We start from the raw sequence: 57,671 nt of genomic DNA on the forward strand, positions 1-57,671 counted from the left end.
CATAGCAGGGGGTTTTCAAAAACATTTAAAATAAATATATGTTGCATTAAATTAGCACATCAACAGACTTTTATTCATCAGGAGGGCATTATGATCAAAAAAGAGGACATTAATTTAACTATGCTATCTATTCCGTATGTTAAAAGTAAGCACTTAGACGACAAGCAATCTCGGAAAATAATTGAAAAATTCGAAAATGCAAAGGACTATCAAATAGATTGCGATGCAGTATATGATGGTTTCTTAACACGAAATGTGATAGCCAGGCACGCTTATTTATCTGAAAAAATAAATAAGTATAAACATTCATTTGAACAGTTGCTGATTTTATCGGTAGGATTAGATACAAAACCGGATACATTGCCTGCTTTAAAGGACAAAAACTGCTTCGGATTAGACATTGCAGCAAATGATATTAAAAATATTTATACCTATTCTCAAACCCAAACAAAGACGAAAATTTTACAATGCGACTTTCAAAAAGATATCCATTCAGCACTGCTTGATAAATTGGAACACGCAGGGATGATAAGGAGTAAACCGACCTATATTATTTGGGAAGGTGGAACCTTTTATATTGACGCATCAGACATATATCATACACTCCAATATCTATGTCATCATTTAAATATTATCGGATGCAGTATAGATTTCATGAACAAAGATTTATTTTCCCCTCCCAGACACCAAAAAGCTAAAAAACAGCTTCAGTTAGTAGAAAAAATAGGAGTCCCTTGGAAATCATTCTTCTCAAAAGAAGCTTTAGAAAAGATGTTTAAAAAGCTTGGGTTTACTGATATTGCAATCACTTTACATGGGGAATACGAAAAAAAGGCCTTAGGCAATATTAACCTTGATGAAGATATTATGTATATGGCTACTGCAGTTAGAAAGGAAATATAAAAGACTATTTTTCTTTTCGGTATATCGCTTCCTATATGCTTTGATAGTTATCTTCTAACAAGTAAAAACAGCAGCTCTCCTTTATTTATATCATAAAAAGAGCTGCTGCTCTTATTTACATAATGAAATATGGATTTACATCTGTCCATAAAGAGATATATCTATGATTGACAAGATATTTTATTTCAATAACACAGCATGTACAACTTTAATACAAAGATCCATTGCTACTTCAAAATCATGCTCTTTTAAATAGTTATAAGCTTCTTCGTTTACAATTCCCTGCTGTGCCCAAAACATTTTACAATCTGTTTGTACTGCATCTCTCGCAACGTCAGGCAAATGCTCCGGCCGGCGGAAAACATTAATAATATCAATAGGCCCGTCGATTTCCGCTAAAGAACTGTAGGCTTTCTCTCCAAGCACCTCGTCAACTGTTGGATTAACAGGAATAATTTTATATCCTTCCTCCTGCATTCTGTGTGCAATTTGATACGATGTTCTTTCCGGATTAGCAGATAAACCTACAACCGCAATCGTTTTCGCATCCTCCAAAATTTCTTTTAACCTTTCTTTGCTGGGATTTTCAATGATCATGATAATTCCTCCTTAATAGTAATGAGATGATGGGACTTTCTCCATCATTCAATAAAACCTTTTTCTATCAAGTACTCTCGGGCAACATCTTCTGCAAATGCATCCTCATAATCGACTTGATAATTCATTTCCCGCATTTCTTCATCAGTAATCTGTCCGTGCAGTTGATTCAGAATATCCTCAAGCTCCGGATATTGCTCTAACGTATCAGCCCGCATTAACGGAGCTCCCTGATATGGCGGGAATAAATTCTCAGAGTCCCTGAGGGATATCAGCCCTAATTCCACCATATAGCTGTCCGTTGCATAGGCATCTATCACATCTACCTCACCACTTTCAATAGCTCCCTGACGAAGACCCGGGTCCATTGTGTTTACCTCATTAAAGTCCAGATTATATACGTCCTGCATTCCGACATAACCATCATAGCGGTCATTAAACTCTAATGTGAAGCCGGCTGTTACATTATTTTCAATCAATTTCAAATCAGAGATATCGTTCAGATTATTTTCTTCTGCAAATTCCTCCGTAACTGCTACGGTATACGTATTATTAAACAACATTGGCTCTAAAAGTTCCAAATTATATGCTTCTTTTATACCATCTCTAGCCTGGATATATACCTCCTCCGCTTCATTAGACTCCGCTTGTTCATCCAGCAGAGATACAATTACTGTTCCTGTAAATTCCGGGTAAATATCAATACTTCCTTGCTGTAATGCGTTAAATACCATATCTGTTTTTCCAAGGTTTGGTTCTAAATCAACGGTTATATCACTTTCTTCTTCAATTATGATTTTATATATATTCATGATGATTTCAGGTTCTGACCCCAATTTACCGGCAATAACAATATCCCCTTTTTCGTTTCCCGGCATCATAAAGGGAACCGTAATGGCAAGAACAACCATAACAAGCATCGCAATAAAAGCCTGGATACCATATTTTTTAGACAGCCTTTCAAATAAACGCAGAATAAAATCAAGAATAATTGCTAATAAAGCTGCTGGTATCGCTCCTAATAAGACAAGTGAAATCTCTCCTCCACGATCCAGGCCAAGTAAAATGATATCTCCAAGCCCGCCGGCACCAATTAAAGCTGCGATAGTTGTTGTTCCTACGATAAGGACCATGGATGTACGGATACCAGCCATAATAACCGGCATCGCAAGCGGCAGATCTACTCTCATTAATTGTTTTCTTGTATTCATCCCCATTCCTCTGGCAGCTTCCCGTAATGCCGGATCTACTCCGTCTATTCCTGTATATGTATTTCTGAGAATCGGCAGCAGCCCATAAAGTACAAGTGCAACGATAGCCGGCTGAGGACCAATCCCTAAAAATGGGATTAAAAAAGCTAACACAGCAAGGCTGGGTATCGTCTGTAAAACGGCTGTTATACCAATAATAGGTTCTGCGACACGCGGATACCTTGTCAGCATAAGCCCTAATGGTACAGCAATTAAAATCGCTATACCGAGCGAAATCAAAGAGATCTGCAAATGCTCCCAAATAGCTTGAAAGAGCATATCCTGCCGATTCTGAAGCACTTCGATAAACGAGCTCATAAAATCCCCGCTCCTTTCTTCTCCTGCTGATAGAAGTATTGAAGCAGTTCATCCCTCGTCACAACCCCAACGATTTTTTGTTTATTATCCACTATTGGAAAGATCGTCTGATCGGATGTTTGAATTATTTTATACGCATCTTCCAGTGTACTTTTTACAGGAATTGTCGCACCATTTTCCTGCTCGTGTTCATGTACAGACCGGACATCTTCTTTCATGACTTCCTGAACAGATTTCAGCCATGGTGATTGACGGTTTCCAATAAATTCTTCCACAAAATCATTTTGGGGATGTTTTAGTAATTGTTCAGGTGAGTCGCATTGAACCACTGTTCCTTCTTTCATTAAACAAATACGATCGCTCATTTTCAAAGCTTCGTCCATATCATGGGTAACAAAAACAATCGTCTTTTTAATCGCTTTTTGTAGTCTATTAATATCTATTTGTAATTGCTCCCGGCTAATTGGGTCAAGTGCACTGAACGGCTCATCCATTAATACAATATCAGGATCAGCAGCTAATGCCCGGATCACACCAATACGCTGCTGCTGCCCTCCTGACAGTTCGCCCGGATAACGTTTCTTGAAAATGGATGGATCAAGTCCTACCATATCCAATAATTCATCCGTCCGTCTCTCTGCTTTCTCTTTTTTCCACTTCAAGAGTTCGGGAACAACTTGAATATTCTCCTCAACAGTCAGATGCGGGAATAAAGCAATCTGCTGCAAAACATATCCAATATTCCAGCGTAGTGCATGAATGGAATAATCACCTATCGGTTTGTCATTTATGTATATTGTCCCTGCAGATGGATCAATCAAACGGTTAATCATCTTCATTGTTGTTGTTTTCCCGCAGCCGCTGGGACCGATTAACGTCATAAATTCTCCTTTTTCGACAGTCAGATTAAATTGATCAACAGCAATTGTTCCATCCGGGTATGTTTTTGTAATATCTTTAAATGTAATCATTTTAATCTCCCCTTTGATAAAAAGATTCCCGATTATACGCATTTAAAACGTCTATCAGCCGTTGTTTTCAATTGTCATTTCCAAATCGGAACTGCCCGCTAAAACCTTTTATCTCACATTTGAAAACCGGCTCCATCCAACCCTTTTCGTTCATCGATGAAGTACGGTCACATCAAGCCGGACAAGTCAATGCTAGGACATCGTGTCCATCGTACTTTATTTCTTAAAATCTTTATACACTCTTAAAGTGTAAAAAATTTTGTACTTAAACTGATTGGTTCATGCTAAAATAGCCATAGGAACATAGAAGATGATGTACTATACGAAATTTAAAAAGAAAGTTGGGAACATATGGATTATATTATTTTTGGGATCATTGCATATCTCTTAGGATCTATTCCGTTTGCCTTAATCATTGGCAAAATCGGCTATAAAATAGATATTCGTGAACATGGAAGCGGTAATCTTGGCGCAACCAATGCTTTTCGTGTACTTGGAATAAAAGCAGGCAGTATCGTTATTCTGGGCGATATCTTAAAAGGAACGTTGGCTGTGTTATTACCTCAATTATTTGATGCGAATGTTTATCCTTTAATTATTGGTATTATTGCTGTTTTAGGGCATACTTATCCGATTTTCGCTAAATTTAAAGGCGGCAAGGCCGTTGCAACATCAGGCGGGATGATTCTCGGAATTAACCCTGTCTTATTTATCATTATGATTGCTACATTTTTACTAACCTTATATTTATCTAAATATGTTTCCCTTTCCTCCATGATAACTGGAGTTGTGGCCTTTTTCGCATCATTGTTCTTCCAGAATACTGGATTGACAATCGTAATTCTTATCTTAACTATTTTTGTAACGTATCGGCATTGGGCTAATATTAAAAGAATAAAAAATGGGACAGAGCCTAAAATAACTTGGATGTAGCAGTTCGATAAATTGAATATTTAAGCCGAATTCAGTATACTAGTGGCTAGTTATAATTATTGATTGTATGAGTATCTAAGGCACCATAGATGCTGACAAGAAAGGGCGTTTTGTTATGCAACAAATAAACACAATTCCATTAAAGAAACTTCCATCCAAGGAAGAAAGACATAGATTATTTGGTTCTGTTCCACCGGGAGAGAAGAAAAAACCGACCGAAAAAAGCAAAATGGCTGATTTACAAAATATAAAACGTGATTTCCTTTTTGATCTGGATGCAGTTGGTGTAGCAAATGTAAAATATCCTGTCCGTGTCATCAGCGGGCAAGCACCTTTTGAACAAACAACTGTCGGCACATTTACATTTTCATCCAGCATCCCTGCAAATAGTAAAGGAACCAATATGAGCCGTTTTATGGAGCTTTTAGAGCAATATCATCAAAGCGGATTTACTGTTTCTGTTGATGAATTAAAACAGTTTACAAAGGATTTAGCAATGAAATTAGAGCAGTCAGACGCTTCTGTTTCTGTAAGCTTCCCCTGGTTCTATGAGCGTCAAGCACCGCAAACCTTTGCTGCCGGGTTAAACCATGTAGAAGCATCTATTTCTGTCCGTTATTCTAAATATGAGGATTACCAAATCAATGTTTCGTTGGATGTACAAATAACCACATTATGCCCCTGCTCTAAAGAAATCAGCGAGTACAGTGCCCATAATCAGCGTGGTAACGTAACGCTGGAAGCAGAGCTGGAGTCGAACGTGTCAAATAATGATGGGGATTGGAAGGGACTTCTGCTGGAAGCTGCTGAAAGTAACGCAAGTGCAAGGCTGCATCCTATCCTAAAAAGACCGGATGAAAAGATGGTGACAGAAGCTGCCTATGAAAACCCCCGATTTGTGGAGGATATGGTCCGTCTGATTGCCGCCGATCTTTATGAGCTGCCAGAAGTGATAAAGTTCCATGTTGCATGCCGTAACGAAGAATCGATTCACATGCATGATGCGATTGCTTCTGTCACCTATGATAAACGTAACGAAGAAGGTTGATGGTCATATGAAATATATATTTATTGGGCTGATCCGCTTTTATCAGCTTGCCATCAGCCCATATACACCAGCAACCTGCCGCTTTTATCCCACCTGTTCAGCGTATGGTTTAGAAGCATTTCAACGTTTTGGATTTTTTAAAGGTGGAATATTGACTATAAAAAGAATCAGTAAATGCCATCCATTTCATCCAGGCGGAGTCGATTTCGTTCCAGAGAAACCCGAAAAGAAGAAGCAGCATGAAAAGGGCATATTTAAATAGTACGATAAAATTCGCTGTGATTTTTATAAGACTTTTGAATATCCTCTAAAAAGGGAGAGATAAAATGGAAATCAAAGTATCAGAACAAGCAGCCAAATGGTATAAAGAGGAATTAGATTTACAAAACGAAAAGAATATACGATTCTTCCCGAGGTATGGCGGTGTTGGCGGCAGAATTGCCGGTTTTTCAATTGGTATTAAAGCGGAAGCACCTAAGAATGAAGCAGCTTCCACATCTGTAGCAGACATCCATTTCTTTATCGAAGAATCGGATGATTGGTATTTCGAAGGAGCTGACCTGTCTGTTTCTTATGATGAGACGAAAAAAGAACCAAAAATTGAATATCCCGAGAGAAGCTAGAACAGGAACACATATGACAAGCGCAGGCGGAACAAAATAGTCCGCCTGCACTTATTATTTCTATTTAAACCTTTCTAATTGCTCCAGCCGATTTTCTGATTTCAGAATTTCCCGTTGATAATCACCAAAAAGATCAAAATGAGGATATTCCGGCTTTAAATCAATCCAGGACTCATCTAAATTATACTTTCTGCCCCATTCTTTCAGCTTTTTCAAGTCACTGCATCCTACTTTTGTTACTGTATTACAGTCAGGAAAGCGATCATCCAGCCAATAATGCGTGATAAAATCTATTTTTCCAGCCCGGACATTCTGCTTCCACTGACTTAATTCTTCTCGCTTTAATCCAAACGCCATTCTTAATCCTCTTTCTCCAGCTGTTTTTGATAGGCAGCATGCCAATCGGGAAATTTCCTGCGGATTGACAATGGCCGAAAAGTGTCTTTATCAACAATGGTATGTGTTGTTGTTCCAGTAACAGCTATATCTCCTGCTTCATTTAAAATCTGATAGCCATAAACCGTACGCAAGCCATCATAAGCCTCCAGCCAGGTTTTAACAACTGGCTTTTCACCATAGCGTACAGCATTTTTATATGAAATTTGTGCATCGATCACCGGAGAAACAACATTTCGCTGTTCCATCCCTTGATGGTAGTTAAGCCCCAAAGCTTCCACATACTTTGTACGTCCAATTTCGAACCAAACAAGATAGTTTGCGTGATATACTACTCCCATCTGATCCGTTTCTTGATATCTTACTTCTATCGGTGTTTCTGTAACTAACAATCTTTCTTCCTCCTTGCTTCTCCTTCAATCAGTCCATTTCTTGCACCATTTTCTCCATAAATTCATAATCCATCGGTCCAATTCTTCTCGGCTGCTGTACGATTCCATCTGTACCAATAAAATAGGTCGTCGGTGCAGCATAGACGACGTATGGATCAGATAAATTATCATCTTTATCTAATAGTACCGTAAAAGTATGTTCATTCTCCTCCATAAAATCTCCTACGTCTGACAGCTGGTTTTCATGCTTTGTCATATTGACAGCAACTACTTCGACCTCATCCTGATAATCGTTATAGAACTCCTGTATTTCTGGCATTTCTTCGATACAGGGAGGGCACCAAGAATACCAGAAGTTCAAAATTACTTTCTTCCCCTGCAAATCCGAAAGCCGGAAGCTGTCCCCTTCCAATGTCTCCAATTCAAAGTCAGGAGCTGGTTCACCAGGTTCTACTCCAACACTTTCAGCTGGTGCAATCGCAGCACCCTGCCCCATAGAACCATCATCTACAAGAACTGCATCTTCTTCTGACGTATTGTTCATCACCCTATCTTGAATTACATTTGCAATAACTAATCCAACAAGTACTAACAATAAAGTCAGCGCAAATATTCGTTTATACAATCATATCTCCTACCAATCCACATTGGTTTTCCTTCTTCTATCCTAAAGAGGAACTTCCCTTTTGTAAAGAATCTAGACCTGAATAAGAAGGCATAGAAAAAGAGCCTAGCTTCCTAAAAAGCACAGACTCTTTTTCCTTTATAAAACAGCAGGCTGCTTATGCTTTTACCTTTTCACGCAGCACCATACGCAGAATACCGCCATGACGATAGTAATCAATTTCAACATCGCTGTCAAAACGGGCAACCGCTTTAAATGAAGTTACTTTTCCAGCCTCATCTGTTGCAGTTACATTTACCAAATCACCAGGTTTTACAGACTCATCTACTTCTACAGCAAATGTTTCTTTACCAGTTAAGCCCAGGCTCTCTGCACTGTCACCTTTTTCAAATTGAAGCGGTAATACACCCATCATAACAAGGTTTGAACGGTGAATACGCTCGAAGCTTTCGGCAATAACTGTTTTAATTCCTAATAGATTTGTACCTTTTGCAGCCCAGTCACGGGACGATCCCATGCCATAATCTTTTCCGCCGATAACAACAAGACCTGTTCCATCCTGCTGATATTTCATTGCAGCATCATAGATTGGCATTACATCACCAGTCGGCCAGTAAGTCGTATAACCACCTTCTGTACCGGGAGCTAACAAGTTACGGATACGAATGTTTGCAAACGTACCACGCATCATAATTTCATGGTTACCACGGCGGGATCCATAAGAGTTAAAGTTTCTTGGTGAAACGCCTTTCTCTTGTAAGAACTTACCTGCCGGCATATCTTTTGCGATAGCACCTGCTGGTGAAATATGGTCTGTTGTTACAGAATCTCCAAATAGTCCGATAGCACGTAATCCGCTAAGCGGTTCAACCGTACCAGCTTCCGGTGTTAACCCTTCAAAGAATGGCGGGTTTTGAATATAAGTAGAGTCTTCATCCCACTCAAATAACGGTTCATCTGTCGTATCGATTTCATTCCATTTCTCGTTAGAGCTGAATACATCTTCGTATTCTTTGCGGAAGATCTCAGGTGTGACAACTTTTTCCACTTCTTCTTTAATTTCTGTCAGTGTCGGCCAGATGTCATTCATGTAAACATCATTACCGTCTTTATCTTTGCCAATAGCATCTTTCGTAAGATCAATATCCGTTGTTCCAGCAAGTGCATATGCAACGACAAGTGGCGGAGAAGCAAGATAGTTCGCTTTCACTAACGGATGGATACGGCCTTCAAAGTTACGGTTACCGGATAATACAGAAGATGCAATTAAATCGTTTGCTGCAATAGCTTCTTCAATCTCATCACGTAAAGGTCCGGAGTTACCGATACATGTTGTACATCCATAACCTACAAGGTTAAAGCCTAATTTATCTAAATATGTTTGTAAACCGGCATCCTCTAAGTAACGTGTAACAACTTTTGAACCCGGTGCTAATGAAGTTTTCACATACTCAGGAACTTCCAGACCTTTTTCAACTGCTTTTTTCGCAACTAATCCTGCACCTAACATAACATATGGGTTAGATGTATTTGTACAGGACGTAATTGCCGCAATAGCAAGGCTGCCTGTTTTCATAACAGAAGTCTTACCATTTGGATGCTTGATTTCAACTTCTTTATCAAATTCAGATTTATCTAATCCGAATCCCTGGTTTCCTTCTTTTGCAGTAATTGCTTTATTGAATTCTTTTTTCATGTCAGATAGTGCAATCAAATCCTGTGGACGTTTTGGACCAGAAAGATTTGGCTCTAATTCTGACAAATTAATTTCAATTACTTGTGTGTATTCCGGATCAACACCATCTGCGTCATACCATAAATCATTTTCTTTACAATATTTTTCAACAACGCTAATTAATTGCTCACTGCGTCCAGTTAATTTTAAGTAATCAAGAGATTCCTGATCAATTGGGAAGAATCCGCAAGTCGCACCATATTCCGGCGCCATGTTAGAAATAGTCGCACGGTCAGCTAATGGCATATCCTTCAGTCCAGGGCCAAAATACTCTACGAATTTTCCAACTACATTTTGTTCACGCAACACTTGTGTTACTTTTAATGCAAGGTCCGTTGCAGTCGTACCATTTGGGAAGGAACCGGTAAATTTCACACCAATTACTTCTGGTGCAGGGAAATAAGAAGGCTGCCCCAGCATACCTGCTTCCGCTTCGATTCCACCAACACCCCAGCCCAGAATACCCAGACCGTTAATCATAGTTGTATGGGAATCTGTTCCTACAAGCGTGTCAGGGAAAGCATCATAAGTACCATCTTCATTTTCAAGCGCATGTACAACATCAGCCAGATACTCCAAGTTAACCTGGTGGACAATTCCGGTTGCCGGCGGTACTGCACGATAGTTATTAAATGCTTTCTGAGCCCAGTTTAAGAACTGGTAGCGCTCTGCATTACGCTCAAATTCTAATTCCATATTTGCGCGTAATGCGTCTGGTGTTCCATATTGGTCAACCTGTACAGAGTGGTCAATAACCAAATCTACTGGTACTTCCGGATTGATTTTATCCGGTTCTCCCCCAAGATCAACCATTGCTTTACGGAGAGATGCCAGGTCAACTACTGCTGGAACTCCTGTAAAGTCCTGAAGAATTACGCGGGAAGGCTTAAATGGAACATCTGCCCCTGTCGCCTTATCTGTTCCCCAATGTGCCAATGATTCAACATGCTCATTTTTAATTTGATGACCATCATGCTGTCTTAATAATGATTCTAAAAGAACACGGACAGAAAATGGCAAGCGATCAACTTTACCTAACCCAGCTTCTTCCAGAGTCTTTAAACGGTAATAATTATACGTTTTACCATTTAACTCAAACTGCTTTTTTGCATTGTACGCATTTGTGTTCGACATATAGTGTTACCCCTTTCATTTCTTCTCCTTCTCCCAAATGGATGAAGAAGGTCTTACTTTTGTTAATCCATACTGCTATTCAAATAAATAGACCGTTCATAGTATATAATATAGGAATCTAGCAAATAAAACAAATAATTATTGTTACTTAGTAGATAGTAAAAAGTTATGCCAAGGGATAAATATTACTTATATAATTGCGGAAATATCGATAGTGAAAATAATATACATTTGTAAAAAAACGGAAAATAAACAATCGCAACGCTACTCTCCTGATTCCGCTTCATCATCTGCCTTGGGGAAAATAATTTCAAATGTACTTCCCTTCCTCGCATTATTGTACATATGAAAGTCCGCTTCATGGTTACTAAGAATTTTTTTGGTGATTAAAAGTCCCAGTCCAGTTCCTGATGTTTTTGTCGTAAAAAATGGCTCCCCTAGCCTGTGTAAAATTTCATCCGGCAATCCGCAGCCTTCGTCAATAACAAAGAGTTTTACTTTATCATCTAATTCTTTTGCTTCTACAATAATTTTTCCAGATTGATCCATTGCTTCAATAGCATTTTTCACCAGATTAATCAGAACCTGTTTAATTTGAGAACGATCACAAAGAATAGATGCGTCCGTACTGCTTTGCAGCTGAATTTGAATATTTTTTTGGTTTGCCTGTGACTGTAATAATAATCCCACATCCTGCATCATTTTCGTTACCTTTTCTGTAGAACGATTATCTGTTAAAGGTCTCGAAATAAACAGCAACTCCGATGTAATTGCTTCAATTTTCTCCACCTCCTCAATCATTACATTAAAGTATTCCTCCTTATGCTGTGCACCAGCCTGAAGTAACTGCAGAAATCCCTTTAACGATGTCAGCGGATTACGTATTTCGTGAACTAAACTGGCAGCCAGCTGCCCTGCTACATTCATCTTCTCTGACCGGATCATTAAGTCATCCAATCTCGCATCCTCTGCTTTTCGTTCTAAATAAATCAGAAGCCTATTTTCGACATCTGTATCTTGAAAAGCATAATCCAACTCACAAGAAAAAGAAAGATACTCTCCTTCTTTGTTCGGAATATCCATTGTTCGCTTTTTAGCATTCACCTTTTTTTCAGTCAGAGCCTGTGAAATAATCTCCAAATCTATTTTAACCGGAGAATCTACCCATGTCTTCCCAATTACTTCTTTTGGCTTATAGCCTAGCATCTCATATACAGTATCACTAATATATTCTATTTCATTATTTGTATTAATGACAACTACGATTCCTTCTATTTTTTTGCTCAGCCAGGAAATAATGGCCGCTGAAAGCATTGCATCGGGGTGTAAACTTTGACGACTCTCAGAACGTTGTAAGTCATTCAGGGACTGATTTCTATGCTTTTTATCCATACCCATGCTCCTTTCAGAAGTTATTTATAATAATTTGTATGATTATGACGAAACAATTATGAACACTTGTATATATTTCTTAATATCTTTATAATATTAAAGTAAGAAATTATCACATTGGTTAAATTAATGTTACTACAATTTTCTAAAAAAATAAATTGATAGTTTATAATGAATTAGCAATATTCGTAATTTTTTTACGTAAAAATAAGGTGAGGTGTGCGATGATATCACTGATTATTATTATGTGGGGTTGCTTATTAGTAGGATTGATGGCAATCGGTGGATATTTTATGTTTCGAAAGTTTTTAAAGCGGCTGCCTAAAGAAGATGGACGTTCCATTATGGATTGGGAAGAATACTATTTAGAGCAAACCTTACATAAGTGGTCTCAGTCAGAAAAAGACTTTTTAGAAGAACTCGTTTCTCCGGTTCCTGAGCTATTCAGAGATGTTGCCAGACAAAGAATTGCCAGTAAAATTGGAGAGCTATCACTTCAAAAAAACGAGGATACGATTACACGTTCGACGTTGATTGAAGGGTATATTTTAGCAACCCCAAAAAGAGATCATAAATTCCTCCGTAAAAAGCTGAAGGAAAATAATATTGATATTGCCCCATATGAAAATTTTTTCAAACAGTCAAAAGACAATTACCAGGAAAATTGGGAAGCAAAATACAAGCAAAAAAAAGGATAGTTTCCAGATTTCAGAGTTGGATAAATAGATCCATGATCGTTTTAGGAAAATAGTTTTTCTTAAAGAAAACTTGGCAAGCCAAGCCGGAAAGGCGCAGGATTGCCTTAGTTGGGGATTGCGATTACTCGTCCCAAGGAAAGCGTTGCACTTATACTTTTTTCCTTAGATTCTTTATACTTTCTTAAACTGCAAAAAAGCAAAGTGCCAAAATTTACGCACCTTGCTTTTTTGTCAGCTTGATATATTGATAGAGCATAGCCACTCTCCACGTACCTATCATCCCCAGGGCAAGCAAAAAGAACATGCCGGACGTTTCACCTACAGAAATGCTTGTACCAATAATAAGCTTGATAATAATACGGATAACTAATAAGCCTACTAAAATTACCGGAAACATCTTTGACGGCTTGACATAAATATGCTCGCCTGCATGCTCCAATTTTGATGTTTTTATTAGAAAGATAGAAAATATTATTCCGACAAGCAGTGCTTCTGCAACTTGAAGCCAGCTTATTTGAAACATCGGAAATAAAAACATAAGTGCTCCTGTACTCATAAAAAACGGTGGCAATATAATGCTTTTTACAGATGCAGGCTTTTTAGAAGCACGCATTCGCACAAATATCATCGTAATTGCCATAAATGCAAAAACAGCAGTCGTCGCAATGGCCAAATACATACATAACAACTCTTTTCTCTATGCTCTGGAAAAATATCGGCCAGAATAACTTTGACCGATATTTTTCCTCCACACCATAAACTATTTTTTCTATAGTAGTGGGTGTTCAAAAAGTTTGCAAGAAGAACCAATAGGTCAACACATTTCCGCAGCAGGACAAGGTGGACCCTGCGTTGCCCCGTAACGTAGGCGTTCTTAATAGAAGATCCTTTTCCGTCGTGTCATTTTTTGGACTTTTTGAACATCCGTCATCGTATTGTTGAAAATTAAAATCCAGTAAAACCAAACAGATTTGCTAAAAATGCTGTGAATCGGGTCATCCAATCAAAAAATAATGCGATTCCCATCAAAACCATAACCCAGCCGCCTATCTTCACCATTTTTTTACTATGTTTTCGAAACCATTTCAATTTGCCGATAAAGAAAGCAAGCAATAAGAATGGAATAGAGAAGCCTAAAATATAGCTGATCATCATGACAAGTCCGATATTAGGGTTTGTGGCAGCTAATGAGAACACGACCATTAGAATTGGTCCGGTACAAGGCGTCCAACCTAAAGAAAACGCCATTCCAATAATAAAAGATCCGAAGAAGCCAGCCGGACGATTTTTAAAGTGAATTTTACGATCCTTCATAAGAAATTCAAAATTTAATACACCGACAATGACTAAACCAAAAAAGATAATTAAAATAGCCCCAATCTGCCTGATCGGATCCTGATAGGTCATTAAAAATTCAGAGACATATGTCGTCGTAAATCCAATCATCACAAATATACTTGAAAAACCGATTAGAAAAAATATCGTATGTAATATTGCTTTTCGATCAAGCCGTTTACTGTCTTGATTTATTTCATCCATGCTCATTCCGGTAATATAAGAAAGGAATACCGGATATAGCGGAAGAACACAAGGCGAAATAAATGAAAGAAATCCAGCTGCAAAGGCCAGGAAAATATTAATTTCTTCCATATGAAGCCCCCCTTACTCAATCATTTCTATTTTAACAGAGAAATAAAAAATTGAAAGCCAAATTTATGACAATCTATATACATTTTGTGAAAGGTCGTTCAGAAATATGCTTACACTTTTTCAGTCAGGAAGTCTTCCATTTTTATCTGCTCTCCCTTCTGTTTAATTTCCCTTTTTAGAATAATCGGTATAAAAGATTAAACAAGCTTACCGTTTTCTCCGTTTAATATTGCACTTTTTGCTTCACTTCTTTTTACCATTTCATAAAAAAACCACTATTCTGCTTCATTTTTTAACAGAAAAGTGGTTTTTGAGAAAACTTAACCAATCAATTTTTAACCATTGGAGAAAAATTAATCTGAAAAGTTTTTAACTATATCAGTAGAAAAATAATAAGTGCTATAAACGCTGATATATCAAGGTTTATCTATTTTCCAGACTGATTCTGGTTATTCATCGCCCGCATCATTTGATTGATTTTCTTCTGTGACGGCTTCTGACCCATTTGCATCATCAATGTACGAAGCATTTGCTCATTAATCGGCGGATTCTTTTTCAAGTAGTTCATCATATATTTTCTTGCAATGAAAAATCCAAGAGCAACACCAGCAATTAAAGCTGCAATTGCAATTAATACTATCCATATCGTACCCATGTTACAAAATTTCCTCCTTCGTGTTGTCTCTAATACAGTATATTAGATTAGAGGAAATTATACAACACTTGACTTTCATCACTCTGAGCTTTTATAGGCTTAGGAGAAATCCACCCATATTGGGATGTATCTTTCCCTTGAACAAAGAAATAAGGATGAATATCTTCTAAGATAGGAAAAAGCAATGACATCGCCGTAACTAGATGATTACATTTTAAAATTAATTGCCCGTTCTCAATATACAGGCAAAGTACTTCTTCTCCTTTTTTTACGAGAACTCTATTTCCAATCCGTTTTACAATAATATCAGGCGAAGAAAACGTCTTTAAATGCATAGCAAACTTATAAAAATGGATTTTTCGCGTTATAAAGCGAAATTGCTTTCTGATGATAATTTCGTCCTCATTTTCAGCTTTTTCAGCACATTCTAGAAAAAAGCGATGTAATATATCACTTTTGTGAAAATAGTTTTTTGCTACATTTTCTTCTACCCAATAAATTGCGTATTCATTCATCACGTATTCCCCCTTTGATTACCATTATAGAGGAATCTATTTCCGAAAGTTGTCATAATAGTGTGCAAAGAACAACTTCTTTTGTCGAAAGAACCATAAAGAGAGAGATGCTAGCACCTCTCTCTTTATCAGATATAAACAATATAAATTTTTCCTTATTTCGTAACTTCTTCTACCAATTGAACCACATTATCTACGGTAAATCCGAATTTTTCAATCAGCACATCTCCATTTGCAGAAGCACCAAAACGATCAATTGTTAATGTTTTACCTTCAAAGCCGACATAACGGTCCCAGCCAAAAGAAGATGCCATTTCGATCCCGACTCTGGCAGTTACTTCTTTCGGGAGAATTTCATTTTTATAAGCTTCATCCTGTGCTTCAAAACGATCCCAGGAAGGCATACTTACTACCTGTGCATCAATATTTTTTGCTTTCAGTGCCTCTTGAGCTGCAACTGCTAATTGAACCTCCGAGCCTGTCGCTAAAAGAATCGCATCCGGAGTCTCTTTTTCAGATTTACTTACAATATAAGCTCCTTTTTTGACTCCTTCATAGGCTAATTCTGCTGTATTAGCAAGCGTAGGAAGATTTTGACGGGTCAATACAAGGGCTGTAGGCTGATCTGTTGACTCTAGTGCCAATCTCCATGCTGCCTGCACCTCATTTGCATCCGCCGGACGAATTAAAGATAGATGCGGTATCGCACGCAATGCTGCCAGATGCTCAACAGGCTCATGTGTCGGCCCATCTTCCCCGACTGCAATCGAATCATGGGTAAACACATACGTTACCGGCATATTCATGATAGATGCCAGACGAATGGACGGACGTAAGTAATCACTAAAGACAAAAAACGTTCCGCCGTAAACATTTAAGCCGCCGTGAAGCGCCATCCCATTTAATGCAGCACCCATTGCGTGTTCACGTACACCAAACCAGACGTTACGTCCAGCATAATCTTCTTTTGTAAAGTCAGCTTCCTCATTGATCGTTGTTTTGTTTGAACCGGCAAGGTCTGCACTTCCGCCAAAGAAGTTTGGAACAGCTTTTGCTACGGCATTTAATACTTCTCCAGAAGATGCACGTGTAGCAAGCTTAGAGCCTTCTTCATACACCGGCAGACTTTCATGCCAGCTTTCTGGAAGCTCTCCGTTTAAGGCAAGCTCAAACTGTCTGCCCAATTCTGGATACACTTCTTTATAAGCGGCAACAAGTTCCTTCCATGCTGCTTCTTTTTCCGAACCATTGCGCTCAATTTTTTCTTGAAAATCAGCATATACTTCATCCGGTACATGGAATGCATCATGCTCCCATTTGTAAGTTTCTTTTGTTAGCTTCACTTCATCTGCTCCAAGTGGTGCACCATGGGAAGCACTGGATGCGGATTTATTTGGAGAGCCATAACCGATAATTGTTTTAATTTCAATGAGTGTAGGCTGATCCTGATTCTGTTGTGCTTCTTTCACTGCCTGGCGAATGGCGTTGACATCATTACCATCCTCCACCCGTAATACTTGCCAGCCATATGCTTTAAAGCGTTGTTCTGTATTTTCAGAGAAAGAGCGGTCTAAATCACCATCCAGTGAAATATCATTGGAATCATATAAAGCAATCAGCTTACCCAATCCCAAATGACCGGCTAAAGATGCTGCTTCATGAGAAATTCCTTCCATTAAATCCCCGTCACTTACAATAGCGTATGTATAATGATCGACCACATTATACCCTTCTTTATTATACGTCGCACCAAGGTGCGCTTCAGCCATCGCCATTCCAACCGACATCGCAATACCTTGTCCTAATGGACCGGTTGTTGCTTCGACACCGTCTGTATGATGTACTTCCGGATGTCCAGGTGTTTTCGAATCCCATTGACGAAAATCTTTTAAATCATCGATAGATACTTGATAGCCGGACAGGTGTAACAGGCTGTAAAGCAGCATCGATCCGTGTCCTGCCGATAATACAAAGCGGTCGCGATTGAACCATTTGGAGTTCTTCGGATGATGGTTCATGAAATCTGTCCAAAGCGTATACGCCATTGGCGCTGCCCCCATTGGTAAACCCGGATGCCCTGAATTTGCTTTTTCAATCGCATCAATGGATAGTGTGCGAATGGTATTAATGGATAGTTCCTCAATTTGTTGTGTCATTGTTTTTCCCCTTCCACTTCAAAACATATTCTATTTCTTACTTTATTTTATAATGAAATCCCTTACTATACAAGCTAAGTTAATATGAAGATTAGGCAGAATTAGTGTTTTTTATTGCGTTCCTGATAATCACGAAGCTTTTGCGGCGTCACATCATTACCTTCCGGATCAATTACTGTCATCCCTTTTAAGTGATTTTTAAAAGATCCGCGAACATTTGCTAAATACTCTTTACGCAACGCTTGCTGTTCATTCTTTTCTTCCTCTGTTAACCCTTCATTCTTCGCTTTATTTGCTAAAGCATTAATTCTATCCAGTTTATCTTTAGACAACATATACCTTGTCCCTCCTTGTACTAAAAAAACAGGAGATATACTTCCTGCTTCTTTATCTTACGCTACGATTAATTTTCATTCAAGGAATTGATATATTCCTGATAACGCCGGTGGATTGTTGCTTTTGATACATGATAACCAAGACCGTTTAAAACCGCTGTAACCTCCTGAAATGTTAAGTTATTTTGACGCAGGCGGACAATCTCTTCTATCGGGATTTCGGTGCGCTCTCTTCCCGGAGACTGATTGATATGATTTAAATTTTTCTGGGGTTTATATCCATTCATCACAGCACGGCGCATTCCGCGCTTTATTTTCATATTATGTAGTTTACGCTGATATTCTTCCACTATACCGACAATATTTAACACCATCGAGTCCGCTTCATTCAGCTCCAGCTCTCCTTCATGTGTCATCGTATAAATTGGGATATTCACTTTCTGCAGCTGATGAAACAAAGCAATTTTTGTATTTCCTCTTCCCAGCCTTGTTTCATCTTGAATACAAAGGCAATCAGCTTCTTGATTCAAAAAATAATCAAGAAGCTTAAATATACCATCTCTATCTATGTCGTAGCCGCTCGCTTTTTCCTGTATGCAATCCACTACGGTAAAATTTAATTTTTCAGCCAGCGCTGTCAATTCTTCGTGTTGTCTTTGCAGCGATGTTTCCTGTGTTTCTTTTTCTGTACTTACCCGACAATAAATAATCGCTCTCAACGTTTTATCCTCCAATAACTGACCGTTCTTGTCCACATTTCAGGCTGCATTTCTTTAACTGAAATTCTCCTAAAGGTTCTATCGAGCTGCCTCCTTTTTATTGGATGAGACGAATATCTGATAAGGCAAAATAACCTCACGCCAATTACTATCAAGGGTTATCCTAAGTTTTTAGCTTTTATGGACAAAATGACTATAAGCACCCTTGTATTTGCATCCTGCCGGCGTATTTTAAAACTGTGCTTGAAGTGTTATTTTAACATACAAACCAATTCATCCCATAACCAAACGGAAGAGAACGCCCGATGATTCATAAAATAAGCAAGGAAATAATTCGCTTTGTTTAAAAACTCAAACTGTCGTAACCATCATTGTATATAAAAAGATTAACGCAATAATAAAAGCTACAATATAAAATGCATCTGACTTCATTAATTTTTCAAACATATTAAAACTCCCCTTTAGTATTTTATAGAGTCCCGGAACAGTTGTTCTGATTACAGTATATTAAGAACAACTGTTCTTGTCAACATTTTTTAGAACGTTTGTTTGTAAAATAATTATTTAAATGCTATACTATGAATAACAAATACTTATGCTAGAGGGGAGTAAGTCATGACAAAACTATCAAAAAGACAACAGATGATTTTTGACTTTATAAAAGATCAAGTAGAACTAAAAGGGTATCCGCCTTCCGTACGTGAAATCGCAGTAGCTGTCGGGTTAGCTTCAAGTTCTACCGTTCATGGTCATTTAGAAAGATTAGAGAACAAAGGATATATTCGGAGGGATCCAACAAAACCACGTGCCATTGAAATTATTTATGGCAATGAAAATGATGCGCCCAGGGATAAAGCGATTTATGTGCCCGTAATTGGAAAAGTTACAGCGGGGATTCCTATTACTGCCATTGAGAACGTTGAGGAATTTATTCCTGTTCCAAGCTCTTCAGCAGGACCGGATGATAACCTGTTTGTTCTTGTCATTGATGGAGAAAGTATGATTGAAGCCGGCATTCTAGACAAAGATATGGTGATTGTTAAGCAGCAGAGTTCTGCCGATAATGGCGATATCGTTGTAGCGATGACGGAAGATGATGAAGCAACTGTCAAACGATTTTTCAAAGAAAAGAACCGCTTCCGTCTGCAGCCTGAAAATGCAACTATGGAGCCTCTTTATTATGAAAATGTATCTATTCTTGGTAAAGTGATCGGGCTTTATCGTCATATTCATTAAACAAAAATCGAGTATTGAGAACAGTTCGTTTGCTATAAACACTTAAACCTTGAAATTGTACCGATCGTGACTTCACCACAGGCATAAATGCAGCGGTTTTGACGGGAGGAGTAATCGCAATGCTTTCCGGTGGGGCGAGTAATCACAGCCTCAGTCCCAACTTTGCTTCTGTGTACGCCCGGGCTTGCCAGTCAGCAAGTTTTCTTTATCACAGGGCGGCCCGTGTCAGCGCTCAAATTTGGCACTTGGTGCTGAACATTGCATTATTGAATAAGAATTAAATTATGCAAAATTTACTTTTCTATACTAAAAAAAGGTTAACGGGTATCACATCTAAAAATGTGTCCTGTTAACCTTTTTTAAACATAAATTTCATCCACACTTCATATGCTTATTAAAAAGACAAGCTGAAGGAGTGTATTCAATTGGCTGAAATGATAAAAAAGAAAAGATGGCTTTATCTTCCAATAATAATTATTGGTTTTGTACTGGGACTTATTTATTTAACAAAAGCTGCCGACTATTTAACACTTCCTTTTTTATCTACACTATTGTTGATTCTAACTTTCTTAGAAATCTATCCAAGCAAAAACTATTTTTCCAAAGGCAATTTAATCAAAATGATTTCTGCTCTTGCGGTTGTTGCCCTTGCTTTGTGGTATCAGATTGCTGTTTTTATTATCGGATAAAATTATAAAAGTATGTTCATAAGCCCAACCAAATATTGCATGAAGAAAAAGAATCTATACTAAGAGTGTTATCGTGTGACAGGCGTAAATCATCACAGCTTGCCCAAGTGCTCATTTAATCACTTTTCCGCTTAAACATGCACCAAAACTGGTCGATAGACATATCATTTTATTTTTATGTTATACATTCCAACCTCCATAGCTTATGATACCTTATGCTCCAAACGTAATCTGTCAGCTACCATAGCAATGAATTCAGAATTTGTAGGCTTTGCTTTGGAAATATTGATGGTGTAACCAAATAAAGCTGAAATAGAATCAATATTCCCCCTGCTCCAAGCAACTTCTATTGCATGACGTATAGCTCTTTCAACACGTGATGCAGTCGTATTGAACTTTTTAGCGATATCCGGGTAGAGAACTTTTGTAATCGATCCTAAAAGATCAATATCGTTGTAAACCATGGTAATGGCTTCTCTTAAGTACATATAACCTTTAATGTGCGCAGGTACACCTATTTCATGAATAATATTTGTTATATTTGCTTCTAAATCTTGTTTCCTTTTATCATCTATATTCGTTTTGCTGCGTACATTTGATAGTCTCGACGTGCTGGTGCTGGACCCTTGCACTTGTAAAATTTGATCAGCCAGATTCTGAATATCAAATGGCTTCAAAATAAAATAAGAAGCCCCTAGATCAACCGCTTTTTTCATTACTTCTTCCTGACCAAAGGCTGTCAACATAATAACATGCGGCTTTTTTGTTAATTCCATTTTCTTAATTTCATTTAAGACTGCAATGCCATCCATGTGCGGCATGATAATATCCAATACCAGAACATCTGGTGTTTTCTGTTCAATTAATTCAATGCAATCCTTCCCATTTAACGCTGTACCCACAACTTCGATTTCATCCTGCTCTCCAAAAAAATCCTCCATTAATTGAATTAACTCACGATTATCATCAACAAAACATACTGAAATTTTATTCACTTAAAAATCCTCCCTTTTGCTTTTTATGCATCACCTATATCATATTCTACAAAAAATAAGAATATCCTCTTTAAAACAAAAAAACTTTTGATTTATTTCGATTTTCTTTAGTATTCTCCGTTTTTCTTCGTTTTTCTACACTATTCGACAAAGATTAAATCCCTCCCATTCAAATGTATCCGATTTCAGTATAACAGATATACATTCTTATTTATAATAAAAAAATAAAAATACTTGTATGACATTTACTATCACAAGTATTTTTATCACAATTTGAACCGGAGAACGGATTTGAAAGACATGAAAGGAAAATCAGCTGCCTTTACAATTCCTATTTACCCTAAAGAAAAATTGGCAAGCAGACCTGTAAAGATAACACAATTGCCTTAGCATCGGGGGCTATGACTGAGGTATCGGATCGATACAAGGCATTGTATCTGTCTAATTTTATAAAAACGGTTTAATGAAGCCAAATAATCACAGCTTCAATCAATGGGAGGATGTTGAAAACTCCCACTGACTGAAAAATTTTTCATGCTGCAAATTCATTGGAATCTGACTGGATAATGCCCGCATCCTCAAGCATCCATTCGATATGAACACCATAGCCGGAGGTTGGATCATTTACAAAAACATGCGTTACAGCACCAATAATTTTGTCATTTTGGATAATTGGACTTCCACTCATCCCCTGAACAATTCCCCCTGTAATTTCTAAAAGACGGGGATCTGTAATTTGAATAACCATTCCTTTTGTTGATGCTGATTTTTGAGGAACACTGCTAATAATTTCGATGTCAAATTCTTCAATTTTTTCTCCATCAACAACCGTTAAAATTTTTGCAGGACCTTCTTTTACTTCATGAGATAATGCGACAGGGAAAGTTTCTTCATATTTTTCATGATTTACTTCTTTCTCCAATATTCCAAATATCCCGTAATCAGTATTTTTGGTGATGTTACCAATTCTTTTTTCCTGCGTTTGAAAAGAGGCTTGTTTTTCACCAGGTAAACCATTATCTCCCTTTTCAATGGAAGTCACTGAGGAATGAATAATAGATCCCTGCTTAATATCAATTGGCTTTTTGGTATCCATATCTGAAATAACATGTCCTAAAGCACCGTATCTTCCTGTGTCCGGGTCATAAAATGTCATTGTACCGATTCCTGCTGCCGTATCTCTGATATACAAACCAATTTTATAAGCATTTTCTTTTTTATCGAAAATTGGCTGTAAATTCGTTTCCATAAATTTATCTCCACGTTTTAGCTTAATTTGCAGTTTTTTATTTTCTTTGCCGCTATGATCTACAATTGGTTTAATATCTGTCATATGATTAATTTTTTGACCATTTATTTCTACAATCGTGTCACCAACATTTATTTTGGCAGCTTCTCCCGGAGATTTTACTCCTTCCGATACCTTCACTTGATGGTGACCGACAACCAGAACTCCTTTTGTCTCCAGCTGTACTCCGATGGATTGTCCCCCTGGTACTACTCTTACATCCTCCAGGCGCTGATTATGTCCCTTATTATCCTTATTATTTGTACCTTCCTCCTTATTGAAAAAAGGAAGAACTGGATAATCATGAAATACCTCTTTATATCCTTGTATAGAAGCTTCTGCATGAATAAAGGAAGGGGAAATAAAAAACAGCATAAAAATAAATGCCAAGAGCGGGCTTATGAGATATATCCACCTGTTCTTGCTTGATCTGCTCATAAATCGTATCCTCCTCTTACAAAAAATATTATCTTTCTGTACATATACTTTTTGCAGTTGGAGGGCAGTTTAAACTGGAACAACCTATGTGATATGTGTATCATTTCCTCTAAAAATTTTGATAAACGGACGTATAGTGTGTTGTTCTTCAGTTGCAAAAGGACATGTTATTGACGGAAATTGTAAGTATAGGAAAAAGAAAAAACCGGTACATTTATTGTCCGATTTTTTTTCATTTTTATCCCTTTAATTTGATTTTTTAAAACGGTCTGCCAGTGCTAACATTTCTTTTGCATGTTCTTTCGCCGTATCTGTTAATTTTGTTCCCGTAATCATCCGGCTCAACTCTTCAATAAGCTCTTTATTATTTAATTCTACAACGGAAGTAAAAGTACGGTTTTTCTTTTCACTTTTCTGAATGAATTTATGTGTATCTGCCATTGCAGCAACCTGTGGAAGATGAGTAATACATAGAACCTGTGATTCCAGTGAGATTTCATGAATTTTTTCAGCAATTGCCTGTGCGACTCTACCGCTGACACCTGTATCCACTTCATCAAAAATAACACTTGTAATACCTTGGTGCTTTGAAAAAATCTTCTTCAAAGCAAGCATAATTCGTGATAATTCCCCACCTGAAGCGATCTTTGTAAGATCCTTTAAAGGTTCACCGACATTCGTTGAAATACGGAATAATATTTTATCATAGCCGTTTGCCTTCAGCTTCCGTTGCGCAGAATCTTCAAAAGCAATGGAGAAGGTCGTTTTTTCTAAATAAAGATCCTTTAATTCCCGATGAATATCACGTGTAAGCTCAACAGCAGCCTGCTTTCGTAAATAATGGAGCTGGTCTGCCTCTAATAAGGCATCCTTCTCAAGATCATCGATTTCTGTTACCAGCGTATTTAAATGAGATTCCCTATTTGTAATTTGTTCAATTTCTTCTTCTACACGCCCTAAATAGTCTAACATTTCTTCCACAGTCGGACCGTATTTACGTTTTAATCTGTTCAGTTCATCCATCCGCTGTTCTATTTCATTAAGCCGTTCCGGATTATATTGCAGCTGATCGAGATAATTACGGATATCATAGGTAATTTCCTCAAGCATATAATAGTGATTGGAAATACTATCTAATTTTTCAGCGATAAAAGAATCCGAATCTGCCCCATCCTGTAAAGAATGCTGGGCCTGACTGATTAAGTCCAATCCATGCTGCTCACCATATAACGAAAAATAAGCATCCGAAAGTGCCTTATGTATTTTCTCATAATTAGCGAGCTGGTTTCTTTCTTCTTCCAGATCTGCATCTTCGTTCGGGATAAGCTGGGCTTCTGTTAATTCCTGCTGCTGAAATTGGAGTAAATCAAGACGCTGTGCCATTTCCTGCTCATTATTATTCAAACTGCGATACTTTTTCTTCAATTTTTCCAGACGATCATAAATATCCTGATAATCCTTTTTAGCTTCTTTCATCGTATCTCCAAGATAAAGATCTAAAAAGTCAATATGCTGTTCATTATCCATCAGCGATTGCGTCTCATGCTGGCTGTGAATATCAATCAACGTCTTCCCAAATTCACGAAGAATAGCCAATGTCACTAATTTACTGTTGACACGACAAATACTTTTTCCGGATGCTGTTATCGTCCGCTGAAGCACAATTTGTTCATCACTAATTTCAATGCCATATGCTTTTCCTACCTGGTAAATTGGGTGCTTTTCATGGTCAATGAAAAATAGCCCTTCAATCTCCGCTTTATTCGATTCATGTCTAACAAAGTCGACAGAACCTCTGGCTCCGGCTAATAACTGGATTGCATCAATAATAATGGATTTTCCCGCACCTGTCTCCCCCGTCAGCACAGTAAGTCCCTCTTGAAAACTTAAGGACAATTCTTCAATAATCGCAAAGTTTTTTATAGATAGTTCTGTTAACATCCTGCTCACCCCGACTCAACAATTTTTGAACATCCTTTTAAAGCATCCCGATTAATCGGTTTTTAATATCCTCCGCATGCTCAGGCGTCCTGCAGATAATCAAACAGGTATCATCGCCGCAGATTGTCCCCATAATCTCTTCCCAATCCAGATTATCAATTAAGACACCGACAGCATGTGCATTACCAGGGAGTGTTTTTAAAATAATAAAATGGCTTGCACTTTCTATTTTGACAAATGTGTCCACAATCAACCGCTGCAGTTTTTGCAATGGGTTAAACCGCTGATCTGCTGGTAAGCTATACTTGTACTGTCCTGTATTCGTCGGGACCTTTACCAATTGCAGTTCTTTAATATCTCGTGATACCGTTGCCTGTGTGATGTTATAGCCGAGATTTTTCAGTGAATCAACAAGTTCATCCTGTGTTTCAATAATATTTTCTGTAATCAATTCACGAATTTTTATATGACGTTGTATTTTACTCAAGTACAAGCCCTCCTTTATCATGCTGTCGAACATTATTGCATTAATGCCAGCTGTGCTTCTTTAACAACCTCTGTCAGTATCATTTCTTTTTGTCTCTCATCATGCTTCCATTTAAAATGCGCCAAAAATTCAATATTTCCTTCTGTACCTTTTATAGGAGAGTAGGTCATGTCCACTAAAGTAAATGAAGCATCTGCAGCGTACTTTATTACCCTCTCCAGAACCTCCAGGTGAACTGCCGGATCCCTTACGATTCCTTTTTCACCAACCTGATCCCTAAAAGCTTCAAATTGGGGCTTGATTAAGGCAATAACATCATTTTTTTCGTTTAGTAATGTCGCAAGGACAGGAAAAATATGCTTTAAAGAAATAAAAGACACATCGATAGAGGCCACTTCAGGCAAACCGCAAGTAAGCATATCTGGTGTAACATGTCTGAAGTTTGTCCGCTCCATCTCAATAACACGCGGGTCATTCCGGAGCTTCCAATCTAACTGATTGTAGCCAACATCAATGGCATAACATTTTTTGGCACCATTTTTCAAGGCGCAGTCTGTAAAGCCGCCTGTCGATGAACCGATGTCCATAAAGATTTTATCTGAAATAGCCACTGAAAATAATTGCAGTGCTTTTTCAAGCTTATAGCCGCCACGACCTACATATTTTAAACCTTTATCTTTGATGCGGAGCGGCTTCTCAACAGGAAACAGGCTTCCAGGCTTGTCAATACGCTCTTCTCCAGAATAAACCAATCCTGCCATCACAGCGCGTTTTGCTTTGTCAATGTCTTCCGCCAGTTCTCGTTCCACCAACAGCTCAGCAATTCTTTTCTTTTTTTTCATAAACCTTTTCCTTTACATATTTAATACGTATTGAACTTTCTTTAAGTGCGTGTTCAAAAAGTTCGATAAAAAGGACCAAGAAGTTCCAGGCGACGTGATTTTTACGAACGGGCTTTCACAGGATGTGATGACTTCTGTGCTTTTAAATACGTGAGTATCGGAGAAATTCGCCGCGTCACTTTTATTGGACTTTTTGAACTTCCTCTTTAATGGTCTCTTTCGCTAAAGTAATCCGTCAAAGCCCTCAAAAGTGAATCCTCCGCACCAGCTAATTTTAAGTTCTCATATGCTTTTTGAACATATTTTTCCTTTTGCGTGATCGCACCATCCAGCCCTAATAATTTTGGATATGTGCTTTTTTCATTTAATTCATCACTGCCTACCCGCTTGCCCAGTTTTGCTTCCTCACCGGTAATATCAAGAATATCATCCTGAACCTGAAAAATAAGACCTAAATAGTATGCATACTTTTCCAAATAATGCAGCTGATCTTCTGTCGCATTGGCCAGGTATGCTCCTGCAAAAATAGCAAAGCGGATCAGTTCTCCTGTTTTTAAAGCATGAATTTCTTCCATTGCCTCTAAAGAAACCGATTGTTTTTCCGCTTCCATATCCAGAATTTGTCCGCCAACCATCCCCTTAGGACCACTGCAGGCGGTTAATTCCTTCGCAAGCGTCACCTTTTCATCTGATGTAAGGAGCGGATCATTTAAAATCAGCTCAAAGCTGTAGGTTAACAGTGCATCACCGGCAAGAATCGCTGTCGCCTCATCAAACTTTTTATGATTCGTTAACATACCACGGCGATAATCGTCATCATCCATTGCCGGTAAATCATCGTGAATGAGTGAGTAGGTATGGATCATCTCCAGAGCAATCGCTGATGACATCGCTTTTTTTACATCCTCACCATACACTTCGTAGCTTGCAAACAATAAAATTGGGCGTAACCTTTTTCCTCCAGCATCTAAGGAATACAGCATAGAAGCTTTTAAATTAGCCGGTATGTCAAGCTTATCAAAGCAGCTCTTATACGCCTTTTGCAGTTCTTCCCGATAATACGCTAAATAAGCTTGCAATCGTTTATGCATAATCTTATTTGTCCTCCTCTACATCAAATGGCTCCAGTTCACCTTGTTCATTTAAAATGTGCACCATTTTTTCCTGTACATTTGTTAATTTCTCATTACATAGCTTGGAAAGTTTCATGCCGTCATGGTAATATTCGATTGCCTTTTCAAGAGGAACATCGCCTTCTTCCAGCCTGCTCACAATCTCTTCCAGCTGATCCATCGCCTGTTCAAATGTCAATGCATCATCATTCTTCTCTTCCGCCACTTTCGTCTACCTCCTTTATCTTTTGTACTTTCGCTTGTACATATCCATCTTTTAACCGCAATTCGATCGGTTCTCCTTTGTTTACTTCCTTGACGGATTTAATGACCTCACCATGCTGGTTATAGCTGATTCCGTAACCGCGCGCCATAATAGCAAGCGGATTTACCAATGTTAATTTATTGATGGAGGCATGCAGCTCACTTTCCGATTTTGCAACCAGCTGTTTTATGGATTTGTTCAGCTCTGATAATAATCTATTCTTTTTACCAGCTGCTATTTGTATTTCTCGGGCCGGATGCTGGTTATCCAGTCTCTGTTTTAAATGTGTGAAGCTGATCTGTTTCTGGTCCATTTTTGTTTTTAACGATTTGTTTAATGTATCCAGTAAATTATCCAATTCTTGTTCTTTTTGAGCGATCAGCTGTTTCGGATATTTGAACGCATAGGTTTGACTCAAATTATTCAAACGTTTGGAATGCATTTGGATATCTGTACGCATCACTTGTGTCAGACGCTGCTTGAAATACGATACTTTATCCAGCAGCTCTCTTTGCGAAGGGACAGCTAATTCAGCTGCTCCTGTCGGTGTCGGCGCACGTAAATCAGCTACGAAATCAGCAATGGTTGTATCCGTTTCATGTCCTACAGCAGATATAACCGGAATTTCTGAAGCATAAATTGCTCTTGCCACTGCTTCTTCGTTAAAGCTCCATAATTCTTCAATTGAACCGCCGCCACGGCCGACGATTAAAACATCATACGCATCCGGGAATGCATTTGCATACTGTATCGCTCTTACAATCGAACGGGCAGCCTGAGATCCTTGTACGGACACAGGCAAAACAGTAATCTTAACAGAAGGCGATCTTCTTTCAATCGTTGTTACAATATCACGGACTGCAGCCCCCGTCGGCGATGTAATAACACCAACATGATTCGGATAAACAGGAAGTTCTTTTTTTTGGTCATCAAGAAACAAGCCTTCTATTTGCAATTTTTCTTTCAATTGCTCAAAAGCTTGATACAATGCGCCAATGCCATCCGGCTCCATTTCTCGAATATAAAGCTGATACTGTCCGCTTGCCTCATAAACGCTTACCTCTCCGCGAATAAGCACACTCATGCCGTTTTCCGGACGAAATAGAAGCTTGCTGTTATTTGAAGAAAACATAACTGCCTGAATACGGGCATTATCATCTTTAATGGTCAGATACATATGCCCGCGGCTATGATGTTTAAAATTTGATATCTCCCCGCGCAGCCAAACCTGACGTAAATGAGGATCTGTATCTATCTTACGTTTCACATATCTGGTCAGGGCAGTGACCGTCAGATAGTTATCCTTCACTTTTCCGACAATCCTTTAGCAGCTTTAATCGTATTTTTTAAAAGCATCGTAATCGTCATTGGACCAACACCACGAGGAACAGGTGTAATGTAGGATGCTTTTTCCTTCGCGCTTTCAAATTCAACGTCACCTGTCAGCTTTCCGTTATCCATGCGGTTAATACCAACATCAATGACAACTGCTCCATCTTTGACATAGCTTCCGTCAACAGCATGCTCCCTGCCCATTGCAACGACCAGAATATCTGCTTCAAGTGCGATCTCACGGAGATTTTTCGTACGGGAATGACAATATGTAACCGTAGCGTTTTTCTCTAAAAGTAATAACCCCATCGGTTTCCCGACAATATTACTCCGTCCGATAATCACTGCACGTTTACCTTCTATTTCAATATTTTTAGATTCAAGCATCGTCATGATTCCAAAAGGGGTACACGGTAAAAAGGTATCCTCTCCATTTACAAGCTTTCCAATATTGACCGGGTGGAATCCATCAACGTCTTTTAAAGGAGAAATAGCGTGAATCACCTTTTGCTCATCAATATGATCAGGTAATGGTAATTGAACAAGAATTCCATGCACATCCTTATCCTTATTCTGCGCTTCGATAACCTCTAGCAGCTCCTGCTCGGATACCGATCCGGGAAGTTCAATCAGATTAGAAGAAATGCCAGTCACATCACAAGCTTTTTCTTTCCCTTTTACATAGGATTTTGAGGCAGGATTATCCCCTACTAAAATTACTGTTAAATGAGGATGGATATGCTGCTCTTTTAAAGCCTCCACTTCTTGTTTCATTTCTGCTTTTAATTGATCTGATAATTCTTTTCCATTTAATAATTCTGCACTCATTTTTTGCTCCTCCTTAAGAAATAACCTTTGATAATACGCCATTAATAAATTTCCCGGATTGCTCATCACCAAATGTATGTGCCAGCTCTATTGCTTCATTGATGGATACATTTTGAGGAATATCGTCCATGTATAATAATTCATACACAGCAAGCCTTAAAATAGTCCGTTCCACTGCTGCAATACGTTCAAGCGACCATTTTTCCAGATTTTCTGCTATTTTGGAATCAATCGCTTCTTTATAAGTAATTACTCCTTCAATCAGCATAGACAGGAATACATCCTTCCGCTCCTCTTCCTTTAGTGATTCCATTGCTAAGCTTACTTCTTCTTCGTTCATATCTAATTGAAAAAGCGTCTGGAATGCTTTTTCTCTGGCTTTATGTCGGTTCATCACACGTCTCCTTCTACATTCTTCTTTTACTGTTAAAATCATAACATGTTTCCCTTATTTTTGGCTAGGATACAGTATGCCCGCTTTTTTAATAAAATGACACCTGATTTTTCATCAAAAAAGAAAAACACAGGCAGTTTACCTGTGCTCCTCCTTTGCTAGCTAAATGTATATTTATTCATCTTGATTCCAAAACGAAATTTTTGAGGCATGAGTCTAAAATGTAACGTATTTATACAATCTCCTGGTTCTCCATTTGGATACCAGCTACATGAACATTCACTTCTTCAACCTGAATAGATGTCATCGTGTGAACATTTTGTTTAATATTTGTCTGCAGCTTTGTTGCAACTTCAGGAATCGATTTTCCAAATTTAAGGATAACATAAATATCAATAATAGCACCATGATCAGTCAGTTCAACCCGGACACCTTTGCCATGCGTCTTCCTGCCAAACTTTTCAGCGACATCCGTTGCAAAGCTGCCATGCATTGATTTTACTCCCTCTACTTCCATAGCAGCAAATCCTGCAATCACCTCAAGGACTTCCGGTACAATCTGTACACTGCCTAAGCTGTCCCCTTCAGACATATCTAATAATAGTTGATCACTCATTGCCTTCACTCCTTATTTGCTACCCGCATCTCCCTTTTCTTGGATGATTGGATATTCCGTTAAGAAATTCGTATTGAAGTCTCCTTCTTTAAACGCTGGATGGCTCATAATTTGGTATTGAAAGGGAATCGTTGTATGGACTCCTTCAACAACAAACTCTTCTAACGCACGCTTCATCCGCTCTACAGCTTCCTCTCTGGTAGAAGCATGAACAATCAGCTTAGCGACCATGGAGTCGTAGTATGGCGGAATGCGGTATCCGCTGTAAGCACCGGAGTCCACTCGAACTCCGAATCCACCCGGTGGCAGATACATTTCAATTTCTCCTGCAGAAGGCATAAAATTCTTATATGGGTCCTCCGCGTTAATACGGCACTCTATGGCATGCCCTTCAAAAGTGATATCCTCTTGTCTAAACGCCAGCTCTCTGCCATCTGCAATGCGAATTTGTTCTTTAATCAAATCCACTCCAGTAACCATTTCTGTTACCGGATGCTCCACTTGAATACGTGTATTCATTTCCATAAAGTAAAATGCTTCCGATTGTCTGTCAAAAATATATTCAATCGTCCCTGCACCAACATAATCTACAGCCTGAGCCGCTTTTACAGAAGCTTCTCCCATCCGCTCTCTTAGTGTTTCATTAATTGCCGGTGATGGAGATTCCTCTATCAGTTTTTGCAAACGGCGTTGAATGGAGCAATCTCTTTCGCCAAGATGCACAACATTTCCATGTGTATCAGCAAGTACTTGAATTTCTACATGTCTAAAGTCTTCAATGAACTTCTCAATATAGACACCCGGATTACCAAAAGCTGTTTCTGCTTCTTTTTGGGTCAGCTCCATGCCTTTGATTAATTCCTCTTCCGAACGGGCTACGCGAATCCCTTTACCGCCACCGCCAGCAGTTGCTTTGATAATAACAGGATAGCCTATTTCAGCAGCAATCTCTTTGGCGTGCTCCACCCCGTCCACAATTCCTTCTGAGCCAGGGACAACCGGTACATCTGCAGATTTCATTGTCTCTTTCGCAACGTCCTTGATTCCCATTTTTTGAATAGCTTCCGGTGTTGGACCGACAAACGTTACATTGCATGCCCTGCAAATCTCTGCAAAGTCAGCATTTTCTGCTAAAAATCCATAGCCCGGGTGTATGGCATCAGCCTCTGTAGACAATGCCACACTCATTATATTAGTTATATTTAGATAGCTGTCCTTACTTAATTTCGGACCGACGCAATATGCTTCGTCTGCTAACTCCACATGCAAGGATTCCTGATCTGCTTCAGAATATATCGCAACTGTCTCTATGCCCATCTCTTTGCAGGCACGGATAATTCGGACAGCTATTTCTCCACGATTGGCAACTAATAGCTTTTTAATCAATTATTCCATCCCCTTACTTCTTCTTTACTCTAAATAATGGCTGACCGTATTCTACAAGCTCGCCATTTTCAACTAAAACTTCCACAATCTCTCCATTGATTTCAGCTTCAATTTCATTAAATAATTTCATTGCTTCTACAATACATACAACTGTGCTAGGATTTACTGCACTTCCTTTTAACACAAATGGATCGCTGTCCGGGGAAGAAGAAGAATAAAATGTTCCAACCATTGGAGACACAATTTCATAATCATAATCGGCAGAAGCCTGTACTGTTTCTTCCGTTTTTGCTTCTGTTTGTGTGCTTACTTCAGGCTGTGGCTGTTGAACTGCCGGAGCTTGAGGTTCCGCTGTAACCTGAGGCGGTGTTTGAACGGTCGTAGTAACAGATCCTGTATTTTTTTTCATAGCTATCACCGCACCGTTTGCCTCATAGGAAAATTCTGTTAAGGATGATTTATCAACCATTTGAATAATTTCTCTAATTTCATCTACTTGTAACATGTTGGCACTCCTCATTTCAATTAAAATCTTTTTTATGTTTCATACTGGTTGTTTTATTACCTTACCTGTTAATATATTACGATAAAATGAATAAAAACTTCAAGTATACCGTAAAAATACTATACTTTCTTAACTGTTAAGAAAGTATAAACCTTCTTACTGCATAAGTGCGACTAAAGCAATCCTGCACATTTCAGAATTGGTGACAATCAGGCTTTCTAATAAAGTAAGATTTTTAGCTTATCATTTATATTATAACAGTTATTGGCGATAGATGTTGTTATAATCTATTTTTTACAAGAACAAAGCCGGCAGCTCAGGGGAGGGCTGCCGGCTTACTGTTCACTCAGCTTCTTCAGTTGTTGTTTCTGTAGTAGGTTGAAAATTAACCTCTGCTTTTATCTCTTCTCCGAATTCGTCGCGAACCATTTGCATAATGTTCGCAGCTTCTGTTACTGGTAATTCATCTGTTTTCACGTGGACATGGACTTTATCGCCATTCGAGCGAACCAGTACATCCTCATATTCTGTTGCAGCCAGAAGCTGTTCCTGAAGAATCGTTTCTTTACTTGCTAATTCCTCCAGACTGTCAATTTCCTGCAAGGCTTCATCTTTTTCGCTTGGGGATGCACTCGCAGAAGCGACTACATCGGTCAGCTGGCTTTTTTTCCGGCTGCGTTCATCCTGGATTTCCATACGGATGGTTGTGAACAATTCATCACTATCAACATTTTCTATATTCTCCACTTCAATTCCTTCTTCTGATTGCGTCGCTGGTATTGCGTCTTCTGAGGTCATTTCCTGCCCATCATCTACAAAAGCTAAATCATTTCCATTTGCCGAAAAGATGTAATAGACACTTAAAACAACCATCAAGCTTAACATCGTGAGTAACCATACTGTTTGTTTTTTTAACATACATTTTACCTCCTTAATTTTTAGGCATCACTGAAATTTTATGTGAAGGGACATCTAACACTCTGGATACTGCTTCAATGACTTGACTTTTCATCGATTGGCTTTCCAAACCTTGTGCAACAATAAATACCCCCCGTACTTCCGGCTGTTTTGTTTGTACAAGTAAAGGGATTTCCTGATCCCCTTGACGGTAAAGTACGACCTGATGATCATCTGTCTGATCCTCCACTACTCTGGAGCCTCCATTTCGATCTGTTTCATCTGTCGTTTGCTGTCCTGTCGTTCTATTTTTTTCATACACATGCTCGCTGGTAGCTTCTAAATTAATCATGACTTCCGTTTCGGAAACACCGTTCATTTGATTCAGCATGCCGGCCAGCTGCTCACCTAATTCATCTTCCAGTTCTTTCACTCCATCATCTGCAGCTTCTGACGCTGTCTCTTCCGAAATTTCTATCTGCGAATCGTCATAAGGAGCGGGCTGGACCTCCTGTTCCGGTTTTAATACATTACTGATAATCATAAATAGAATCCCTACTAACCCTAAAATGACAATAAATCCTATTTTTTTAGATGGTTGTTTTTGTTCTTTTCCTGAAGCTTGTTCCCTATCTGTGGTCTGTTTTAAAAAGTGAGTTAGTTTATTTTTCAAAGTCCCTCTCCTTCCCAATAGACCGTTATTTCTTTCTCCTCAATTTCCCAAATCTCTTTTAAAAGGACCTCGATCTCTTGTAATAATTCATCTGCTTGCTCTTCCTCCTCATTGCCCCATTCAATAACAACATCTTCAACCGTATTCATCGCTCCTTCCCCTGGCTCTGATTCTGTTATATAAACAATGACCTCTGTCAGCTCCTCATAGGATACGGAGTCCGTTACAGAAAATTGGAAATCAATAGAGGCAATCTCTGCATCAAATTCCTCTCTCAAAGAATCAGCCGCTATTTTTTCCAATTCAATAGCCATTTGTTCTAAAATATATGCATCTTGTCCACTTTCTATTTCTCTTTTTTCTAAATCGATTTGATTTTCTATCGAGGGCTGTCCGTGAAGCTGGCTCTCTATATTGTTCATCGAGCTTGATATCGCTGAATTTATATCCGTATTAAACAAATAAAAAACAGGCTGAAGCAGAATCAAAATTAAGATTAAACTAATGGCCAGCCGTACATATTTTTGCAGGTGATTCGCTGGAATAAGCAAATCAATCACAGAGGCCAGAATAATAAATAAAATGATCTGTGTCACCCAGTCTGTAAATATATCGATTCTCATCAACCCCTATCTCAGTAAGACGGTCAGATTACTTGCTGCAACAATAATAACAATCCCCAGAAAGAACATCAGAGACACAGCCAATAGACAGGCCAGAATAAATAAAATATACGTACTCACTGTATTTAAGCACTGTATAATCGGCCCCCCGCCAATCGGCTGCAATATGGCAGCTGCCAGTTTATAAATAATTGCAATAACGCCTACTTTCAAAGCGGGAAAGGCGACAATAAATAAAATAATAAACAGACCAATCATCCCGACTGCATTTTTTAAAATAAGCGATGCACTAAGAATCGTATCTGCGGCATCTGTAAAGGTCCGCCCTAATACGGGTATAAAATTTCCTGTTACAAACTTTGCTGTTTTCATCGCTACTCCATCTTGAATTGCTGTTGCTGTACCCTGGACAGAAATAACTCCCAAAAAAATAGTTAAGAAAATACCGAGACTTCCAACTGCAACATTTCTAAACAGATTCGCTAAATGCGTTACTTTAAAATGACTGTTCAAGCTGCTGATAATCACCAGCATGGCGGAGAGGAACAATAAGGGCAGGACAAAGGCTGAAATAAACACACCACTAAAATGAATAAAGAAAATGATAATCGGATGAAAAAACGAGACAGAAATCACATTTCCAAAGCTCGCCATCATCCCCAGTACGAGTGGAAGAAGTGCAATCATAAAGCTTTGCATCGTATCTATAGCTTCTTTTGTATAGGAGGTCGCCAGATAAAAACTATTCAATACAATAAACAATAAGACGAGAAAAACAACAAAATAAGCAACCTTACTGACTGTTGTCTGTTCAAAAGCTGACTGAATCGACTGTAGAACAACTGCAAATAAAGTCAGCATCAAAAGCGTTCCTAAAAGCTTCCCATTAACAATCAGTTCATGCAGAAGATAGCGTAAAAAATACAGCAGAATATCCTGAATCGAAAAGTTATTTCCATTCTTAATCCATTCATAGATACTAATTTTTTGTAAATCAGGCAGGTTATCACCATATTCCATGATTAACTGATCCCAATAGGATTGAATCTCATCAAGCGAAATCTCATCTAATAAGGTATTTTGCAGCGTCTCTTCTTCCTCATCCGTCATCGGGGCATCCACAGCTTGAACGGCAACCGGATTTCCTTGAATAACAATAAAGGCAATGAATAGCATGCAAAGCACTCGGAGCAGTCTGGCAGGTATTCTGAACAATTTGGATACTCCCTTTCCCGGCCTCGTTTTCTTCCGTCATCAAACATTAGGGATAAAACCGATAATTGCTTCAATGACCGCAGTAATAATAGGAACCGCGAGCAGTAAAATAAATATTTTTCCTGCTAATTCAATGTATTTTGATACAGAATTCAGACCGGCATCCTTGGTTAGATGCGCACCGATTTCAGCAATATAGGAGATACCGATAATTTTTAAAATCGTTGTCAAATAAAGCCCTTGCACATTAGCCTGGTCGCCAAGCCTTTGAATGGTTTCAAATATTAATTGGATTTGCTGAATAATGGAGAAAAAGATTACAATGCCTGTAATAAGAATAATTAAAAAAGCAATGGAAGCATGAACCTCTTTCAGAAGGATATATAATATGCTGGCTAGTACACCTAAAATCGTAATTTGGAGAATATCCATATCCAATCTCCTTATAAGGGATGTTCAAAAATAATACGGCGAATTTCTGAACCCGTAATTAAAATAGAAATACAGATCTAATTTGCTGAAATAAATCGGAGAGTCCATTCACTACAATGAGCAGAACGAGTATAAAACCGATTAATGTGGCAAATTGTGCAATTTCCTCCTTGCCCATCTGCTTTAAAATCGTATGGATAAGCGCAACAATAATGCCGATACCAGCAATTTGAAATAGAATTAATGCATCCACAAACATATCCTTGCCCCTTCCCTAATGCCATCAATTTCCCTTTAAGAGGATATTCACGCATTTTAAATAAATAAAAGCGCTAGAAAGATACCGCATAGAAGTCCTAACACATTCGACAGCTTCCCATACGTTTGAAAACGTTCGGTGGCATTTTTCCATTGCTCTTCTAAATAAAGATTTGTTAATTTTAAGTGTTTTTGCTGTTGCTCTATATCATGCTGACCAAGTGTTCTGCCAAATTGAATCAATATTTCCAGCTCGCTTTGTTGCAGGGAGGATCTTCCAATTAATCGTTGCGCACATCCTTGCCATATGTCATCGAAGTCTTTTTCCTTATTTTCCAGATCCTTCGCCAGCTCTAGATAAAATAGAGCAACTGGACCTCGTAATTTCTTACCAATTATTTGAAATGCTTCTTGTAACGGAACTTGACTATATACCATTTCCGCCTCTAAAATCTGAAGTGATTGTAATAATAATTGAATATGCCTGGGGCGCTGTTTTAATGCTTTGCCCCATTCCCATCCAAGTGCTGTAGACATACTAATTAAAAGCAGCACGCCAATCCACTTCAATGTCACCACCTCTTTGCTTGAGACTGATTTGCTTCCCGTCTCTGTCAAAAGCATTGATAAGCTTCCCAATTCTTTTTCCTTGTCCTAAGAGTAAAAAGCGCTCAAAAATGGATTCCTGTAATATTTTTTGGATCGATAAACGCCGGTACAAATCAGACATACTTCCTGCATGCAATGTGCAAATAACTTTCACACCTGCCTGTGATGCCTCAATAATCGCTTCCACATCCTTGTCCGTGCCGATCTCATCAACGATTAGAATATCAGGGGATAACGTCCGGATAGCCATCATCATTCCTTCTGCTTTAGGGCAGGCATCTAACACATCTGTCCTCCCCCCTATATCATGCTGTGGAACCCCGCGGATCGATGCAGCTATTTCTGAGCGTTCATCGACAATCGTTACTTTTTTCGAACGATTCAGATCAGATGCACTGGCTATCTGCCTGCAAATATCACGTATCATCGTTGTTTTTCCAGACTGCGGAGCACCAAGAATCATGGTATGATAATACGCACCGTCATAGATATAAGGCATCAGCATATCTGCACAGCCTTTTTTTTGCTTGGCAATACGAATATTAAAAAAGGATACCGGCTGAATTGCTTTTACTTTTTGATCTGCTGTAATAATTCCCCCTGCAATGCCGACACGGTGACCGCCTTCAATCGTAATAAATCCATTACGCAACTCTTCTTCCAGCCGATATAAAGAATATTCACTGAGCTGATTCAATATATAAACAGCTTCCTTTTTATCTGGTAATGGCTTGTCCAGCCAGCAAACAGAGGAATCAAAAATAAATTCTATTTTTTGATGAATACGTACCCGGATTTCCTGAAGCTGAGACCAGCGATGACCTACGAAGTCGTTTATCCGGCCTTGATATGATGGTGGGAAAAGCCGCAAAATCTCATTCATCCTAAAACCTCTTTTCCTCAAAAATACATCTTTAGCTGGTTTTACTTAGAGTTATATGATTTTAAAATGAAATTATGCGCTGGATATATTTCTTGATAATAAAAAAAAGCAGTCGCCTCATGAGAAGCAAACTGCTTGTTTTTTATGCAATAAATAATTATATAAGCTTTCCACCAATTATCCTTACTTCGAGATGGTCACGTTCCGCATGGAGCACTAAAAACTATGCTCTGGAAACGTATTTTCCATCTGCTGTATTAATAACGAGAACATCTCCTTCGTTAATAAAGAAAGGAACCTGTACCGTATGCCCTGTTTCTAATGTAGCTGGTTTGGAGCCGCCACTTGCAGTATCTCCTTTAATGCCAGGCTCTGTTTCTGTTACAGCAAGCTCAACGTTGTTTGGAAGATCAACGCCAATGATTTCCCCTTGATAACTTACCACGGAAACCTCCATATTTTCTTTAATAAATTTCAATTGCTCTTTGATTTGGCTTGCAGGAATTTCAATTTGTTCATACGTTGATGTATCCATAAATGCATGAGCATCGCCGGAAGCATATAAATACTGCATTTTGCTATTTTCGATATGTGCTTTACCAACTTTTTCTCCGCCACGGAACGTTTTTTCCTGAATGTTTCCATTACGCAAATTACGCAGCTTTGAACGAACAAACGCCGCACCTTTACCTGGTTTTACATGCTGGAATTCCATTACTTGCCAAATATCATTATCTACCTCAATCGTTAAACCTGTCTTAAAATCATTTACTGAAATCATATCTTTTCCTCCTGTGCCCTTGGTTATTGTGCGTGTTTTAACAACCTCTTAAGAGGTTGTTCACGCGCTTATAATTGGATTAATTCTTTTGGAGCAGATGTCAGCCGCTCGTTACCCTCTTCTGTAATAACGATATCATCCTCAATACGGCAGCCGCCCAGTCCCGGTACATATATTCCAGGCTCGACGGTAACTACCATTCCCGGCTCTAATACTGTTTCTGACCGGGTAGACAGTCCGGGACCTTCATGTACTTCCATTCCCAAAGCGTGACCTGTTGAATGACCGAAACGATCGCCAAACCCTTTTTCCGTAATATAATCTCTGGTTAAAGCATCTGCTTCTTTCCCGGTCATACCGGCTTTCGTTCCTTTTACTCCACGAAGATTCGCCTCTAATACTATATCATAAATTTCACGTAACTCTACAGAAATTTCTCCAACAGCTACTGTTCTTGTGATATCAGAGCAATAACCATCATATAATGCACCATAATCCAGTGTCACAAGCTCGCCTTCCTGAATTTTTTTAGTGGATGCTACACCATGCGGTAAAGCTGAACGTAAGCCTGAAGCTACAATCGTGTCAAAGCTTGATGAAGTCGCACCCTGTCTGCGCATAAAAAACTCCAATTCATTCGATATATCTATTTCCGGCACACCAGGCTCGATAAACGATTGAATATGTGCAAATGCGTCATCAGCAATTTTCGCAGCTTTTTTCATAATCTCCAGCTCATCCGGTGTCTTAATCATACGCAACGCTTCAATGATTCCTTCTACAGGAACTAATTCCTGGGAAAATTGACTTTGATACACTTCGAATTGGCTGTAAGTTGTATAGTTTTTCTCAAAAGCTAATCTTTTCACACCAAGCTTATCGATTTGTTTGGCAATTTCTTGATTCATCCCTTGTTTATGCTCAACAATCTCAAATGCTACCGCCTGCTCAGCCGCTTGTTCTGTATAACGAAAATCTGTAATAAATACAGCTTTATCTGCTGTAATTAACGCTGTTCCAGCCGTCCCGGTGAAATTGGTAATATAACGTCTGTTATATGGACTATCGATCATTATCGCATCGACTTTACTTTCTTCTAGTTTTTCACGCAAACGATCCAGTTTCGTCAAAACGGTTCATCCTCTCCAAAAACTTAAGTATCATAAATCATTTTATCATATATAGGCGAAGTTTGAATAACTTCAGAAGAATTCTAGCTTTTTTTGATCATATCTTCTGTTTGCTTCGAGTCCATATAATCATAGGAGATGGAATATCCGATGAATGTTCCATATAAAATAAACAAACAGATCGTTGTTACCCAGGTATTCAATGACCATTCCATGACAGATGGTATATCACTAAATATCGGCCGGAATAAAAGAAACAGGAGCGCCCATAAAATAAAGCCGTATATGATCCCCATCCACATATACTTTATTTTTTTGAAAAGCAAATAATATAAAAAAGCCACAAGCAAAGAGACTACTCCAGCCAAAATAGTTGTTATAAAAATACCCAGCCAAGTATCTGTCCAGGCATTAGATACCCAGGACGTTAAAAGATAGGCCTTGGGATGAACCTCCAAAAAATTAAAATAATACATGGCACTTGCAATCAGACTGAATACAATTCCACCGATAAAGCCTGTATACATCGATTTTTTTAATACAGATTCTTCATTATCATTTATTTGCTGTTTCTTTGACATACGCCTCATTGTTAAACACCTCCACCCTCTAGTATGACCAAATACAGCAACGAGTATGATAAAGTGAAAACTCATCCATCAAGGCCTTTCTTTTCATCCCCCATTTAGAAATGACAGGCTTTTTTATTTCTTGATGCGGGAGTCTTACAAAAGCTCTTCGATGGGGCGGGTAATCGCAAATGTTTCCGATGGGTCGAGTAATCGCAGTCCCAGTCATTTACACTGCGATAAAATCAGCTTTCTCATAATCTGTGGGAATATTTTTCTTGAAAAGAGGGAATAAATAAGTAACAGGAGAGAAGCTTCTACAGGACGTGGGCAGGCTGAGCAGAAGTTCCTTAACAGACATACTCTAGCAGGATATGGTAAAATAAAAGCATAAATCATGTGTGAGAAAGGAGGATTTCAATTGAGAAATAAAGCAGTATCTATTTTTGTTTATGTCATTGTTGCTTTTGCGGCTTTCGGATTATTTACACAGCTATTTGGAAATACAGTCGCATTTCTATCAAGGCTATTAATTTCGATTGGAATAGGGGCAGTTATTTTTGGATTGGTTTATTTCCTTCTCATACGTAGGCAGCAGCCTTCCGGACGGCAGCGGGATAATATGAAAAAATATAAGCAGGCTGTGAAACAATCTAAATCGAAGTATGGTCACCAACAGTCTGCAAAATCAGCCGGATCAGCTTATCAGAAAACAAGTCAAAAGAAAAGAAATCCTAAAAAGGCAAGTCATTTACGTGTTATTGAGGGGAATAAAACGAAGAAAAAGAAGCGTGTATCTTCATAAGCTTAAATGAGTTGTTATATGTTATATTGTTGAAGGGGGCTTCCGGATTTAAGCCCCTTTTTCATGGCAATAAAAACAGATTAATATATGGTTTTCCTGTATAACACCTTCTAAAAAACCGTTATGACAGTAAATATTTTTCCCGCAAACGCTGCATATACCTACAAATTCCTTTTCTATCTTAAGTCCTCCCTGTGTAAATCTATTGTTTTTGCTGATTTTATGAACGCTTGATTTAATTTGTTATTTCAACTTATATAGATACAATTACTTTATCTATTTCCAGTACTATATCATCAAATCTTTTTAAACCATTAACCGCTCCATGTACGCAAAAATTTCTCGCTGGATTCTTTTCCAATTTGTCGCAGCTTCTCCCTGCTTTCCTCTGTAATATTAAAATTCATGGAATTCTGTTCAGGGGCAGGAACAAAAATAATATGATTTGATTGATGCTTTGAAATATAACGGTTATCATGTGCCTGTTTCATTGTTGCAAAAAGGGAAGGAAACATTTGGAGTGCATTTCTGATTTCCCGTGGTTCAACAGATGCAGCAGGATCGGTTAATTTCACTCCAATCACTGGACGAGCTTGTTTCTTCTCAGCTTCAGAAAAAATCCACAGTGGAAAATTACTTAACAGGCCGCCGTCTACTATCACACTTTTACCTTTATTTTTACCTTGTATTCTTTTTGGCATGAAAAAGTATGGAAAGCCTGCACTCATACGAATAGCTGCTGCTACTGAAAAGGTATCCGGATGAAGTCCGTAAACACGTTCTAAATCATCCGGAATAACAACTAATTTCCCTAAAGATAAATCACTGACCACCACCTTTAATGCATCCGGTTTTAAATCACTAAATTGATATATATTCCGCCTGGCTAACACTTCCTTCAGCCACGCTTCCAGCTTTTCTCCTTTATATAACCCTAATTGAAAATAGAGAAATAACCACTTTGTTACCGGCACTAATTTTGATAATAACGGCGGATCAGCCAAGCTTTGAACATCTAATATTTTCATTAATTCGTTAATATCCTTACAGTCATAGCCTGCAGTTAAAAGCGCTGCTATAATAGCTCCGGCAGAAGTTCCGGCTGCACGTTCTACCTGCAGATTATTCTCTTCCCAGGATTCCAGCACGCCAACATAAGCAAAACCCTTCACGCCCCCGCCTGAAAACACAGCATCAATTTTCATCATCATCGCTCCATCCTGTATAGGTGCTTATTGATTTATACGTTTACCGGCTTGTTTATTATGCTTTTGGGGCAATTAAAAAGGACTGATCTTCATTCAGTATGCTCTGAATCAATTCCAGCCGTTTAACAATAAGATATTTAAACCCTGAGAAAAAGCCATCACTCTTTAAAAATGGATGGTTTAAAATATCTCTATATAAAAACTCACAAAAACAATAATTCAATATACAATATGATTTTATTTATTATTTATCTCAACCAAGCTTTCTAATTTTTCATTTAATGTATTCACCATAGTGGTATTTTCTTTAATTTTAAATAAGGTAAGAGCAATTTGAATATATTTTATTCCATCTTCTATTTGATTTAATTTGATCAGGTTATTCCCCAGCTGGTAGTAACAATCCGGAAGAAAATGCAGTGTATTTTTATTGGTACAAATGGAAACAGCTTTCAAACAGTATCTTTTGGAATCATTATATTTCCCTAAATACGTCAAGGTTTGTGATAAACCAAAAAGAAGCTTTAATTCTGTGTAGAAATCATCAAAACCTTTTACTTTATTCAATTCATCCAGTGCCTGTTCATATAACCGAAGTGCACTTTCGTAATTCCTTTCTTCCTGATACATAATAGCAATACTTATTTGAATATTAATATTTAATAAGATATCATCATCATTTTCATCTTCTACGATTAATTCTTTCAGAAACTGCACACTTTCTTCCAGTCGATTCGATAAATAATAGTCTGAAATTGCTTGATGCCATTGTAAATATCGCTGCTCATAAGAAGTGATTGTATTTTGTTGTAATTCATTTTCAGCAATATATTTAATAGAAGCGTAATTTCTCTGTTCTTTTAATTGATTTATCATATTTTTGATCTCATTAAAATGCCCATTATTTTTTTCTGGGCTTGATCCAAAAAAATAATTCATGTCTACTAATAATTTTTGGCTTATGTTAAAGAGAACGAGACAGGATGGATTTAATTGACCTTTCTCTATGTTACTAATCTGGGCCTGTGTACAAATGCCTGATGCAAGCTCTTGCTGCGTAAAACCTAATTCCCGCCGCCTTTTTTTGATATTTGCCCCTATATTTAGCTCCATGATCTACCTCCATTTTATTAACTGCAATAATGTATTAGATTTAAGATTTAGCTAACGGTGACTGCCTGATTTTTCACCGAAATAATTAATGCGTAATTATTCATTATTTATACCATAAAATAATAATTCATTCAATTCAGCAAAGTTCAGTTATATATTATTAATTATAATAGACCATATATTCATTTAAAAATAATCTCATTTTTCAAGGCCTGCCATACGATATCTACACACACTCATTCAGTACCTATCAGAAAAGCAGCGACAATTTAAATAATGATTTTTTATGTATTTTTTTAGACGGTATAAAAAGACTGTAATGAATTCCATAAAGCATGAACTCATTACAGCCATAGTTAATATTTTTAGCCTATTCAATTCAATCATTATCTAATCTCTAATAATTATAGAAAACATAGCAACAATAATACTACAAAGGGCTACCCTTGATTATGATGACCGGGAATATCAGATTCTTCAACGGAATGATGACCAGGGATGTCATAGTTTTCTGAATCATCTATAGAATGATGACCGGGAATATCTGCGAATTGATTCTGTTGATGGCTGGCATGGCTCACTAACACTCCACCACTGATTAAACCGATTAAAGATATACCTAAGAGAAACCTTTTCATACTTTTATCCCACCTTTTATTCGTATGTGATTATAATACTATATTACATCTGTTTATTTATTTAATCAACAAAAAAATTAAATGAATATATTGCTTGTTGATAAAGAAAAATAATACAATAAATGACTAATGATTACGATGCAAAAAAATAAAATCAAAAGCACCAGTTTACATGAATTGGTACTTTTGATTTTAATGGAATTCTATCTTTGTATCATCCTTTATTCTGTAAAACCAGCGAGATTCTCCAGTGTCGATTTTAAACCAATGTCATGATCTTCTTTTCGTATTCCTTCAGGTACATTCTCACAAACGATAGTAACCTTTGTACCCTCTGAAACAGTTTCAAAATACCATTTTTGTATCATCTCACCTGAAAATGCCGGATCCTTAGAATCAAAGTTTACAGATTGTACAATCCGTTTATCTGGAACCAGCTCCAAAAATCTTCCTTGGGTCACATCCGAATTTTCTGAGGTTTTACCCGGATGCGAGTTATCCATTTCGTACGTAAGGGTCATCCTATACGTTCCGCCTTTTCGAGGATCAAAACTATCAATGCGACCTGACATTCCTTTGGGTGGCAGCCATGAAATTAATTCTTCCGGATTTACAAATGCCTGATATATAGTCTGTGGTGATGCTGTAATTACTCTTGATGCAGTATCCGTTCTATCCTTCTTTGACATGAAAAAAGCCTCCTTTTCCTTGAGTTTATCAGATATGAATTTTGAAAATTTCTTTTTAATTGCTAAAAGCTATTTCTTATTAGGTTTAACAATATTAAAACATCCCCTCACCAATCAGGTAAAGGGATGCTTATGACTATATCGTTTATTTTTTCTTATATGTCTTACTTTTATAAAAGGAATGCTTTCAGAGCTCTCGCATTATAATTTAAAACTGCTCTGTTAAAGCTGTCACAATCTGCTTCTTCCGGGAAACCACACCTTTTAATAAAGCACGGTCATTTGCATCTAACGTAGCATGAAAAGCTTTTTCAACATTATCCTTTGCAGATCCTACTGCTAATACTTCTGAATCATTATTCAGAATATCTGTTGCAACAAACAGGAATAAATCTAACCCTTTTTCATTCACTGTCGCTGTAATTTCACTTACTAATTCATCATGATGCTCGTAGATTTCACTGACATCGACTGCATTTACTTGCGCGATTTCTACTTTGGCATCGCCCATCGCAAATTCCTTGGCATCCAATGTAATCAGATCTTGGACTGATTTATCGCTGATATCTGCACCGGCTTTTAGCATTTCTAAGCCGTATTCTTCTAAGCTTACTCCTGCTTTTTCAGCTAATTCATTCGCTGCTTTTACATCTTCTTCTGTGCAGGTTGGTGATTTTAATAATAAAGAATCAGAAATAATAGCAGATAATAATAATCCGGCGATATTTTTATCCAATTCAACATTGTTTTCTTTGTACATCTTGTTTAAGATCGTTGCTGTACAGCCTACTGGCTCCGCACGAAAATAAAGCGGCTCTTTTGTTTGGAAATTAGATACGCGATGATGATCAATTACTTCACGAATCACAGCATTTTCAATGTTATCCGCACTTTGCTGGAATTCATTATGGTCTACTAAAATAACATCAGCGCCATCTTCCAATCCCTGAACAAGTGCCGGTGCTTCTACACCAAATTGATCTAAAGCAAATTGTGTTTCTCCATTTACTTCCCCTAAACGTACAGGACTTACTTCTTCCCCCAGCTTTGTTTTTAAATCAGCATAAGCTAATGCGGAACAAATGGTATCCGTATCTGGATTTTTATGTCCGAAAATAAGTGTTTTTGACATCTTTGATTTCCTCCCTCGACAAACTTTCCATATATAGATTATCATATTTACCGCTCCATGCTCTAGTCCTAATCTTATTTCTAAAGAAAAAACGATAAAGTGAATCTTTAGTCAGGAAAGTTCCTCCTCTTCTGATTCATTAGGTGAATCAACCAGCCAGTTGCTCTGTTAGAAAACTTGGTTGTCACCAAGCCTTTAGGTGGCAACCATAGTTGGGACTGCGATTACTCGGCCCACCGAAAACCATTGCGCTTATGCAGTAAGCAAGTTTATACTTTCTTACCTGCCAAGAAATATTTTTCGCTTTGCTGCGAAATACTGTAAAAATAATCATTATTAGATTATAATTAATCTCATTGGAGGGATTTATGAAATGACAAGAAAACAATTTAATTTAACACGTACTGCTTTACTCACCTTTGCTTCCGAACTGGACGTGAGCACAATTGATGTACAGGCAGACTATTTTAATAATACGATTCGCTGGCATTTAGGCCATACACTCGTAACCATGGAAAAATTCTTATTCCGCTATCCTAAAAAATCAGAGAATATACCCGCAGGCTATGCCCAGCTTTTCAGCTCAGGAACAAGTCCAAAGGATTGGAAAGAAGAGCCGCCCAGCTTAGAAGCATTATTAGAAGCTTTAGAGGTGCAGCAACAGCGTATCAATGAATTTAATGATTTATTTTGGAAATCAAATGTACAGTTTAAAGTCCCGTTCGGCAGTGTGGAAACTCAGGGAGATTTGCTGATTATGCTTGCCTTCCACGAAGCGGAGCATCTTGGCAAGATCAAAGCGATGCATCAGGTTGTTGCAAAGGATAAAAATGAGTAAACCCTATGTTATTATCGGCGGCGGCATTTTAGGTGCCAGCACCGCCTTTTATCTTTCTAAACAAGGTACAGAGGTTATTTTGATTGACCGGCATGATAAGGGACAGGCAACAGATGCTGCTGCCGGAATTATTTGCCCCTGGATTTCTCAGCGCCGTAATAAAAAATGGTATCATCTTGCTAAAAATGGCGCTCACCTATACCCAGCTTTAATAGCTGATTTAGAGGCGCTCGGCGAAAAGGATACAGGCTATAAACAGGTCGGTGCACTCAGTCTGCATACTGATACGGTCAAATTAGACCGCATGGAAGAAAGAGCATATAAAAGACGGGAAGACGCTCCGGAAATCGGGGATATCATCAGACTTCATGCAGAAGAAACATATCAACGATTTCCAATTCTGGATAAGGATTATCAAGCAGTCTTCATTAGTGGTGCTGCAAGAGTTGATGGAAGAAAATTATTGCGATCCTTGAAAAACGCAGCGAAAGCTAATGGTACTGTACTTTTATCTGGAAACGCAGCATTGCATCTGACAGGAAATACGGTAACAGGTGTCGTCTGCAATCAGGAAATGATAGAGGCTGAAAAAGTTATTTTAGCAAATGGTGCCTGGATGAAGGAAACAATGGAAGCTCTGGACATTCCGTTAGATGTCTTTTTCCAGCGTGCTCAAATCATGCATTTGGAAATCCCCGGCTTAAAAACAGCTGATTGGCCTGTTGTGATGCCGCCCGGAAATAAATACTTACTTTCGCAGGAGGACAATCGTTTTGTAATTGGCTCGACACATGAGGATAAGGTTGATTTTGATTATCGGGTTACTGCCGCTGCTGTACAGGAAATTTTAGAGCAGGGACTTGCTATTGCACCGGATTTAGCAGAAGCGACCGTATTAGAAACCCGGGTCGGCTTTCGCCCCTATACGCCTGGTTTTCTTCCAGTTATCGGTGAATTGCCCGGGCATCCCAATATACTACTTGCGAACGGCCTCGGTTCAACCGGGCTAACCATGGGACCCTATCTTGGACAGCAGCTTGCAAAATTAGCTTTGAATCAAGAACTCGATATCATTTTAGATCATTATGACGTGAAATCTGCAATGATATAATAAATGATGAAAAGAGGTGAGCCCATGTGAAGGGATCCTGTGCAGTTATCATTATTATTCTTCTTATCCTCCTGACCGGCTTCTTCACCTGGTTATGGATGCAAGGCTTTAAAAGTAATCAGGAAAGTATCACTGCGTTGATCAATAGCTGGGTTTATCCTGCATAGAAAGAACCGGTTCACTCATTTTGAGAACCGGTTCTTCTCCTTATACGTGTCTATTTTTATTTTTAAGACTTCGATGCATGATTAACATTCCGTAGCCTGCCTAATTTTGTACTTATAAAACCTTATTCAAAAAGTTTTTTGTCCGCTCCGAAGCAGGATTTGTAAAAATCATTTCCGGGGTATTTTCTTCCATAATAATTCCCTCATCCATAAAGAACACCCTGTCGGCAACCTCTCTGGCAAATCCCATTTCATGCGTAACAACAACCATGGTCATCCCTTCTTTTGCTAACTGCTTCATTACCTCTAAAACCTCTCCGACAAGTTCTGGATCAAGTGCAGAAGTCGGTTCATCGAAAAGCATCAGCTTCGGTTCCATAGCAAGTGCACGTGCTATTGCGACACGCTGCTGCTGCCCTCCCGACAGCTGGGAAGGATATTGATTTGCCTTTTCCGCAAGACCTACCTTTTCCAATAAAGCTTCTCCACGTTTTCTTGCTTCATCTGCTGATATTTTACGTACCTTTCTGGGAGCCAGCATGACATTTTCTATTACTGTCTTATGAGGAAATAAATTAAATTGCTGGAATACCATCCCTACTTCTGTACGAATCATATTAATATCCGTTGCTTTATCCTTTAGATTATAGCCATCAACAATAACATCTCCGCTTGTTATATCCTCTAATAAATTGAGACACCGTAAAAAAGTGCTCTTTCCTGATCCGCTTGGCCCTATCACACATACCACTTCTTTTTCTTCCACTTCACAATGAATACCTTTTAAGACCTCGTTATCTCCAAAGCTTTTGTGTAAATCCTGTACGGTAATCATTAATAATTCAACCTTCTTTCTATATAGCGCAGTAATAAGGATAAACTGAAATTAATTACTAAGTAAAACAAGGCTACTGTTGTATAAATCTCTACAGCATTAAAATGATTCGATGCAATATATCTGCCCTGGAACATTAATTCCGGTACTAGAATAACAGATAATAAGGAGGTATCTTTAATACTGATAATAAATTGGTTTCCCAGCGGCGGAATCATCCGTTTAAATGCCTGCGGCCAAATGATATAACGCATTGTCTGGTGTTTATTTAACCCTAAGGAACGCCCTGCCTCCATTTGACCTTTATCAATCGAATCCACAGCACCACGGACAATCTCCGCAATATATGCTCCGGAGTTGATTGCAATAACGACAATCCCGGCAGTAATCGAATCCATATTATATTGTGTAATAATCGGCAATGCAAAGAAAATCCAAATCGCCTGAACAAGTACTGGTGTGCCTCGGACAACCTCTACATAAATAGAAGCAATAACAAAAAAGAACTTATTTTTAGAGATCCTTCCTAAGCCAAAAATAGCTCCCAATACAAACCCTGCTAATAACCCGACAACTGAGATTAATAATGTATAATACAAACCTGTTCTTAATTGTGGTAAAAAGTCAATAACCTGTCCAAAATCAAACATGTCCTCACTCCTCTAATCAATAAAACAAGGAGCTGTGCATGGATTGCCAGCTCCTTGTTTCATCCCTGCAAAGTCAACTTTATCAATGATTTTCGGTTAGCCAATATTTCTATCGAGCATTTTATTTCACAATCACTGCATTGTAAGGTTCACTCAAGTGTTCTCAACCATATGTGAAGAAATCAACAGCTCTTATAGAAAAAAACTTCCTTTCATCATTCAGTAACCAAATAAATCACTTTTTGAACATCCTCTTTTAGACTTGCTTTTTTATTATATTACTCTGAAGCACCGAACCATTTATCATAAATCTCATCATATGTCCCATTGTCATGTAATGCAGCCAGTGCATCATTAATCGCAGCTACTAAATCATCATTTCCTTTTGAAATTGCAATTCCATAATCTTCTGCCTGATATGTCTCACCAACGGCTTTTAATCCATCACCAGTTGTAGCAATATAATACTCTACGTTCGGAAGATCATATACGGCTGCATCGGCACTGCCATTCTCAACAGACATATATACCTGATCCAGCTGTTCATAAGTATCAATGGTTTTATCCTCTAAGTTTTCCTCCAGAAACTGTGCACTGGTAGAGCCCAGCCGGGTTGCAATCGTTTTTCCTTCTAAATCTTCCAAGCTGTTAATATCCTCGTTATCCTCCGGTACAGCAATAGTAATACCTGATTCATAATAAGGGTCACTAAAATCAACCGTACCTTTTCTCTCTTCCGTAATACTTATACCAGCAACTGCAATGTCAAATTGCCCGGTCTGTAAACCTGGAATAATACCATCAAAGTTCGTTGTCTGAATCTCTCCATCAATTTCAAATCCAGCCTCTTCTGCAATTGCTGTAATTAATTCAATATCAAATCCGACCAGCTCTCCATCCTCCATAAATTCAAACGGTACAAAAGAGTTATCGCTTACAACTGTGTATGAATCATTCAAATCATAATCACCGTCACCTGATTCCCCGTCATCTCCCGAAGTATCATCTCCACCACCGCATGCAGCTAAACCAAATAATAAAATAAGTACCAGCATGAAAACCCAATTTTTCTTTTTGCTAAACATCCAAAATTACCCCCTCATCATTGTTTTTATTTCTGTGGATAACTCTAAGTATAACAAAAATCCATTTTTATTAAAAATTCACTATTCATCCATATTTCAGAAAAAATAGATGAATTCTATGATTTTCAGTCTTTACCCGCAGTTTACATTCTTTAAACATTAAAATCATCCATCATCCTTCCATTTTCATAGGAAGTTATCCAAATTCAGGTTTTATAAGCAAAAAGAAACGGAATCTGTTATACTATTTTTGCAAGTTATTCATTAGTTCATTGATGCAGGAGGAAATAAATCCATATGGAAGAAAGTATCTCTATTCTAAAATGGAAAGCATTCGTTGAGAATAAACAGAAAAAGAAAACGGTCGTGAAGGTAATCTGGAATGATACAGATAAATTAACGTTACTTATATTACCAAATATGAAAATAAATTCATTTATTACAGATGAAAAAGAAGGCTATCTTTTTTATAATATGGAAGGAAAGCTGCTCTCAGAACCCCTTCCCTCCATTATTCCCGGCAGTGCATTAAAAGATGGACAAATTCTAGTACAAGCTATCGCTGCCGGACAGGTTACTGCCTGGGGACAAAAAATAAGTAAAAAAGAGATCGAATCACTGCATTAAAAAACCTGCGACAGATAGATATCTGCCGGAGGTTTTTGATTACTTATTCTTCTTTTCATCGTATTTTGACCAGAATGTTGCCAGGATCGGTCCGGAAATATTATGCCAAACACTAAAAAGTGCACTTGGAACTGCGGTTACCGGGTTTGTAAAAAAATCTAAGGCTAGTTTTGAGGCAAGACCGGAATTCTGCATGCCCACCTCAATCGAAACAGCTTTTTGATCCGGAAAGCTGAGCTTACATATTCGAGCTGCCAGAAAACCAAGTAATAATCCTAAAATATTGTGAAGCACAACCACCCCAAAAATCAGTAGACCTGAGGTTGCAATAGCTTCTGTATTTACGGATACAACCGCTGCAGCAACTGCAACGATCCCGATAACAGAAATAAGCGGTAAGACGGCTATGCTTTTTTCTACTTGTTCACGGAAAAATAACCGAATAATAAACCCTAAAATAATTGGGATAAGTACTACTTGTATAATTGAAATAAACATCTCCGCAAACGATACTTCCATCCATTGGCTCGCAAAGAGAAGTGTTAATGTTGGTGTTAAAATTGGCGATAATAAAGTGGAAACAGTCGTTGCTGATACCGACAATGCTGTGTTTCCTTTTGCTAAGTATGTCATGACATTTGATGCAGTTCCTCCCGGAGCACAACCAACCAGAATAACACCAACTGCAATCTCTGGCGGCAATTGAAAAACGACTGCCAGACCGTATGCTATAAGCGGCATAATCGTATACTGTGCAAGGACTGCAATAAAAACACTTTTAGGCGTTTTTATTACATTTTTAAAATCTTTAGGTGTAAGAGTTAATCCCATGCCAAACATAATAATTCCTAATAACAGACTTACATGTGGTGCAATCCAAGTAAATCCAGCCGGGAACAGGAAACTGATTATTCCAACTAAAATTACCCAAAGGGCAAAGGTGTTCCCTGCAAAGGTACTGATTCTTTCTAATATTTTCACTTTCAAATCCTCCTAAAAATACTTTTGCTAACAGCTTGTTGTTAACAAAATTCAAACAATTCAATCTAATATTTCTAAAGAGTGATACAATCGAAGCCGTATTGGTTTTCTACCCTTTCAATAAAATAAGAGACGCCCTCTATCATACCAAAAATCAGATAATTATGTCTAGCCTAAATTGAAATATTTTTACATATAGCTACAACCTGCTTCATTCATGTATTAAAACATGAAACAGCTATCCTCTTCTGCCAAAATTACAGCTGTTTCTTAAATTTTTTCAGAACTAAAGCAAAGGGACATCCCATAATTCACATGGATGCACCTTTGCTTTTCTTTTCAACGATGATTAAACCGGCTAACCCGGAAGCTCTCTAAACTTACTGCTAACGCTTCTCCTGTCAGCATTCTTGCTAAGCTTTCACCAATCCCGCTGGCAAATTTAAAACCATGCCCGGAGAATCCGCAAGCGACAACAATATTTGGAAGCCCTAGTAAGTAATCAATAATAAAATCTTCATCTGGCGTATTGGTGTACGTACATACTCTGCCTTCTTTCAGCTCCATATCTTTAGAAAAATGCTTCTGTGCAAAAGCTGACGTTTCCTGCTCATCTTCCGGATACGCTCCAAATGGCTCCAGCTTTTTAGGATCTTCTAATGGATGTCCCCCATCATGCCTGCCAATTTTTATCCCGGCTCCATCAATACTTGGAAAACCATAATATGTACTTTCCTCATCAACATATCCCCAGCCTGGAAACGATCCTTCATTATAATTGATATCCTCTGCTGCTTTAAACCAGGAGAATGTCTTGCGAACCGGTGTAAGGGGCAAAGTGACGCCAAGAAGCTTTGTCACTTGATTCGTTCCTTTTCCAGCAGAGATGAGCAACTTTTTTCCTTTGACTTCACCATCTGTTAATTTCACAGTAACTTGATCAGCTGTGGTTTCAATGGCTTGTACATAGCTGTTTGTATATAGTTCTGCACCATTTTGTTCTGCTAGCTGCCGATAAACTCGAACAGCATTTTCACTGTACAGCACGCCTGAATTTTTCTCAAAATACCCAATAGAACCAGTATCTAATTGAAAGCCCGGCCAGCGTGTATTGATTTCTTCTGCTGTTAACACTTCCAAGGGAAGATGATACTCCTCCGCCGATTTCTGAACAGTATCCAAGAACACATTTCCTTTGGGACCAAAATTAAGCACACCGGTCTTTAAAAAGATTCGCTCCTCTGTCCTCTTATCCAGCTCTTCCCATAACCTTTGAGAGTGTAAGGCCAGCGGAACATAATTACCTCCTTCTCCATAAGCATGCCGTATTAATCTCGTTTCCCCGTGATGGGAGCCTTTTTCGTGCGGAGGGTCATTTGAATCGATAAGCGCCACCCTCTGACCTGATTCTGTTAAGTAATAGCCGGCTGACATTCCCATGGACCCTGCTCCAATAATAATAACGTCATACATCATCTTGTACTCCTCCTCTATGCTATCTAATCAACAATCCTCTTCACCTGCTCATACAAATCCGGATGTGTCTTACGAAGCTTTACGGACTTCCATGCTTCATTCACCCACATATGTGTTGTTTTTCCCGTTGTCAGTAATTCCCCGTAAGGCTCCACTACTGTAGAGCTTGTCAGTCCATATGCTCGCCAATCTTCTTCCGTAATTCTTCTTGCTTCATATGCAAAAGCTAACCGAATTGGTGAATATTCATCAATTCGTGTAAATAATACGACCAAATCATCAAATTTTGCTGAGCTTTTATAAACAGCATTCACATCCAATACTGGTAAAAGCAGCCCTTGTTCTTCCAGGGCATGATAAGACATGTCAAAGTGTCTCATCCACTCTGTCCGGGCCACTTCAAACCACGTAATATAATTTCCGTGGTGAACAACTCCCATTTGATCTGTATCTTTGTATTGGACGCGCATTTTATGCTGATGCCATGCTTGTGTCATTTCTATTTCCTCCTGTTTTTGAAAACTATCCTATTCTATTTATGTAATATGATACTTCTATTAAATTATATCATTAAGTATTCCGGAAATTAATTTGAACGATTTACAATATTAGAAAACTTGGTTGTCACCAAGCCTTTAGGCGACAACCTTAGTTACACTTATACTTAACTCCTTAAATTTTTAATACTTTCTTAAAATGTAATAAAAAAATTCCTATCATCATGATTGATTGACAATAGGAATTATTATCGTTTGAAATTATTTTAGGGAAATATCATTTTTAATTTAATGTATCACAGCATGAGTGTCCGTCATTTCCCTTTTTACATATGGAAAGAATATATTAATATGGATAGGGAAAAACGGAGCACTACATCTCCTGATTGGTTCAACTAAAATTTAACGGAAAAAGCGCCCGTTAAATTAAGTTTCACCGCATAACAGGAATACTAATACCCTTGCTTTACATCTACAATATTTATCATATCGTTATTTTTACTTTTATATTTCTTCAGGTTCTCAGAAAATATATCCAATGCTCTATCGAAATAATGCGGAGAAACTCCTGATAAATGTGTCGTCACCGTAATATTTTTTTCTTCCCAAAATGGATGATTTTCCGGAAGAGGCTCTTGTTCAAATACATCTAATACTGCATGCGATATCTCCTCTTCATGTATAGCTTTCAGCACATCTTCCCCACTTACTGCATCGCCTCTTCCTATATTTACAAATACTGCATGCTTAGGCATTAATTCGAAATGTTTATACTGAAAGAAACCTTTTGTCTCAGGAGTGCTGGGAAGTATAGAAACCACAAAATCTGCTTCATGCAAGTACGTATCCATCTCTTTAAACGTAATATTCGTATCAAAATACTCTACCTGTCTTCCGCTCCTTGAAACTCCAATGGTTCTCATTTGAAAAGCTTTCGCTATTTTTGCGATTTCTCTGCCTAAAATACCAGTTCCTGCAATCAGCATGGTTTTGTTTGTTATCTCTTCCATATGAATATCCCGCGTCCAAACCCTATTTTTCTCATTTTCTATCAATACTTTCCCTTTTCTGTAAACCAGCATTAATACAAAAAATACATATTCAGACATCGGTGCTTTATGAATACCTTTAGCACTTGTAACCAGAATCCCTCGCTTATTTAATTCTTCAAAGGGAAGCTGGTCTACACCGGCAGCGATAACCATTATCCACTTTAACTTAAAAGCCTTCTGAATCACTGCTTCTGTCAAATCTGTACCATAAGTGATTAATACTTCAACATCCGCAAGATAATCTTCTGCTTCCTCCATATTATTACAAAAAATAAAATCGTCATCTGGAAATATTTTGTTTAGATGAACTTGATTTTCTTGTGGTAATTCAGCAGATGCTAATATCTTCATGCTAATTCCTCCCAGCAATTTTTAATTCAACTCATTTTCCTAATACTGCATTCACTTCATCTCTTATTTCCTGTAAGCCCATTGTTTCATACACGCTGTCAGCCAGCTCTTTAAATTCTTCACGATCTACCTCATGAAACTCGACACCAGCTTCTTTCATTAATCCTTCATACTCGTTAGAGGATTCCATACTCATTTCAGAGGCTGTCTCTCCAGCTGCTTTTGCTTCTTCTAAAACGATTTCTTGAAACTCCTCTGGTAAACTGTCAAACCATTCTTCACTGACTATTAATGCTGAAACCAATTGATAGTGATTTGTTTTCGCAATATGATTGATTACTTCATACATGCTTGACTCATATATAGCTGTATTATGAGCCTCAACACCATCAATAACGCCCTGTTCTAAACCCGGATAAGCTTCTGTCCATGGCATACCGGTCGGAGATCCTCCCATCGCAGAAACAGTAGCGTTTACAATTTCTGCCCCGCTTGTCCTTATGACAGATCCTTTAAAATCAGCAGCATTTGTAACTGGATGTGTTGTCGCTAAATTTCTTTCTCCCAATTGAAAATTAAATGAAAGAATCCGGATTCCCTGCTCAGTAAATTCTTCTACCCATTCCTGATATAAATCTGACTCTAAAAATTGTTCCATCTCACTAATATCCTCAAACATAAATGGAGATTGTATAATAGAAAATTCCTTTTTTAAATCACTTAATTGTGCAGCATCTGTAACTGTTCCTACATCTGCTCCAAGAGAAGCTTGTTCAATTAAATCCGGGATATTTGCTAATTGATCACTATGGTATGTTTCTACTTCAATTTCCCCAGCCGACCGCTCTTCTACAGCTTCTTTAAATTGATATATTGCTTGATATTCTGCATTCTGTTCATTTTGTGTAACACCCAAACGTAACGTATATTCTCCATCGTTTCCTTCT

At 38.1% G+C, this 57,671-nt stretch carries 65 protein-coding genes (1 of these 65 running past the window's edge); 13 read left to right on the plus strand and 52 right to left on the minus strand.

What is annotated here, in order from left to right:
• A partial coding sequence (locus FLK20_RS18265; protein ID WP_227995140.1) for a class I SAM-dependent methyltransferase occupies window positions 1-903 on the plus strand: 903 nt, incomplete at its 5' end.
• A gap of 180 nt (window positions 904-1,083) precedes the next feature.
• On the opposite strand, the gene FLK20_RS18270 is transcribed toward FLK20_RS18265, so the two are convergent.
• From FLK20_RS18270 to FLK20_RS18280, 3 genes are read right to left on the minus strand one after another with little or no spacing between them, the layout of a single operon-like run.
• Window positions 1,084-1,494 carry a CoA-binding protein gene (locus FLK20_RS18270; RefSeq protein ID WP_152658103.1) on the minus strand — a complete coding sequence of 137 codons (411 nt, stop codon included), beginning with the start codon at window positions 1,492-1,494 and terminating at the stop codon, window positions 1,084-1,086.
• Between the two features lie 50 nt (window positions 1,495-1,544).
• Complete coding sequence (locus FLK20_RS18275; RefSeq protein WP_152658032.1) at window positions 1,545-3,068, minus strand: ABC transporter permease/substrate-binding protein; 1,524 nt, start codon at window positions 3,066-3,068, stop codon at window positions 1,545-1,547.
• Window positions 3,065-4,039: an ABC transporter ATP-binding protein gene (locus tag FLK20_RS18280; protein ID WP_152658033.1), complete on the minus strand. Its 975-nt coding sequence runs from the start codon at window positions 4,037-4,039 to the stop codon at window positions 3,065-3,067. Before FLK20_RS18280 ends, FLK20_RS18275 begins: the two co-directional genes overlap by 4 nt.
• A gap of 351 nt (window positions 4,040-4,390) precedes the next feature.
• Between FLK20_RS18280 and plsY the strand changes: the two genes are divergently transcribed.
• The 4 genes from plsY to FLK20_RS18300 all read left to right on the plus strand — a co-directional run bounded on the left by plsY (window position 4,391) and on the right by FLK20_RS18300 (window position 6,643).
• Window positions 4,391-4,972: a glycerol-3-phosphate 1-O-acyltransferase PlsY gene (plsY, locus tag FLK20_RS18285; RefSeq protein WP_152658034.1), complete on the plus strand. Its 582-nt coding sequence runs from the start codon at window positions 4,391-4,393 to the stop codon at window positions 4,970-4,972.
• A gap of 115 nt (window positions 4,973-5,087) precedes the next feature.
• Window positions 5,088-6,020 carry a GTP cyclohydrolase FolE2 gene (folE2, locus tag FLK20_RS18290; RefSeq protein ID WP_152658035.1) on the plus strand — a complete coding sequence of 311 codons (933 nt, stop codon included), beginning with the start codon at window positions 5,088-5,090 and terminating at the stop codon, window positions 6,018-6,020.
• 7 nt (window positions 6,021-6,027) lie between these two features.
• Entirely contained in the window at window positions 6,028-6,282 is a 255-nt protein-coding gene (gene yidD / locus FLK20_RS18295) for a membrane protein insertion efficiency factor YidD (protein ID WP_227995142.1), read from the plus strand.
• 64 nt (window positions 6,283-6,346) lie between these two features.
• Window positions 6,347-6,643: a HesB/YadR/YfhF family protein gene (locus FLK20_RS18300; RefSeq protein WP_152658037.1), complete on the plus strand. Its 297-nt coding sequence runs from the start codon at window positions 6,347-6,349 to the stop codon at window positions 6,641-6,643.
• Between the two features lie 60 nt (window positions 6,644-6,703).
• Here the strand turns inward: FLK20_RS18300 and FLK20_RS18305 are convergent, their stop codons facing one another.
• From FLK20_RS18305 to FLK20_RS18325, 5 genes are all read right to left on the minus strand, one after another.
• The gene (locus tag FLK20_RS18305; RefSeq protein ID WP_152658038.1) at window positions 6,704-7,000 is read right to left on the minus strand and encodes a hypothetical protein; all 297 of its coding nucleotides are present in this window, start codon (window positions 6,998-7,000) and stop codon (window positions 6,704-6,706) included.
• A 2-nt stretch (window positions 7,001-7,002) separates the two neighbouring features.
• Entirely contained in the window at window positions 7,003-7,431 is a 429-nt protein-coding gene (locus FLK20_RS18310; protein WP_152658039.1) for an acyl-CoA thioesterase, read from the minus strand.
• 28 nt (window positions 7,432-7,459) lie between these two features.
• On the minus strand, window positions 7,460-8,056 hold the full coding sequence (locus FLK20_RS18315) for a TlpA family protein disulfide reductase (RefSeq protein WP_152658040.1): 597 nt from the start codon (window positions 8,054-8,056) through the stop codon (window positions 7,460-7,462).
• 157 nt (window positions 8,057-8,213) lie between these two features.
• Window positions 8,214-10,925, minus strand: a complete 2,712-nt coding sequence (gene acnA, locus FLK20_RS18320; RefSeq protein ID WP_152658041.1) for an aconitate hydratase AcnA — start codon at window positions 10,923-10,925, stop codon at window positions 8,214-8,216.
• Between the two features lie 264 nt (window positions 10,926-11,189).
• Window positions 11,190-12,317 carry an ATP-binding protein gene (locus tag FLK20_RS18325; RefSeq protein WP_227995144.1) on the minus strand — a complete coding sequence of 376 codons (1,128 nt, stop codon included), beginning with the start codon at window positions 12,315-12,317 and terminating at the stop codon, window positions 11,190-11,192.
• 224 nt (window positions 12,318-12,541) lie between these two features.
• Here FLK20_RS18325 and FLK20_RS18330 point away from each other — a divergent pair, with 224 nt between their 5' ends.
• On the plus strand, window positions 12,542-13,015 hold the full coding sequence (locus FLK20_RS18330) for a DUF2621 family protein (protein ID WP_152658042.1): 474 nt from the start codon (window positions 12,542-12,544) through the stop codon (window positions 13,013-13,015).
• Between the two features lie 211 nt (window positions 13,016-13,226).
• On the opposite strand, the gene FLK20_RS18335 is transcribed toward FLK20_RS18330, so the two are convergent.
• From FLK20_RS18335 to FLK20_RS18365, 7 genes are all read right to left on the minus strand, one after another.
• Window positions 13,227-13,694, minus strand: a complete 468-nt coding sequence (locus tag FLK20_RS18335; RefSeq protein ID WP_152658043.1) for a CcdC family protein — start codon at window positions 13,692-13,694, stop codon at window positions 13,227-13,229.
• 266 nt (window positions 13,695-13,960) lie between these two features.
• Window positions 13,961-14,665, minus strand: a complete 705-nt coding sequence (locus FLK20_RS18340) for a cytochrome c biogenesis CcdA family protein (protein WP_152658044.1) — start codon at window positions 14,663-14,665, stop codon at window positions 13,961-13,963.
• A gap of 427 nt (window positions 14,666-15,092) precedes the next feature.
• Window positions 15,093-15,320 (minus strand): YneF family protein, encoded by a 228-nt coding sequence (locus FLK20_RS18345; protein ID WP_152658045.1) that lies wholly within the window; start codon window positions 15,318-15,320, stop codon window positions 15,093-15,095.
• A 47-nt stretch (window positions 15,321-15,367) separates the two neighbouring features.
• Window positions 15,368-15,835, minus strand: coding sequence for a sporulation inhibitor of replication protein SirA (gene sirA, locus FLK20_RS18350; protein ID WP_152658046.1), 468 nt, complete (start codon window positions 15,833-15,835; stop codon window positions 15,368-15,370).
• Between the two features lie 155 nt (window positions 15,836-15,990).
• A complete protein-coding gene (tkt, locus tag FLK20_RS18355; RefSeq protein WP_152658047.1) occupies window positions 15,991-17,991 on the minus strand; it encodes a transketolase in 2,001 nt (666 codons plus the stop codon).
• 101 nt (window positions 17,992-18,092) lie between these two features.
• The gene (locus FLK20_RS18360; protein WP_152658048.1) at window positions 18,093-18,326 is read right to left on the minus strand and encodes a DUF896 domain-containing protein; all 234 of its coding nucleotides are present in this window, start codon (window positions 18,324-18,326) and stop codon (window positions 18,093-18,095) included.
• A gap of 68 nt (window positions 18,327-18,394) precedes the next feature.
• Window positions 18,395-19,045: a YneB family resolvase-like protein gene (locus tag FLK20_RS18365; RefSeq protein ID WP_152658049.1), complete on the minus strand. Its 651-nt coding sequence runs from the start codon at window positions 19,043-19,045 to the stop codon at window positions 18,395-18,397.
• Between the two features lie 615 nt (window positions 19,046-19,660).
• Here FLK20_RS18365 and lexA point away from each other — a divergent pair.
• Window positions 19,661-20,281: a transcriptional repressor LexA gene (gene lexA / locus FLK20_RS18370; protein ID WP_152658050.1), complete on the plus strand. Its 621-nt coding sequence runs from the start codon at window positions 19,661-19,663 to the stop codon at window positions 20,279-20,281.
• 425 nt (window positions 20,282-20,706) lie between these two features.
• A complete protein-coding gene (locus tag FLK20_RS18375; protein WP_152658051.1) occupies window positions 20,707-20,970 on the plus strand; it encodes a hypothetical protein in 264 nt (87 codons plus the stop codon).
• 203 nt (window positions 20,971-21,173) lie between these two features.
• Here FLK20_RS18375 and spo0A read toward each other — a convergent pair whose 3' ends face one another.
• The 24 genes from spo0A to FLK20_RS18495 form a co-directional block, all read right to left on the minus strand.
• Window positions 21,174-21,965, minus strand: coding sequence for a sporulation transcription factor Spo0A (gene spo0A, locus FLK20_RS18380; protein WP_152658052.1), 792 nt, complete (start codon window positions 21,963-21,965; stop codon window positions 21,174-21,176).
• A gap of 532 nt (window positions 21,966-22,497) precedes the next feature.
• The gene (gene spoIVB, locus FLK20_RS18385; protein WP_152658053.1) at window positions 22,498-23,691 is read right to left on the minus strand and encodes a SpoIVB peptidase; all 1,194 of its coding nucleotides are present in this window, start codon (window positions 23,689-23,691) and stop codon (window positions 22,498-22,500) included.
• A gap of 246 nt (window positions 23,692-23,937) precedes the next feature.
• Complete coding sequence (gene recN, locus FLK20_RS18390) at window positions 23,938-25,632, minus strand: DNA repair protein RecN (RefSeq protein ID WP_152658054.1); 1,695 nt, start codon at window positions 25,630-25,632, stop codon at window positions 23,938-23,940.
• Window positions 25,633-25,669: 37 nt separating this feature from the next.
• On the minus strand, window positions 25,670-26,119 hold the full coding sequence (ahrC, locus tag FLK20_RS18395) for a transcriptional regulator AhrC/ArgR (RefSeq protein ID WP_152658055.1): 450 nt from the start codon (window positions 26,117-26,119) through the stop codon (window positions 25,670-25,672).
• Window positions 26,120-26,151: 32 nt separating this feature from the next.
• Window positions 26,152-26,961, minus strand: coding sequence for a TlyA family RNA methyltransferase (locus tag FLK20_RS18400; protein WP_152658056.1), 810 nt, complete (start codon window positions 26,959-26,961; stop codon window positions 26,152-26,154).
• Between the two features lie 206 nt (window positions 26,962-27,167).
• Window positions 27,168-28,052 carry a polyprenyl synthetase family protein gene (locus FLK20_RS18405; protein WP_152658057.1) on the minus strand — a complete coding sequence of 295 codons (885 nt, stop codon included), beginning with the start codon at window positions 28,050-28,052 and terminating at the stop codon, window positions 27,168-27,170.
• Window positions 28,053-28,056: 4 nt separating this feature from the next.
• A complete protein-coding gene (locus tag FLK20_RS18410; protein ID WP_152658058.1) occupies window positions 28,057-28,299 on the minus strand; it encodes an exodeoxyribonuclease VII small subunit in 243 nt (80 codons plus the stop codon).
• The gene (xseA, locus tag FLK20_RS18415; protein ID WP_152658059.1) at window positions 28,280-29,647 is read right to left on the minus strand and encodes an exodeoxyribonuclease VII large subunit; all 1,368 of its coding nucleotides are present in this window, start codon (window positions 29,645-29,647) and stop codon (window positions 28,280-28,282) included. The genes FLK20_RS18410 and xseA overlap by 20 nt, the downstream gene beginning before the upstream one ends.
• Window positions 29,644-30,498, minus strand: a complete 855-nt coding sequence (folD, locus tag FLK20_RS18420; protein ID WP_152658060.1) for a bifunctional methylenetetrahydrofolate dehydrogenase/methenyltetrahydrofolate cyclohydrolase FolD — start codon at window positions 30,496-30,498, stop codon at window positions 29,644-29,646. Before folD ends, xseA begins: the two co-directional genes overlap by 4 nt.
• A 13-nt stretch (window positions 30,499-30,511) precedes the next feature.
• The gene (nusB, locus tag FLK20_RS18425; RefSeq protein WP_152658061.1) at window positions 30,512-30,892 is read right to left on the minus strand and encodes a transcription antitermination factor NusB; all 381 of its coding nucleotides are present in this window, start codon (window positions 30,890-30,892) and stop codon (window positions 30,512-30,514) included.
• Between the two features lie 232 nt (window positions 30,893-31,124).
• On the minus strand, window positions 31,125-31,508 hold the full coding sequence (locus tag FLK20_RS18430) for an Asp23/Gls24 family envelope stress response protein (protein ID WP_152658062.1): 384 nt from the start codon (window positions 31,506-31,508) through the stop codon (window positions 31,125-31,127).
• A 12-nt stretch (window positions 31,509-31,520) separates the two neighbouring features.
• Entirely contained in the window at window positions 31,521-32,894 is a 1,374-nt protein-coding gene (accC, locus tag FLK20_RS18435; RefSeq protein ID WP_152658063.1) for an acetyl-CoA carboxylase biotin carboxylase subunit, read from the minus strand.
• A gap of 13 nt (window positions 32,895-32,907) precedes the next feature.
• Window positions 32,908-33,399, minus strand: a complete 492-nt coding sequence (accB, locus tag FLK20_RS18440; protein ID WP_152658064.1) for an acetyl-CoA carboxylase biotin carboxyl carrier protein — start codon at window positions 33,397-33,399, stop codon at window positions 32,908-32,910.
• 342 nt (window positions 33,400-33,741) lie between these two features.
• Entirely contained in the window at window positions 33,742-34,317 is a 576-nt protein-coding gene (locus FLK20_RS18445; protein WP_152658065.1) for a SpoIIIAH-like family protein, read from the minus strand.
• 13 nt (window positions 34,318-34,330) lie between these two features.
• Window positions 34,331-34,969: a stage III sporulation protein AG gene (spoIIIAG, locus tag FLK20_RS18450; RefSeq protein WP_227995146.1), complete on the minus strand. Its 639-nt coding sequence runs from the start codon at window positions 34,967-34,969 to the stop codon at window positions 34,331-34,333.
• Window positions 34,966-35,592 carry a stage III sporulation protein AF gene (gene spoIIIAF, locus FLK20_RS18455; RefSeq protein WP_227995148.1) on the minus strand — a complete coding sequence of 209 codons (627 nt, stop codon included), beginning with the start codon at window positions 35,590-35,592 and terminating at the stop codon, window positions 34,966-34,968. Before spoIIIAF ends, spoIIIAG begins: the two co-directional genes overlap by 4 nt.
• A gap of 6 nt (window positions 35,593-35,598) precedes the next feature.
• Window positions 35,599-36,768, minus strand: a complete 1,170-nt coding sequence (spoIIIAE, locus tag FLK20_RS18460; RefSeq protein WP_152658107.1) for a stage III sporulation protein AE — start codon at window positions 36,766-36,768, stop codon at window positions 35,599-35,601.
• A gap of 78 nt (window positions 36,769-36,846) precedes the next feature.
• Window positions 36,847-37,239 (minus strand): stage III sporulation protein AD, encoded by a 393-nt coding sequence (spoIIIAD, locus tag FLK20_RS18465; protein WP_152658066.1) that lies wholly within the window; start codon window positions 37,237-37,239, stop codon window positions 36,847-36,849.
• 58 nt (window positions 37,240-37,297) lie between these two features.
• Window positions 37,298-37,498, minus strand: a complete 201-nt coding sequence (spoIIIAC, locus tag FLK20_RS18470; RefSeq protein WP_042534715.1) for a stage III sporulation protein AC — start codon at window positions 37,496-37,498, stop codon at window positions 37,298-37,300.
• A 56-nt stretch (window positions 37,499-37,554) separates the two neighbouring features.
• A complete protein-coding gene (gene spoIIIAB / locus FLK20_RS18475; protein WP_152658067.1) occupies window positions 37,555-38,067 on the minus strand; it encodes a stage III sporulation protein SpoIIIAB in 513 nt (170 codons plus the stop codon).
• Entirely contained in the window at window positions 38,036-38,989 is a 954-nt protein-coding gene (spoIIIAA, locus tag FLK20_RS18480; protein WP_152658068.1) for a stage III sporulation protein AA, read from the minus strand. Before spoIIIAA ends, spoIIIAB begins: the two co-directional genes overlap by 32 nt.
• Window positions 38,990-39,212: 223 nt before the next feature.
• On the minus strand, window positions 39,213-39,770 hold the full coding sequence (efp, locus tag FLK20_RS18485; RefSeq protein WP_152658069.1) for an elongation factor P: 558 nt from the start codon (window positions 39,768-39,770) through the stop codon (window positions 39,213-39,215).
• A gap of 68 nt (window positions 39,771-39,838) precedes the next feature.
• A complete protein-coding gene (locus FLK20_RS18490; protein WP_152658070.1) occupies window positions 39,839-40,900 on the minus strand; it encodes a M24 family metallopeptidase in 1,062 nt (353 codons plus the stop codon).
• Window positions 40,901-40,983: 83 nt separating this feature from the next.
• Window positions 40,984-41,490 carry a YqhR family membrane protein gene (locus FLK20_RS18495; RefSeq protein WP_227995153.1) on the minus strand — a complete coding sequence of 169 codons (507 nt, stop codon included), beginning with the start codon at window positions 41,488-41,490 and terminating at the stop codon, window positions 40,984-40,986.
• A 400-nt stretch (window positions 41,491-41,890) separates the two neighbouring features.
• Here FLK20_RS18495 and FLK20_RS18500 point away from each other — a divergent pair, with 400 nt between their 5' ends.
• Window positions 41,891-42,274 (plus strand): SA1362 family protein, encoded by a 384-nt coding sequence (locus FLK20_RS18500; RefSeq protein ID WP_152658071.1) that lies wholly within the window; start codon window positions 41,891-41,893, stop codon window positions 42,272-42,274.
• 314 nt (window positions 42,275-42,588) lie between these two features.
• Here FLK20_RS18500 and FLK20_RS18505 read toward each other — a convergent pair whose 3' ends face one another.
• The 5 genes from FLK20_RS18505 to FLK20_RS18525 form a co-directional block, all read right to left on the minus strand.
• Window positions 42,589-43,482 (minus strand): patatin-like phospholipase family protein, encoded by an 894-nt coding sequence (locus tag FLK20_RS18505; RefSeq protein WP_370453213.1) that lies wholly within the window; start codon window positions 43,480-43,482, stop codon window positions 42,589-42,591.
• Window positions 43,483-43,719: 237 nt separating this feature from the next.
• Window positions 43,720-44,595 carry a helix-turn-helix domain-containing protein gene (locus FLK20_RS18510; protein WP_152658072.1) on the minus strand — a complete coding sequence of 292 codons (876 nt, stop codon included), beginning with the start codon at window positions 44,593-44,595 and terminating at the stop codon, window positions 43,720-43,722.
• A gap of 440 nt (window positions 44,596-45,035) precedes the next feature.
• Window positions 45,036-45,233, minus strand: a complete 198-nt coding sequence (locus FLK20_RS18515) for a hypothetical protein (RefSeq protein ID WP_152658073.1) — start codon at window positions 45,231-45,233, stop codon at window positions 45,036-45,038.
• A 221-nt stretch (window positions 45,234-45,454) separates the two neighbouring features.
• Window positions 45,455-45,922: an SRPBCC family protein gene (locus FLK20_RS18520; protein ID WP_152658074.1), complete on the minus strand. Its 468-nt coding sequence runs from the start codon at window positions 45,920-45,922 to the stop codon at window positions 45,455-45,457.
• A gap of 208 nt (window positions 45,923-46,130) precedes the next feature.
• Entirely contained in the window at window positions 46,131-47,054 is a 924-nt protein-coding gene (locus FLK20_RS18525; protein ID WP_152658075.1) for a manganese-dependent inorganic pyrophosphatase, read from the minus strand.
• A 373-nt stretch (window positions 47,055-47,427) separates the two neighbouring features.
• Between FLK20_RS18525 and FLK20_RS18530 the strand changes: the two genes are divergently transcribed.
• From FLK20_RS18530 to FLK20_RS21735, 3 genes are read left to right on the plus strand one after another with little or no spacing between them, the layout of a single operon-like run.
• Complete coding sequence (locus FLK20_RS18530) at window positions 47,428-47,892, plus strand: DinB family protein (RefSeq protein ID WP_152658076.1); 465 nt, start codon at window positions 47,428-47,430, stop codon at window positions 47,890-47,892.
• Window positions 47,885-49,003 carry an NAD(P)/FAD-dependent oxidoreductase gene (locus FLK20_RS18535; protein ID WP_152658077.1) on the plus strand — a complete coding sequence of 373 codons (1,119 nt, stop codon included), beginning with the start codon at window positions 47,885-47,887 and terminating at the stop codon, window positions 49,001-49,003. The genes FLK20_RS18530 and FLK20_RS18535 overlap by 8 nt, the downstream gene beginning before the upstream one ends.
• A gap of 26 nt (window positions 49,004-49,029) precedes the next feature.
• On the plus strand, window positions 49,030-49,170 hold the full coding sequence (locus tag FLK20_RS21735; RefSeq protein ID WP_194165683.1) for a hypothetical protein: 141 nt from the start codon (window positions 49,030-49,032) through the stop codon (window positions 49,168-49,170).
• 112 nt (window positions 49,171-49,282) lie between these two features.
• Here FLK20_RS21735 and FLK20_RS18540 read toward each other — a convergent pair whose 3' ends face one another.
• From FLK20_RS18540 to FLK20_RS18550, 3 genes are all read right to left on the minus strand, one after another.
• Entirely contained in the window at window positions 49,283-50,005 is a 723-nt protein-coding gene (locus FLK20_RS18540) for an amino acid ABC transporter ATP-binding protein (protein ID WP_152658078.1), read from the minus strand.
• Complete coding sequence (locus FLK20_RS18545) at window positions 50,005-50,655, minus strand: amino acid ABC transporter permease (protein WP_152658079.1); 651 nt, start codon at window positions 50,653-50,655, stop codon at window positions 50,005-50,007. Before FLK20_RS18545 ends, FLK20_RS18540 begins: the two co-directional genes overlap by 1 nt.
• Before the next feature lie 278 nt (window positions 50,656-50,933).
• Entirely contained in the window at window positions 50,934-51,740 is an 807-nt protein-coding gene (locus FLK20_RS18550) for a transporter substrate-binding domain-containing protein (protein WP_152658080.1), read from the minus strand.
• Window positions 51,741-52,037: 297 nt separating this feature from the next.
• Here FLK20_RS18550 and FLK20_RS18555 point away from each other — a divergent pair, with 297 nt between their 5' ends.
• Entirely contained in the window at window positions 52,038-52,367 is a 330-nt protein-coding gene (locus tag FLK20_RS18555) for a hypothetical protein (protein ID WP_152658081.1), read from the plus strand.
• Between the two features lie 39 nt (window positions 52,368-52,406).
• On the opposite strand, the gene FLK20_RS18560 is transcribed toward FLK20_RS18555, so the two are convergent.
• The 5 genes from FLK20_RS18560 to FLK20_RS18580 form a co-directional block, all read right to left on the minus strand.
• The gene (locus FLK20_RS18560) at window positions 52,407-53,348 is read right to left on the minus strand and encodes a bile acid:sodium symporter family protein (RefSeq protein WP_152658082.1); all 942 of its coding nucleotides are present in this window, start codon (window positions 53,346-53,348) and stop codon (window positions 52,407-52,409) included.
• 339 nt (window positions 53,349-53,687) lie between these two features.
• A complete protein-coding gene (gene solA / locus FLK20_RS18565) occupies window positions 53,688-54,824 on the minus strand; it encodes an N-methyl-L-tryptophan oxidase (RefSeq protein WP_227995154.1) in 1,137 nt (378 codons plus the stop codon).
• A gap of 23 nt (window positions 54,825-54,847) precedes the next feature.
• Entirely contained in the window at window positions 54,848-55,321 is a 474-nt protein-coding gene (locus FLK20_RS18570) for an acyl-CoA thioesterase (protein ID WP_152658083.1), read from the minus strand.
• Window positions 55,322-55,773: 452 nt separating this feature from the next.
• Complete coding sequence (locus tag FLK20_RS18575) at window positions 55,774-56,724, minus strand: D-2-hydroxyacid dehydrogenase (protein WP_152658084.1); 951 nt, start codon at window positions 56,722-56,724, stop codon at window positions 55,774-55,776.
• 31 nt (window positions 56,725-56,755) lie between these two features.
• Window positions 56,756-57,671: the 3' portion of a C4-dicarboxylate TRAP transporter substrate-binding protein gene (locus FLK20_RS18580; protein WP_152658085.1), read on the minus strand. It continues 74 nt past the right edge of the window; 916 of the gene's 990 nt are visible here — the last part of the coding sequence; its start codon lies off the right edge, out of view — the gene reads right to left on this strand; it ends in the stop codon at window positions 56,756-56,758.

Source organism: Oceanobacillus sp. CFH 90083 (genome assembly GCF_009389585.1).
Classification (GTDB): Bacteria; Bacillota; Bacilli; order Bacillales; family Amphibacillaceae; genus Oceanobacillus.

Bases quoted from the DNA above. Each gene is read 5' to 3' on its own strand.
- FLK20_RS18275 (WP_152658032.1), bottom strand. From the start codon at position 3,068: ATGAGCTCGTTTATCGAAGTGCTTCAGAATCGGCAGGATATGCTCTTT.
- FLK20_RS18280 (WP_152658033.1), bottom strand. From the start codon at position 4,039: ATGATTACATTTAAAGATATTACAAAAACATACCCGGATGGAACAATT.
- plsY (WP_152658034.1), top strand. From the start codon at position 4,391: ATGGATTATATTATTTTTGGGATCATTGCATATCTCTTAGGATCTATT.
- folE2 (WP_152658035.1), top strand. From the start codon at position 5,088: ATGCAACAAATAAACACAATTCCATTAAAGAAACTTCCATCCAAGGAA.
- yidD (WP_227995142.1), top strand. From the start codon at position 6,028: ATGAAATATATATTTATTGGGCTGATCCGCTTTTATCAGCTTGCCATC.
- FLK20_RS18300 (WP_152658037.1), top strand. From the start codon at position 6,347: ATGGAAATCAAAGTATCAGAACAAGCAGCCAAATGGTATAAAGAGGAA.
- FLK20_RS18305 (WP_152658038.1), bottom strand. From the start codon at position 7,000: ATGGCGTTTGGATTAAAGCGAGAAGAATTAAGTCAGTGGAAGCAGAAT.
- acnA (WP_152658041.1), bottom strand. From the start codon at position 10,925: ATGTCGAACACAAATGCGTACAATGCAAAAAAGCAGTTTGAGTTAAAT.
- FLK20_RS18325 (WP_227995144.1), bottom strand. From the start codon at position 12,317: ATGGATAAAAAGCATAGAAATCAGTCCCTGAATGACTTACAACGTTCT.
- FLK20_RS18330 (WP_152658042.1), top strand. From the start codon at position 12,542: ATGATATCACTGATTATTATTATGTGGGGTTGCTTATTAGTAGGATTG.
- FLK20_RS18335 (WP_152658043.1), bottom strand. From the start codon at position 13,694: ATGTATTTGGCCATTGCGACGACTGCTGTTTTTGCATTTATGGCAATT.
- FLK20_RS18340 (WP_152658044.1), bottom strand. From the start codon at position 14,665: ATGGAAGAAATTAATATTTTCCTGGCCTTTGCAGCTGGATTTCTTTCA.
- FLK20_RS18345 (WP_152658045.1), bottom strand. From the start codon at position 15,320: ATGGGTACGATATGGATAGTATTAATTGCAATTGCAGCTTTAATTGCT.
- sirA (WP_152658046.1), bottom strand. From the start codon at position 15,835: ATGAATGAATACGCAATTTATTGGGTAGAAGAAAATGTAGCAAAAAAC.
- tkt (WP_152658047.1), bottom strand. From the start codon at position 17,991: ATGACACAACAAATTGAGGAACTATCCATTAATACCATTCGCACACTA.
- FLK20_RS18360 (WP_152658048.1), bottom strand. From the start codon at position 18,326: ATGTTGTCTAAAGATAAACTGGATAGAATTAATGCTTTAGCAAATAAA.
- lexA (WP_152658050.1), top strand. From the start codon at position 19,661: ATGACAAAACTATCAAAAAGACAACAGATGATTTTTGACTTTATAAAA.
- spoIVB (WP_152658053.1), bottom strand. From the start codon at position 23,691: ATGAGCAGATCAAGCAAGAACAGGTGGATATATCTCATAAGCCCGCTC.
- recN (WP_152658054.1), bottom strand. From the start codon at position 25,632: ATGTTAACAGAACTATCTATAAAAAACTTTGCGATTATTGAAGAATTG.
- FLK20_RS18400 (WP_152658056.1), bottom strand. From the start codon at position 26,961: ATGAAAAAAAAGAAAAGAATTGCTGAGCTGTTGGTGGAACGAGAACTG.
- FLK20_RS18405 (WP_152658057.1), bottom strand. From the start codon at position 28,052: ATGCATAAACGATTGCAAGCTTATTTAGCGTATTATCGGGAAGAACTG.
- folD (WP_152658060.1), bottom strand. From the start codon at position 30,498: ATGAGTGCAGAATTATTAAATGGAAAAGAATTATCAGATCAATTAAAA.
- nusB (WP_152658061.1), bottom strand. From the start codon at position 30,892: ATGAACCGACATAAAGCCAGAGAAAAAGCATTCCAGACGCTTTTTCAA.
- FLK20_RS18430 (WP_152658062.1), bottom strand. From the start codon at position 31,508: ATGAGTGATCAACTATTATTAGATATGTCTGAAGGGGACAGCTTAGGC.
- accB (WP_152658064.1), bottom strand. From the start codon at position 33,399: ATGTTACAAGTAGATGAAATTAGAGAAATTATTCAAATGGTTGATAAA.
- FLK20_RS18445 (WP_152658065.1), bottom strand. From the start codon at position 34,317: ATGTTAAAAAAACAAACAGTATGGTTACTCACGATGTTAAGCTTGATG.
- spoIIIAF (WP_227995148.1), bottom strand. From the start codon at position 35,592: ATGAGAATCGATATATTTACAGACTGGGTGACACAGATCATTTTATTT.
- spoIIIAE (WP_152658107.1), bottom strand. From the start codon at position 36,768: ATGCTATTCATTGCCTTTATTGTTATTCAAGGAAATCCGGTTGCCGTT.
- spoIIIAD (WP_152658066.1), bottom strand. From the start codon at position 37,239: ATGGATATTCTCCAAATTACGATTTTAGGTGTACTAGCCAGCATATTA.
- spoIIIAC (WP_042534715.1), bottom strand. From the start codon at position 37,498: ATGTTTGTGGATGCATTAATTCTATTTCAAATTGCTGGTATCGGCATT.
- spoIIIAA (WP_152658068.1), bottom strand. From the start codon at position 38,989: ATGAATGAGATTTTGCGGCTTTTCCCACCATCATATCAAGGCCGGATA.
- efp (WP_152658069.1), bottom strand. From the start codon at position 39,770: ATGATTTCAGTAAATGATTTTAAGACAGGTTTAACGATTGAGGTAGAT.
- FLK20_RS18495 (WP_227995153.1), bottom strand. From the start codon at position 41,490: ATGAGGCGTATGTCAAAGAAACAGCAAATAAATGATAATGAAGAATCT.
- FLK20_RS18505 (WP_370453213.1), bottom strand. From the start codon at position 43,482: ATGATGAAAATTGATGCTGTGTTTTCAGGCGGGGGCGTGAAGGGTTTT.
- FLK20_RS18510 (WP_152658072.1), bottom strand. From the start codon at position 44,595: ATGGAGCTAAATATAGGGGCAAATATCAAAAAAAGGCGGCGGGAATTA.
- FLK20_RS18515 (WP_152658073.1), bottom strand. From the start codon at position 45,233: ATGAAAAGGTTTCTCTTAGGTATATCTTTAATCGGTTTAATCAGTGGT.
- FLK20_RS18520 (WP_152658074.1), bottom strand. From the start codon at position 45,922: ATGTCAAAGAAGGATAGAACGGATACTGCATCAAGAGTAATTACAGCA.
- FLK20_RS18525 (WP_152658075.1), bottom strand. From the start codon at position 47,054: ATGTCAAAAACACTTATTTTCGGACATAAAAATCCAGATACGGATACC.
- FLK20_RS18530 (WP_152658076.1), top strand. From the start codon at position 47,428: ATGACAAGAAAACAATTTAATTTAACACGTACTGCTTTACTCACCTTT.
- FLK20_RS18535 (WP_152658077.1), top strand. From the start codon at position 47,885: ATGAGTAAACCCTATGTTATTATCGGCGGCGGCATTTTAGGTGCCAGC.
- FLK20_RS18540 (WP_152658078.1), bottom strand. From the start codon at position 50,005: ATGATTACCGTACAGGATTTACACAAAAGCTTTGGAGATAACGAGGTC.
- FLK20_RS18545 (WP_152658079.1), bottom strand. From the start codon at position 50,655: ATGTTTGATTTTGGACAGGTTATTGACTTTTTACCACAATTAAGAACA.
- FLK20_RS18550 (WP_152658080.1), bottom strand. From the start codon at position 51,740: ATGTTTAGCAAAAAGAAAAATTGGGTTTTCATGCTGGTACTTATTTTA.
- FLK20_RS18555 (WP_152658081.1), top strand. From the start codon at position 52,038: ATGGAAGAAAGTATCTCTATTCTAAAATGGAAAGCATTCGTTGAGAAT.
- solA (WP_227995154.1), bottom strand. From the start codon at position 54,824: ATGATGTATGACGTTATTATTATTGGAGCAGGGTCCATGGGAATGTCA.
- FLK20_RS18570 (WP_152658083.1), bottom strand. From the start codon at position 55,321: ATGACACAAGCATGGCATCAGCATAAAATGCGCGTCCAATACAAAGAT.
- FLK20_RS18575 (WP_152658084.1), bottom strand. From the start codon at position 56,724: ATGAAGATATTAGCATCTGCTGAATTACCACAAGAAAATCAAGTTCAT.